54 protein-coding genes and 2 pseudogenes (2 of these 56 cut by a window edge) are annotated in these 55,177 nt (G+C 71.4%); 25 read left to right on the top strand and 31 right to left on the bottom strand.

The features are described from left to right. Both NCI01_RS02180 and NCI01_RS02175 read right to left on the bottom strand, forming a co-directional pair. Positions 1 to 956, bottom strand: partial view of a DEAD/DEAH box helicase gene (locus NCI01_RS02180; RefSeq protein WP_254179823.1) — the 5' portion only. It extends 508 nt beyond the left edge of the window; 956 of the gene's 1,464 nt are visible here — the first part of the coding sequence; the start codon lies at positions 954 to 956; its stop codon lies beyond the left edge, outside the window. Between the two features lie 227 nt (positions 957 to 1,183). Beyond that, a complete protein-coding gene (locus NCI01_RS02175) occupies positions 1,184 to 1,600 on the bottom strand; it encodes an ArsI/CadI family heavy metal resistance metalloenzyme (RefSeq protein ID WP_254179822.1) in 417 nt (138 codons plus the stop codon). A 78-nt stretch (positions 1,601 to 1,678) separates the two neighbouring features. Here NCI01_RS02175 and NCI01_RS02170 point away from each other — a divergent pair, with 78 nt between their 5' ends. The 3 genes from NCI01_RS02170 to NCI01_RS02160 are packed head-to-tail and all read left to right on the top strand — an operon-like array spanning position 1,679 to position 3,518. Continuing rightward, positions 1,679 to 2,035, top strand: coding sequence for a metalloregulator ArsR/SmtB family transcription factor (locus tag NCI01_RS02170; protein ID WP_254179821.1), 357 nt, complete (start codon positions 1,679 to 1,681; stop codon positions 2,033 to 2,035). Further along, a complete protein-coding gene (gene arsB, locus NCI01_RS02165) occupies positions 2,032 to 3,126 on the top strand; it encodes an ACR3 family arsenite efflux transporter (RefSeq protein ID WP_254179820.1) in 1,095 nt (364 codons plus the stop codon). Before NCI01_RS02170 ends, arsB begins: the two co-directional genes overlap by 4 nt. Beyond that, positions 3,123 to 3,518 (top strand): arsenate reductase ArsC, encoded by a 396-nt coding sequence (locus NCI01_RS02160; protein WP_254179819.1) that lies wholly within the window; start codon positions 3,123 to 3,125, stop codon positions 3,516 to 3,518. The genes arsB and NCI01_RS02160 overlap by 4 nt, the downstream gene beginning before the upstream one ends. Positions 3,519 to 3,522: 4 nt before the next feature. Here NCI01_RS02160 and NCI01_RS02155 read toward each other — a convergent pair whose 3' ends face one another. From NCI01_RS02155 to NCI01_RS02120, 8 genes are all read right to left on the bottom strand, one after another. Beyond that, entirely contained in the window at positions 3,523 to 4,557 is a 1,035-nt protein-coding gene (locus tag NCI01_RS02155; protein WP_254179818.1) for a LacI family DNA-binding transcriptional regulator, read from the bottom strand. A gap of 10 nt (positions 4,558 to 4,567) precedes the next feature. Next, the gene (locus tag NCI01_RS02150; protein WP_254179817.1) at positions 4,568 to 6,046 is read right to left on the bottom strand and encodes a GH1 family beta-glucosidase; all 1,479 of its coding nucleotides are present in this window, start codon (positions 6,044 to 6,046) and stop codon (positions 4,568 to 4,570) included. Beyond that, the gene (locus tag NCI01_RS02145; protein ID WP_254179816.1) at positions 6,043 to 6,861 is read right to left on the bottom strand and encodes a carbohydrate ABC transporter permease; all 819 of its coding nucleotides are present in this window, start codon (positions 6,859 to 6,861) and stop codon (positions 6,043 to 6,045) included. The genes NCI01_RS02150 and NCI01_RS02145 overlap by 4 nt, the downstream gene beginning before the upstream one ends. Beyond that, positions 6,858 to 7,763 (bottom strand): carbohydrate ABC transporter permease, encoded by a 906-nt coding sequence (locus tag NCI01_RS02140; RefSeq protein WP_254179815.1) that lies wholly within the window; start codon positions 7,761 to 7,763, stop codon positions 6,858 to 6,860. The genes NCI01_RS02145 and NCI01_RS02140 overlap by 4 nt, the downstream gene beginning before the upstream one ends. 147 nt (positions 7,764 to 7,910) lie before the next feature. Further along, complete coding sequence (locus NCI01_RS02135) at positions 7,911 to 9,188, bottom strand: extracellular solute-binding protein (RefSeq protein WP_254179814.1); 1,278 nt, start codon at positions 9,186 to 9,188, stop codon at positions 7,911 to 7,913. A 183-nt stretch (positions 9,189 to 9,371) separates the two neighbouring features. Then, positions 9,372 to 10,820: a flavin-containing monooxygenase gene (locus NCI01_RS02130; RefSeq protein ID WP_254179813.1), complete on the bottom strand. Its 1,449-nt coding sequence runs from the start codon at positions 10,818 to 10,820 to the stop codon at positions 9,372 to 9,374. Then, entirely contained in the window at positions 10,817 to 11,611 is a 795-nt protein-coding gene (locus NCI01_RS02125; protein ID WP_254179812.1) for a glutamine amidotransferase, read from the bottom strand. Before NCI01_RS02125 ends, NCI01_RS02130 begins: the two co-directional genes overlap by 4 nt. A 4-nt stretch (positions 11,612 to 11,615) precedes the next feature. Beyond that, positions 11,616 to 12,764, bottom strand: coding sequence for a CaiB/BaiF CoA transferase family protein (locus NCI01_RS02120; protein ID WP_302181432.1), 1,149 nt, complete (start codon positions 12,762 to 12,764; stop codon positions 11,616 to 11,618). A 198-nt stretch (positions 12,765 to 12,962) separates the two neighbouring features. Between NCI01_RS02120 and NCI01_RS02115 the strand changes: the two genes are divergently transcribed. Together NCI01_RS02115 and NCI01_RS02110 are read left to right on the top strand one after the other, a co-directional pair. Continuing rightward, entirely contained in the window at positions 12,963 to 13,520 is a 558-nt protein-coding gene (locus NCI01_RS02115; RefSeq protein WP_254179811.1) for a PadR family transcriptional regulator, read from the top strand. Beyond that, positions 13,517 to 15,532 (top strand): NADPH-dependent 2,4-dienoyl-CoA reductase, encoded by a 2,016-nt coding sequence (locus tag NCI01_RS02110; protein WP_254179810.1) that lies wholly within the window; start codon positions 13,517 to 13,519, stop codon positions 15,530 to 15,532. The genes NCI01_RS02115 and NCI01_RS02110 overlap by 4 nt, the downstream gene beginning before the upstream one ends. A gap of 22 nt (positions 15,533 to 15,554) precedes the next feature. On the opposite strand, the gene NCI01_RS02105 is transcribed toward NCI01_RS02110, so the two are convergent. Continuing rightward, entirely contained in the window at positions 15,555 to 16,001 is a 447-nt protein-coding gene (locus NCI01_RS02105) for a CBS domain-containing protein (RefSeq protein ID WP_254179809.1), read from the bottom strand. Between the two features lie 160 nt (positions 16,002 to 16,161). On the opposite strand from NCI01_RS02105, the gene NCI01_RS02100 reads away from it, so the two are divergent. Further along, positions 16,162 to 17,847: a long-chain-fatty-acid--CoA ligase gene (locus NCI01_RS02100; RefSeq protein ID WP_254179808.1), complete on the top strand. Its 1,686-nt coding sequence runs from the start codon at positions 16,162 to 16,164 to the stop codon at positions 17,845 to 17,847. A gap of 49 nt (positions 17,848 to 17,896) precedes the next feature. Beyond that, positions 17,897 to 18,673 (top strand): heliorhodopsin HeR, encoded by a 777-nt coding sequence (heR, locus tag NCI01_RS02095; RefSeq protein WP_254179807.1) that lies wholly within the window; start codon positions 17,897 to 17,899, stop codon positions 18,671 to 18,673. Between the two features lie 18 nt (positions 18,674 to 18,691). Here heR and NCI01_RS02090 read toward each other — a convergent pair whose 3' ends face one another. Together NCI01_RS02090 and NCI01_RS02085 are read right to left on the bottom strand one after the other, a co-directional pair. Next, entirely contained in the window at positions 18,692 to 20,062 is a 1,371-nt protein-coding gene (locus NCI01_RS02090; RefSeq protein WP_254179806.1) for a short-chain fatty acid transporter, read from the bottom strand. A gap of 93 nt (positions 20,063 to 20,155) precedes the next feature. Further along, a complete protein-coding gene (locus NCI01_RS02085) occupies positions 20,156 to 21,646 on the bottom strand; it encodes a WS/DGAT domain-containing protein (RefSeq protein WP_254179805.1) in 1,491 nt (496 codons plus the stop codon). Between the two features lie 267 nt (positions 21,647 to 21,913). On the opposite strand from NCI01_RS02085, the gene NCI01_RS02080 reads away from it, so the two are divergent. Beyond that, positions 21,914 to 22,117 (top strand): ANTAR domain-containing protein, encoded by a 204-nt coding sequence (locus NCI01_RS02080; RefSeq protein ID WP_254179804.1) that lies wholly within the window; start codon positions 21,914 to 21,916, stop codon positions 22,115 to 22,117. A gap of 194 nt (positions 22,118 to 22,311) precedes the next feature. Here NCI01_RS02080 and NCI01_RS02075 read toward each other — a convergent pair. Next, positions 22,312 to 23,306 (bottom strand): annotated as a pseudogene (locus NCI01_RS02075) (IS481 family transposase). 183 nt (positions 23,307 to 23,489) lie between these two features. Here NCI01_RS02075 and NCI01_RS22915 point away from each other — a divergent pair. From NCI01_RS22915 to NCI01_RS02065, 4 genes and pseudogenes are all read left to right on the top strand, one after another. Continuing rightward, positions 23,490 to 23,837: a trypco2 family protein gene (locus NCI01_RS22915; protein WP_372495062.1), complete on the top strand. Its 348-nt coding sequence runs from the start codon at positions 23,490 to 23,492 to the stop codon at positions 23,835 to 23,837. A 24-nt stretch (positions 23,838 to 23,861) separates the two neighbouring features. After that, a pseudogene (locus tag NCI01_RS22910) lies at positions 23,862 to 24,386 on the top strand (S1 family peptidase); the annotation flags it as partial. Between the two features lie 300 nt (positions 24,387 to 24,686). Beyond that, a complete protein-coding gene (locus tag NCI01_RS02070) occupies positions 24,687 to 25,892 on the top strand; it encodes a CHAT domain-containing protein (protein ID WP_254179803.1) in 1,206 nt (401 codons plus the stop codon). Between the two features lie 624 nt (positions 25,893 to 26,516). After that, positions 26,517 to 29,072 carry a hypothetical protein gene (locus NCI01_RS02065; protein ID WP_254179802.1) on the top strand — a complete coding sequence of 852 codons (2,556 nt, stop codon included), beginning with the start codon at positions 26,517 to 26,519 and terminating at the stop codon, positions 29,070 to 29,072. 575 nt (positions 29,073 to 29,647) lie between these two features. Here the strand turns inward: NCI01_RS02065 and NCI01_RS02060 are convergent. The 4 genes from NCI01_RS02060 to NCI01_RS02045 all read right to left on the bottom strand — a co-directional run bounded on the left by NCI01_RS02060 (position 29,648) and on the right by NCI01_RS02045 (position 33,062). After that, positions 29,648 to 30,508, bottom strand: a complete 861-nt coding sequence (locus NCI01_RS02060) for a hypothetical protein (RefSeq protein WP_254179801.1) — start codon at positions 30,506 to 30,508, stop codon at positions 29,648 to 29,650. Then, a complete protein-coding gene (locus NCI01_RS02055; RefSeq protein WP_254179800.1) occupies positions 30,505 to 31,374 on the bottom strand; it encodes a hypothetical protein in 870 nt (289 codons plus the stop codon). The genes NCI01_RS02060 and NCI01_RS02055 overlap by 4 nt, the downstream gene beginning before the upstream one ends. A 125-nt stretch (positions 31,375 to 31,499) precedes the next feature. Further along, a complete protein-coding gene (locus tag NCI01_RS02050; RefSeq protein ID WP_254179799.1) occupies positions 31,500 to 31,967 on the bottom strand; it encodes a hypothetical protein in 468 nt (155 codons plus the stop codon). 48 nt (positions 31,968 to 32,015) lie between these two features. Then, on the bottom strand, positions 32,016 to 33,062 hold the full coding sequence (locus NCI01_RS02045) for a recombinase family protein (RefSeq protein ID WP_308213180.1): 1,047 nt from the start codon (positions 33,060 to 33,062) through the stop codon (positions 32,016 to 32,018). A gap of 19 nt (positions 33,063 to 33,081) precedes the next feature. Between NCI01_RS02045 and NCI01_RS02040 the strand changes: the two genes are divergently transcribed. Both NCI01_RS02040 and NCI01_RS02035 read left to right on the top strand, forming a co-directional pair. Beyond that, positions 33,082 to 33,504 (top strand): ANTAR domain-containing protein, encoded by a 423-nt coding sequence (locus tag NCI01_RS02040; RefSeq protein WP_254179798.1) that lies wholly within the window; start codon positions 33,082 to 33,084, stop codon positions 33,502 to 33,504. Between the two features lie 91 nt (positions 33,505 to 33,595). After that, the gene (locus NCI01_RS02035; RefSeq protein WP_254179797.1) at positions 33,596 to 34,519 is read left to right on the top strand and encodes a PAS domain S-box protein; all 924 of its coding nucleotides are present in this window, start codon (positions 33,596 to 33,598) and stop codon (positions 34,517 to 34,519) included. A gap of 37 nt (positions 34,520 to 34,556) precedes the next feature. On the opposite strand, the gene NCI01_RS02030 is transcribed toward NCI01_RS02035, so the two are convergent. Together NCI01_RS02030 and NCI01_RS02025 are read right to left on the bottom strand one after the other, a co-directional pair. Next, positions 34,557 to 35,084: an SOUL family heme-binding protein gene (locus NCI01_RS02030; protein ID WP_254179796.1), complete on the bottom strand. Its 528-nt coding sequence runs from the start codon at positions 35,082 to 35,084 to the stop codon at positions 34,557 to 34,559. Between the two features lie 61 nt (positions 35,085 to 35,145). Continuing rightward, complete coding sequence (locus NCI01_RS02025) at positions 35,146 to 35,754, bottom strand: TetR/AcrR family transcriptional regulator (RefSeq protein ID WP_254179795.1); 609 nt, start codon at positions 35,752 to 35,754, stop codon at positions 35,146 to 35,148. A 64-nt stretch (positions 35,755 to 35,818) separates the two neighbouring features. Between NCI01_RS02025 and NCI01_RS02020 the strand changes: the two genes are divergently transcribed. From NCI01_RS02020 to NCI01_RS02005, 4 genes are all read left to right on the top strand, one after another. Further along, entirely contained in the window at positions 35,819 to 36,670 is an 852-nt protein-coding gene (locus NCI01_RS02020; protein WP_254179794.1) for an alpha/beta fold hydrolase, read from the top strand. Positions 36,671 to 36,708: 38 nt separating this feature from the next. Further along, the gene (gene ddaH, locus NCI01_RS02015; RefSeq protein ID WP_254179793.1) at positions 36,709 to 37,473 is read left to right on the top strand and encodes a dimethylargininase; all 765 of its coding nucleotides are present in this window, start codon (positions 36,709 to 36,711) and stop codon (positions 37,471 to 37,473) included. A gap of 114 nt (positions 37,474 to 37,587) precedes the next feature. After that, positions 37,588 to 38,079 (top strand): DUF1360 domain-containing protein, encoded by a 492-nt coding sequence (locus NCI01_RS02010; protein ID WP_254179792.1) that lies wholly within the window; start codon positions 37,588 to 37,590, stop codon positions 38,077 to 38,079. Positions 38,080 to 38,538: 459 nt separating this feature from the next. After that, entirely contained in the window at positions 38,539 to 38,922 is a 384-nt protein-coding gene (locus NCI01_RS02005; RefSeq protein WP_254179791.1) for a hypothetical protein, read from the top strand. A 38-nt stretch (positions 38,923 to 38,960) separates the two neighbouring features. On the opposite strand, the gene NCI01_RS02000 is transcribed toward NCI01_RS02005, so the two are convergent. Beyond that, positions 38,961 to 40,223: an HNH endonuclease signature motif containing protein gene (locus tag NCI01_RS02000; protein ID WP_254179790.1), complete on the bottom strand. Its 1,263-nt coding sequence runs from the start codon at positions 40,221 to 40,223 to the stop codon at positions 38,961 to 38,963. Between the two features lie 221 nt (positions 40,224 to 40,444). Here NCI01_RS02000 and NCI01_RS01995 point away from each other — a divergent pair, with 221 nt between their 5' ends. Continuing rightward, the gene (locus NCI01_RS01995) at positions 40,445 to 41,116 is read left to right on the top strand and encodes a phosphotransferase (protein ID WP_254179789.1); all 672 of its coding nucleotides are present in this window, start codon (positions 40,445 to 40,447) and stop codon (positions 41,114 to 41,116) included. 23 nt (positions 41,117 to 41,139) lie between these two features. Here NCI01_RS01995 and NCI01_RS01990 read toward each other — a convergent pair whose 3' ends face one another. Further along, complete coding sequence (locus NCI01_RS01990) at positions 41,140 to 42,126, bottom strand: hypothetical protein (RefSeq protein WP_254179788.1); 987 nt, start codon at positions 42,124 to 42,126, stop codon at positions 41,140 to 41,142. 120 nt (positions 42,127 to 42,246) lie between these two features. Between NCI01_RS01990 and NCI01_RS01985 the strand changes: the two genes are divergently transcribed. After that, entirely contained in the window at positions 42,247 to 43,476 is a 1,230-nt protein-coding gene (locus tag NCI01_RS01985) for an MFS transporter (RefSeq protein ID WP_254179787.1), read from the top strand. A gap of 53 nt (positions 43,477 to 43,529) precedes the next feature. Then, positions 43,530 to 44,321: an esterase/lipase family protein gene (locus tag NCI01_RS01980; protein WP_254179786.1), complete on the top strand. Its 792-nt coding sequence runs from the start codon at positions 43,530 to 43,532 to the stop codon at positions 44,319 to 44,321. On the opposite strand, the gene NCI01_RS01975 is transcribed toward NCI01_RS01980, so the two are convergent. The 4 genes from NCI01_RS01975 to NCI01_RS01965 form a co-directional block, all read right to left on the bottom strand. Next, on the bottom strand, positions 44,299 to 44,706 hold the full coding sequence (locus NCI01_RS01975) for a hypothetical protein (RefSeq protein WP_254179785.1): 408 nt from the start codon (positions 44,704 to 44,706) through the stop codon (positions 44,299 to 44,301). The two genes, NCI01_RS01980 and NCI01_RS01975, sit on opposite strands and share 23 nt — an antisense overlap. Positions 44,707 to 44,759: 53 nt before the next feature. Next, positions 44,760 to 45,758 (bottom strand): beta-ketoacyl-ACP synthase III, encoded by a 999-nt coding sequence (locus NCI01_RS01970; protein WP_254179784.1) that lies wholly within the window; start codon positions 45,756 to 45,758, stop codon positions 44,760 to 44,762. Positions 45,759 to 45,789: 31 nt separating this feature from the next. Further along, positions 45,790 to 45,924, bottom strand: a complete 135-nt coding sequence (locus tag NCI01_RS21945; RefSeq protein WP_302181429.1) for a hypothetical protein — start codon at positions 45,922 to 45,924, stop codon at positions 45,790 to 45,792. Positions 45,925 to 45,992: 68 nt separating this feature from the next. Further along, positions 45,993 to 46,412: a DUF1810 domain-containing protein gene (locus tag NCI01_RS01965; RefSeq protein ID WP_254179783.1), complete on the bottom strand. Its 420-nt coding sequence runs from the start codon at positions 46,410 to 46,412 to the stop codon at positions 45,993 to 45,995. A gap of 36 nt (positions 46,413 to 46,448) precedes the next feature. On the opposite strand from NCI01_RS01965, the gene NCI01_RS01960 reads away from it, so the two are divergent. After that, positions 46,449 to 47,060, top strand: coding sequence for a DUF998 domain-containing protein (locus NCI01_RS01960; protein WP_254179782.1), 612 nt, complete (start codon positions 46,449 to 46,451; stop codon positions 47,058 to 47,060). A gap of 57 nt (positions 47,061 to 47,117) precedes the next feature. On the opposite strand, the gene NCI01_RS01955 is transcribed toward NCI01_RS01960, so the two are convergent. Continuing rightward, the gene (locus tag NCI01_RS01955; protein ID WP_254179781.1) at positions 47,118 to 47,771 is read right to left on the bottom strand and encodes a hypothetical protein; all 654 of its coding nucleotides are present in this window, start codon (positions 47,769 to 47,771) and stop codon (positions 47,118 to 47,120) included. A 131-nt stretch (positions 47,772 to 47,902) separates the two neighbouring features. Beyond that, positions 47,903 to 48,040, bottom strand: coding sequence for a hypothetical protein (locus NCI01_RS01950; protein ID WP_254179780.1), 138 nt, complete (start codon positions 48,038 to 48,040; stop codon positions 47,903 to 47,905). 117 nt (positions 48,041 to 48,157) lie between these two features. Between NCI01_RS01950 and NCI01_RS01945 the strand changes: the two genes are divergently transcribed. From NCI01_RS01945 to NCI01_RS01935, 3 genes are read left to right on the top strand one after another with little or no spacing between them, the layout of a single operon-like run. Next, positions 48,158 to 48,883 (top strand): hypothetical protein, encoded by a 726-nt coding sequence (locus NCI01_RS01945; protein WP_254179779.1) that lies wholly within the window; start codon positions 48,158 to 48,160, stop codon positions 48,881 to 48,883. 39 nt (positions 48,884 to 48,922) lie between these two features. Then, positions 48,923 to 49,645: a hypothetical protein gene (locus NCI01_RS01940; RefSeq protein WP_254179778.1), complete on the top strand. Its 723-nt coding sequence runs from the start codon at positions 48,923 to 48,925 to the stop codon at positions 49,643 to 49,645. Positions 49,646 to 49,649: 4 nt separating this feature from the next. Then, entirely contained in the window at positions 49,650 to 50,822 is a 1,173-nt protein-coding gene (locus NCI01_RS01935; RefSeq protein ID WP_308213179.1) for a nucleotide sugar dehydrogenase, read from the top strand. A gap of 219 nt (positions 50,823 to 51,041) precedes the next feature. Here the strand turns inward: NCI01_RS01935 and NCI01_RS01930 are convergent, their stop codons facing one another. The 3 genes in view from NCI01_RS01930 to NCI01_RS01920 are tightly spaced (at most 3 nt apart) and all read right to left on the bottom strand, a layout consistent with a single transcriptional unit that may run on beyond the window. Continuing rightward, positions 51,042 to 52,616 (bottom strand): glycosyltransferase family 2 protein, encoded by a 1,575-nt coding sequence (locus NCI01_RS01930; RefSeq protein ID WP_254179777.1) that lies wholly within the window; start codon positions 52,614 to 52,616, stop codon positions 51,042 to 51,044. A gap of 3 nt (positions 52,617 to 52,619) precedes the next feature. Continuing rightward, a complete protein-coding gene (locus NCI01_RS01925) occupies positions 52,620 to 54,398 on the bottom strand; it encodes a hypothetical protein (protein ID WP_254179776.1) in 1,779 nt (592 codons plus the stop codon). Next, positions 54,395 to 55,177, bottom strand: the 3' portion of a protein-coding gene (locus NCI01_RS01920; RefSeq protein WP_254179775.1) for a glycosyltransferase family protein. It continues 171 nt past the right edge of the window; 783 of the gene's 954 nt are visible here — the last part of the coding sequence; its start codon lies off the right edge, out of view — the gene reads right to left on this strand; it ends in the stop codon at positions 54,395 to 54,397. Before NCI01_RS01920 ends, NCI01_RS01925 begins: the two co-directional genes overlap by 4 nt.

Genomic DNA, 55,177 nt, shown 5'->3' with positions numbered 1-55,177 from the left:
GGGTCGGCGTGCACGACGAGCGCGACGTCGTCGACGTGGATGCCGCGGGCGGCGATGTCGGTCGCGACCAGCGTCGTCGCGGTGCCGGCGTGGAACGCCTCCATGTTGCGGGTGCGGGCGTTCTGCGACAGGTTGCCGTGCAGCTCGACGCTGGGCACGCCCGACTTGTTGAGCTGGCGGGCGAGCGCCTTGGCGCCGTACTTGGTGCGGGTGAAGACGACCGTGCGGCCCGGGGCCGAGGTGAGGTCGACCAGAACCGGCACCCGCTGCTCGCGCGAGAGGTGCAGCACGTGGTGGTGCATCGTCGAGACGGGCGACTGCGCCGAGTCGGCCTCGTGGGTGACCGGGTTGGTCAGGAAGCGCTTGACCAGGACGTCGATCGCCTTGTCGAGCGTCGCCGAGAAGAGCAGGCGCTGACCCGACTGCGGGGTCTTGTCCATGATCCGGCGCACGCCGGGCAGGAAGCCGAGGTCGGCCATGTGGTCGGCCTCGTCGAGCACGGTGATCTCGACGGCGGAGAGGTCGGCGTAGCCCTGGCCCATGAGGTCCTCGAGGCGGCCGGGGCAGGCGATGACGACGTCGACGCCCTTCTTGAGCGCGGTGACCTGCGGGTTCTGGCCGACGCCGCCGTAGACGACGACCGTCGACAGGCCGGTGTTCTTGGCGAGGGGCGCGAGCGCGGCGTGGATCTGGCCGACGAGCTCACGCGTGGGGGCCAGGATCAGGGCGCGCGGCTTGCGCGGCATGGCCGGCAGCTTGGACGCGTCGAGGCGGGCGACCAGCGGGAGCAGGAAGCCGTAGGTCTTCCCGGAGCCGGTGCGGCCACGGCCGAGGACGTCGCGGCCGGCCAGGCTGTCGGGCAGCGTGGCTGCCTGGATGGGAGTGGGAGTGGTGATGCCCTGCTGCTCCAGGATCTGGACGAGCGAGGACGGAACGCCGAGGGCGGCGAAGGTCATGTGACTGCTTTCGGTTGGCGTCTCGCCACCGTGAGCCGCGGGTCCGGGGACGCTGTGCGGCGTACGTGCCTCAGAAGTGAGGGAAGGTCCCGAGGGACCTGCGTCCGGGGCAAGACCGGCCGGACGTCTGTGGAGGCAACGCTAGTGGTGCAGGTGGTGTTCCCGCGAATCCATTGGCGTGTGAGTCCGCCCTCAGCCCCGGCGCCGGCCCTCGAACGACCCCGACGTCAGGCGCAGCACGCGGCTTCGGCGTCGGCGGCTGCGGGCTGCTCGGCGGGCGCGTCGTCGGTGATCGCGTAGACCTCCCACCGCTCCCCGTCGGGCGTGCCCTGCACCCAGAACTTGTCCTGCTTGGCGTAGCAGCACGTGGTGTCGCGCTCCTCGGTGGTCGCGAACCCCGCGTCGGCCAGCCGGGTCAGCTCGGCGTCGACGGTGTCCACGTCCTCCACCTCGACGCCGAGGTGGTTGATGCTGCCGCCGTGGCCGGGGTTCTCGATCAGGACCAGCTTGAGCGGAGGCTGCGCCACGGCGAAGTTGGCGTAGCCCGGGCGCACCTTGTGGGGCTCGGTGCCGAAGAGGGTGGAGTAGAAGTCGATCGACGTCTCGAGGTTGTCGACGTTGAGGGCGAGCTGCAGGCGGGACATGAGGTCCTCCTCTTGATATCGATGGATGTCGATGTCTTGAGATTGCCACCACACATCGATGTCTGTCAATATTGATCTGTGTCGAAGTCTGAGCTGACCCTCACCCCCGTCGAGACGGTGGCCTGCTGCTCCCCGCTGGTCCGCGAGCCGCTGTCGGCCGACCGGGCCGAGCGGGTGGCGCCCCTGCTGAAGGCCCTCGCCGACCCCGTTCGGCTGCGGCTGGTCTCGATCGTCGCGGCGAGCGAGGGGGGCGAGGCCTGCGTCTGCGACCTCAACGACGCCTTCGACCTCTCGCAGCCGACCATCAGCCACCACCTCAAGGTGCTCCACGAGGCCGGCCTCCTCGACCGGACCAAGCGCGGCGTGTGGGTCTACTACGCCGTACGACGTGAGGTGCTGGGCGACCTCGCCGCGCTGATCGGCGGCGGGGCGTGAGCGCCCGCGGCGGTGCCAAGGTCGTCGAGCGGCTCTCGACGCTCGACCGGTTCCTCCCGCTGTGGATCGGCCTCGCCATGGTGGCCGGGCTCCTGCTCGGCCGCTGGGTCCCGGGCCTCGACGAGGTGCTCTCGGCGGTCGAGGTCGACGGGATCTCGCTCCCGATCGCCGTCGGCCTGCTCGTGATGATGTACCCGGTCCTGGCCAAGGTGCGCTACGACCGCCTCGACACCGTCACCTCCGACCGGCGCATGCTCGCCTCGTCGCTGGTGCTCAACTGGGTGCTCGGCCCCGCGCTGATGTTCGCGCTGGCCTGGCTGATGCTGCCCGACCTGCCGGAGTACCGCACCGGCCTGATCATCGTCGGCCTGGCCCGTTGCATCGCGATGGTCATCATCTGGAACGACCTCGCGTGCGGCGACCGCGAGGCCGCCGCCGTGCTGGTCGCCCTCAACTCGGTCTTCCAGGTCATCGCCTTCGCCGGGCTCGGCTGGTTCTACCTCGAGGCCCTGCCCTCCTGGCTCGGCCTCCCGGGAGCGGCGCTCGAGGTCTCCGCCTGGCAGATCGCGAAGTCCGTCCTGGTGTTCCTCGGCGTGCCGCTGCTGCTCGGCTGGCTGTCTCGCACCTACGGCGAGCGCCTGCGCGGCCGCGAGTGGTACGAGTCGACCTTCCTCCCCCGCGTCGGTCCCTGGGCGCTGATCGGCCTGCTCTTCACGATCGTCGTGCTCTTCGCCCTCCAGGGCGAGCAGGTCACCAGCCGTCCCCTCGACGTCGCCCGGATCGCCCTGCCCCTGCTGGTCTACTTCGCGCTCATGTGGGGCGGCGGCTTCCTGCTGGGCCGCGCGCTCGGCATGACGTACGAGCGCACCACCACGCTCGCCTTCACCGCGGCGGGCAACAACTTCGAGCTCGCCATCGCGGTCGCGATCGCGACCTTCGGCGTGACGTCGGGACAGGCCCTGGCCGGTGTCGTCGGCCCGCTCATCGAGGTGCCCGTGCTGGTCGCCCTCGTCTACGTCAGCCTCGCCCTGCGCGAGCGCTGGTTCCCCCACCAGAGTCCGACCCCGCCCGTCCAGGAGAGCGCCCGATGACCACACCCACCGTCCTGTTCGTCTGCGTCCACAACGCCGGTCGCTCGCAGATGGCCGCCGGCTGGCTGCGGCACCTCGGCGGCGACGGCGTCGAGGTGCTCTCGGCCGGCTCGGCGCCCGCCGGGACGATCAACCCCGTGGCCGTCGAGGCAATGGCGGAGGTCGGCATCGACATCGCCGCGCAGCAGCCCAAGCTCCTCAGCGACAGCGCCGTGCAGGCCTCCGACGTCGTGATCACGATGGGCTGCGGCGACGCCTGCCCCTTCTACCCGGGCAAGCGCTACGAGGACTGGAAGCTCGACGACCCGGCCGGCCAGGGCATCGAGGCGGTGCGGCCGATCCGCGACGAGATCCGGCGCCGCGTCGAGGAGCTCCTCGCGTCGCTGGCCTGAGTCGTCAGGCGCTGGCCCGCCGCACGAGCGTCGGCGGGATGATCACCCGCATCGGACGGCTGGAGCCGGGGTCGTCGACGCGCTCGAGCAGCAGCCGGGTCGCCCGCTCGGCCATCTCGTCCACCGGCTGCCGCACGGTGGTGAGCGCCGGGGTGGTGCGCTCGGCGACGCCGAGGTCGTCGAAGCCGACGACGGCGATGTCGTCGGGCACCCGCCGGCCGAGCTCGGCGAGCACGCGCAGCGCCCCGAGGGCCATCAGGTCGGAGGCGACGACGAGGCCGTCGAGGTCGGGGTGCCGGTGCATCAGCGACCGGGCCGCGGCCTCACCGCCGTCCTCGGTGAAGTCGCCGTGCTCGATCGCGTCGGTCGCCAGGCCCGCGGCCGACATCGCCTGGCGCCACCCGGCGAGCCGGTCCTCGGCCGCGGTCATGTCGGCGGGGCCGGCGATCGTGCCGATGCGGGTGCAGCCACGCTCGATGAGCAGCTCCGTGGCCTGTCGCTCGCCGGCGACGTTGTCCACGTCGACGTACGCCACCCGGTCGCCGCCGGTCCACGGACGGCCGCCGAAGACGCAGGGCAGGCCGATGTCGGCGAGGTGCTCGGCGAGCCGGTCGTCGCGGTGGTGGGAGGTGACCAGTGCGCCGTCGACGTGGCGGGCGGTCAGGTAGCGCAGGGTGCGGGCGGTCGAGGCGCCCGGCCGCGCGAGCAGCAGCACCAGCTGGATGTCGCGCTCGGCGAGCACCCGGTTGACCCCGCGCAGGGTGCCCGCGAAGAAGGGGTCCGAGAAGACCCGGTCGTCGGGCTCCGGCACGACCACGGCGATGGAGTCCGTACGTCGCGTGACGAGGCTGCGGGCCGCCGGGTTGGGGACGTAGCCGAGCGTGCGCACGGCCGAGTCGACGGCCGACTGGGCGCGCGCGCTGACGCGCTGGCCGCCGTTGATGGCGCGCGAGGCCGTCGCCCGGGAGACGCCGGCGACCCGCGCGACCTCGTCGAGGGTGGGCTGACCCACACTGGCAGGGGTGCGCGGGTTGGTCACCCGCGGCACGTTAGCCGCCGGACCCGTCGTGCGCAGGCAGACTCCCGGTGCGGGCGAGGTCGGCGTACCAGTAGGCGCTCGACTTGGGCGTACGCCGCTGGGTCGCGTAGTCGACGTGGACGAGCCCGAAGCGCTTGGCGTAGCCGAAGGCCCACTCGAAGTTGTCGCAGAACGACCACTGGAAGAACCCGCGCACGTCGACGCCCTCCTCGATCGCCTGGTGCACCGCTCGGAGGTAGGCGTCGAGGAAGGCGATGCGGTCGGGGTCGTGGACCCGGCCCTCGTCGTCGAGCCGGTCGTCGAAGGCCGCGCCCGTCTCGGTGAGGTGGATCGGCAGGTGCGGGTAGTCGTCGTGGAGCCGGCGGAGCAGGCGGTGCAGGCCGTCGGGCTGGATCTCCCACCCCATGTCGGTCAGCGGCAGCCCGCGGCTGGGGAAGGTGACGTGCTCGGAGCCGGGGAAGGGCGAGAGCGCCACCCGGGCGGGGTGGTCCGCGCCGATGCCGACGACGTCCGTCCGCGGGTGACCCGAGACCTCGTTGCCGTGGTAGTAGTTCACGCCCAGCACGTCGATCGGGGCCGAGATCACGTCGAGGTCGCCGTCGCGCACCACGTCGAGCCAGGGCCGGTCCTGCCACGTCAGGGCCGCGGTGTCCTCCAGCACGTCGGAGGGGTAGGAGCCGCGGAAGATCGGGTCGAGGAAGAACCGGTTGTGCAGCCCGTCGATGCGCCGCGCGGCGTCGACGTCGACCGGGTCGCTCGGGTCGCTCGGGTCGGGCACCGTCAGGTTGAGGCTCAGGCCGAGCCGGTCGGCGCCGCGGTCGCGCAGCTCGCGGGTCGCGAGGCCGTGGGCGAGCAGCAGGTGGTGGCCGGCGACCAGGCCGGCCGCCCCCTCCTGGCGCCCGGGGGCGTGGTGGCCCGCGGAGTAGCCGAGGAAGGCCGAGCACCACGGCTCGTTGAGGGTGGTCCAGGTCGGCACCCGGTCGCCGAGCGCCTCGTGCACCGAGACGGCGTACTCGACGAACCGGTGGGCGGTGTCGCGGTTGGTCCAGCCGCCCGCGTCCTCGAGGACCTGCGGCAGGTCCCAGTGGTAGAGCGTCAGCCACGGCGCGATCCCGTGGGAGAGGAGCTCGTCGACGAGCCGGTCGTAGAACGCGAGCCCGGCTGCGTTGACCGGTCCGGCGTCCGGGCGCACCCGCGGCCAGGCCACCGAGAAGCGGTAGGACGTGGCGCCGAGGTCGGCGAGCAGGGCCACGTCGGCCGGCATGCGGTGGTAGTGCTCGCAGGCGACGTCGCCGTTGTCGTCGTTGAGCACGGCCCCCGGCAGGTGGGAGAAGGTGTCCCAGATCGACGGCGTGCGTCCGTCCTCGGCGACGGCCCCCTCGATCTGGTAGGACGCGGTCGCCATCCCCCACACGAAGTCGTGCGGGAAGCTGACCCTGGTGGCCGGGACGGCCCCGGTCGTGGTCTGGATCGTGGTGGGAACGCTCATCCCTTGACTGCTCCTTGCATGATGCCGGCGACCATCTGGCGGCCGGTGAGGACGAAGAGGACCAGCAGCGGCACCGTCGACAGCGTGGCGCCGGCGAGCACCAGGCTGTAGTCGACGTAGTAGCCGCTCTGGAGCTGCTGGAGGGCGATCTGGACCGTCGGGTTGCTGGCGGGCAGCACGATCAGCGGCCAGAAGAAGTCGGTCCAGGTGGCCATGAAGGTGAACAGCCAGAGGATCCCGGCGGCCGGACGCGCCGCCGGCAGGGCGACGGTCCAGAACGTCCGGAAGAGGGAGCACCCGTCGACCCTGGCGGCGTCGACGAGCTCGTCGGGGACCGCGTCGAGGAGGTACTGCCGCATGAAGAAGACGCCGAAGGCGGTGACCAGGCTGGGCACGATCAGGGCCCACACCGACCCGACCCAGCCGAGCTTGGCCATCACGATGAAGAGCGGGATGACGCCGAGCTGGGTGGGCACCGCCAGGGTGGCGACGACGAAGACGAGCATCGGGGTGCGGCCGCGGAAGCTGAGCTTGGCGAAGGCGAAGCCGGCCAGCGTCGAGAAGAACACGACCGACGTGGCGACGGTGCCGGAGACGATGAGGCTGTTGAACATCGCCTTCCAGAACGGTACGGCGTCGATCGCCCGCTGGGCGTTGTCCCAGAAGTGGCCGCCGGGGAGCAGCGGTGGCACGCGCTTGGTGAGCACCTCGCGGCTGTGCGAGCCGACGAGGAAGGACCAGTAGAGCGGCGCGCACGAGCCGAGCACGAACGCGGTCAGCAGACCGTAGACCAGGAAGCCGGGGCGACGGTTCATCGGCGGACCCCTTTCTTGGCGTGCCCCTTCATCGCGCCGGCACGGCGGCTCAGGAGCAGGTTGAGCAGGGCGAAGACGATGATGATCAGGAAGAGCAGCCACGCCACGGCCGACGCCATGCCGAGGTCGCGCACCCGCCAGCCGAGCTCCCAGAGGTACATCGTGAGCGTCTGGTACTGCCGGTCCGCGCCGCCCAGGCCCTGGGTGTCGAAGAGCCGGGGCTCGGCGAAGATCTGCAGGCCGCCGATGGTGGAGGTGATGATCACGAAGATCACGGTCGGGCGGATCATCGGCACGGTGATCGAGACGAACTGCCGGACGCGACCGGCCCCGTCGAGCGCCGCCGACTCGTAGACGTCACGGGGCACGGCCTGCATGGCGGCCAGGAGGATCAGCGCGTTGTAGCCGGTCCAGCGCCAGTTGACCATCGACGCGATCGCGACGTGGCTGGCCAGCGTGTCGACGTGCCAGCGGATGGGGTCGAGCCCGATCCACTGCACGAGCTCGTTGGCCAGGCCGTAGCGGTCGCCGAAGACGTTGCCGAAGATCAGCGCCACCGCGGCCGGCGCCACGACGAAGGGCAGCAGCACGCTCATCCGCCACAGCGTCCGGGCCCGCAGCTGGGTGTCGAGCAGACCCGCGAGGGCGAGGGCGATCAGCACCTGCGGCACCGAGGACAGCACGAAGATGCTGATGGTGTTGCGCAGCGCGTTCCAGAAGTAGCGGTCCTCCAGGACCCGGCGGTAGTTGTCCAGGCCGCTGAAGGCGCCCTGCCCCGACAACAGGCCCCAGTCGTGCACCGAGACCCACGCCGTGTAGCCCAGCGGGAACATCCCGACGACCAGGAACAGCAGGAAGAACGGTGACACGAAGACGTAGGGCGTGAGCTTGACGTCCAGCATCGACAACCGCTGACGCCACTCCGCGCGCGGTGCGCGGTCACGCCGCGGACCGGGCGCGACAGGCCGCGGACCGGTCGGGGACACCGAGGAGGCGCCGGTGTCCCCGACTGGCTGCGCGGCAGCGGATCCTGCCCTCGTCTTCAAGGGTCAGCCGAGCCGCTCGATGTCGGCGAGGAAGGAGTCCCAGGCCTCGTCGGCCGACTCCTGACCCTCGTCGACACGCTGGATGGCCTGTTGGAACGCCGTGTTGATGTCGGCGAACTTCGGTCCCTTGTGCGCGATGAACGGCACTGCCTCGGCGCGGTCGGCGAGGATCTCGCCGGTCGGTGCGTCGTTGAAGAACGCGTTGGTCGATCCGGTCAGCGCCGGGTCGTCCAGGGCCTCGGCCTGGCTGGGGAACGTGCCCTTGGCCTCGAACGCCTTGATCTGCTGCTCGGGAGCGGTCAGCCACTTGGCCAGCTCCTTGGCCTCCTCGACGTTGTCGCCCTGCGCCGGGACGGTGAGGTAGGAGCCGCCCCAGTTGCCGCCCCCGCCGGGGAAGACGTTGGCGATGTCCCAGCCCTCGACGCCGTCGGCGTTGCCCTCGATGACCCCGAGCATCCAGCCCGGGCAGGCCATCGTGGCGAAGCCGTTGTCCTGGAAGGACGCGGTCCAGTCCTCGCTCCACTGCGTGAGGCCGGTGGACAGGCCGTCGGCGGCGTTGGCGGTGATCGTGTCGAAGACCTCCTTCACCTCCGGGTTCTCCGCGGCGATGACGGTGTTGTCCTCGTCCTCGAAGGAGTACTCGACCTGGTTGATCATCGCCTGCGCGGTGCCACCGGAGGAGTCGTACCAGGCGGTGTCGGGCACCTTCTTCACGAACTGGCGACCGGCCTCGAAGTAGTCGTCCCACGTGCCGAACATCTCGGCGACCTTCTCGCGGTCGGTCGGCATCCCGGCCTTCTCGAAGAGGTCGGCGCGGTAGCAGATGCCCTCCGGGCCGATGTCGGTGCCGTAGCCGATCAGGGCGCCGTCCGGCGTCGTCGCGGCCTCGGTCTTCCAGTCCAGCCAGCGACCCTCGACCTCGGGGTCGGAGAGGTCGGCGAAGGCGTCGGACTGCTCCATGAGCGCCGACCACCAGTCGACCTCGATCGCCTCGATGTCGGAGAGACCCGACCCGGCGGCGAGCTTGGTGTAGAGGTTGTCCTGGTGCTCGTTGGCCGTTCCGGCCTTCTTCTGCTCGACGACGACGTCGTCCTGCATCGCGTTGTACTCCTCGATGAGCTCTTCGTAGCCGAACTCGTTGAAGGTCGCGACGGTGAGCTTGACCTTGCCGTCTGCTGTCGTGCCCTCGTCGTCGCTGCCGCACGCGGCGGCCGTCGCTGCGAGGGTGAGCGCCATCAGCGCGCTCGAGGCGAGTCGGACTCGCCGGTTCCTTGTCTGCACCACTGCACTCCTGCCGTCCTGCGGGGTGCCGGGCTGGTTGCCCGGCCGGGAGGTGGACGTGAGCGGGGGTGAGAGCGCTTCCACTACCGTCCGGCAGTCACTATGACCGCCGTCACACGGCTGTGTCAACGGCTCCGGCAGAACTCGTCCCCGAAATGTGGGAGCGCTTCCACGTGGATCACCTCAGGACCAGCGCAGGACGCCGTCGTCGAGCCGTGCGCGACGGATCGTGCGCGCGTCGTGGAGGTAGCTCTGCTTGAGCGTCCAGGGGGCCCGGGTGCCCTGGCGCGGCAGCGTGTGGACGACCCGTTGCACGTAGCCGGCGTCGAAGTCCATCAACGGCACCTCCTCGACGTCCGGGTCGCGCACGGGGACGACCGACCTGGTCCCGGTGGACCGCAGCCGCGTCAGCAGCCGGACGACGTACTCCGCGACGAGGTCGGCCTTGAGCGTCCAGGAGGCGTTGGTGTAGCCGATGGTGAAGGCGAAGTTGGGCACGCCCGAGAGCATCATCGCGCGGTAGGCCATGGTCCGGCTCGGCTCGACCGGCTCGCCGTCGACGCTGAGCCCGGCGCCGCCGAAGACCTGCAGGTTGAGACCGGTCGCGGTGACCACGACGTCGGCCTCGAGCCGCTCCCCCGACTCCAGCTCCAGGCCGGTCTCGGTGAAGGTGGCGATGCGGCCGGTGACCACCTCGGCCCGGCCGTCCTTGATGGCGCGGAAGAGGTCACCGTCGGGCACCAGGCACATCCGCTGGTCCCACGGGTCGTAGGTCGGGTTGAAGTGCGTGTCGACGGCGTAGCCGGGCGGGAGCTGGGCGACGTTGGTCCTGCGGACGAGCCGCCGCACCAGGTCGGGCCGGCGCCGGCTCGCGCGGTAGAGCGCCGACTGCAGCGCGATGTTCTTCCACCGGGTGGCGACGTAGGACCGCTCCTCCCCGACGAGCCGCGTCAGCCGGCCCTTCACCGCGTCCCGGGCCGGCACCGACAGGACGTAGGTCGGCGAGCGCTGCAGCATCGTCACGTGGGCGGCGCCGCTCCGGGCGAGGGCGGGCACGAGGGTGACGGCGGTCGCGCCCGAGCCGATGACGACGATCCGCTTGCCGGTGTGGTCGAGGTCCTCGGGCCAGTGCTGCGGATGGATCAGCTGCCCGCCGAAGCGCTCCTGGCCCTCGAAGTGCGGCGTGTAGCCGGCGTCGTAGTCGTAGTAGCCGCTGCACGCCCACAGGAAGCCGGCGGTCATCGTGCGCCGCTCGCCGTCGACCTCGGCGGTCACCGTCCACCGCGCGGTGGGCGAGTCCCAGTCGGCCGCGACGACGCGGTGGCCGTAGCGGACGTGGCGGTCGACGTCGTACTCGCGGGCGGTGTCGCGGAGGTAGTCGAGGATCGAGGCCCCGTCGGCCAGCGCGGTGTCGCCGCGCCACGGGCGGAAGCGGTAGCCCAGGGTGTGCATGTCGGAGTCCGAGCGGACTCCGGGGTAGCGGAAGAGGTCCCACGTGCCGCCGCTGACCGCGCGCCGCTCCAGGACGGCGTACGACGTCCCGGGCAGGTCCTTGGCGAGGTGGGCCGCCGCGCCGATGCCCGACAGGCCAGCCCCGATGATCAGCACGTCGACGTGCTCGGCAGTCGTCACCCCTCGAGCCTAGGCGACCGCACCCGGGAAGGTAACTGCGAGTTACGGTCAGCCGGCCACTCCCGGGCGTGGAGCTCCACGAAGCGGGCGAGAAGCCGCACCGGCTCGGTCACCATCGCCTCGCGGGCGGCGGCCTTGAGCTGCTCCCGCTCGTGGGGCTCGTAGTAGCCGTGGGCGCTGTAGGCGTCGATCCGGTCGCAGATCGCGACCGCGTCGAGCTCGGGGTGGAACTGGGTGGCGTAGACGTTGCGCCCGATCCGGAACGCGTGCACCGGGCAGGTGACGGTCGCAGCCAGCAGCACGGCACCGTCGGGCAGCCGGGAGACCGCCTCCTTGTGGCCGAGGTAGGCCGCGAACTCCGCCGGCAGCGTGCCGAAGAGCGGGTCGTCGCGGCCGGCGTCGGTGAGCCGCACGGGCAGGGCGCCGATCGGCTCCCCGAAGGTCCGGTCGACCACGCCGCCCCGCAGGGTGCCGAGCACGCCGATGCCGTAGCAGGCGCCCAGGAACGGGAAGTCCGCCTCGACCACGCGCACGGCCAGCGACCGGAGCTCGGCCTCGGCCCGGCGCTGCGCCGGCGACTTGGCGTCGTCGGGGTCGGACATGTTGAAGGGGCCGCCGCCGAGGATGATCCCGGACCAGTCGTCGAGGTCCACCTCCCCGAGCGGGGTCGCCTCGAGCCGCATCCGGACCAGCTCGTCGGGGCGGAGGCCGCAGCCGGCGAGCACGGCGTCGTACTCCTGCTGGGCGACGTCGTCCTCGGCACGGGTGCCGAGGAAGAGGAAGGGCCGCACCGGGTCAGGCTTGCACGGCGACGCCGGCGTCGATGAGCGCGTCCACGTCCTCGACGCCCCAGGCGGCGAGCGCCTCGCGGGTGTGCTCACCGGGCAGCGCGGGCGCGCTGCGGATGGTGGAGGCGGTCCGGGAGAACCGCGGCGCCGGCGCCGGCTGGGTGGTGCCGCCGTGCTCGACGAAGGTCCCCCGCGCCGCGAGGTGCGGGTGGGCGGGCGCCTCGGCGAGCGGTACGACGGGCGCGACGCAGGCGTCCGTGCCGTCGAAGACCTCGGCCCACTCGGCCTGCGTGCGCTCCTTGAACCTGCGGGTCAGGGCTTGCCTGATCGCACGCGAGCTGGCCGGGTCGTCGCGGTCGGGCAGGTCGACGCCGATGCGCTCGACGAGCGCGGCCCAGAACTGCGGCTCGAGCGCGGCGACGCTGACGTGCTCGCCGTCGGCGGTCTCGTAGAGGTCGTACCAGGGGGTGCCGCCGTCGAGCAGCCCGGAACGGCGGGTGCCGGTGTCGAGGCCGAGGGCGGCGAAGGTGGAGGCCATGGCGTTGAGGTGGGCGGTGCCGTCCACGATCGCGGCGTCGACGACCTGGCCGCGACCGCTCGCGCGGGCCTCGAGCAGCGCGGCGAGGACGCCGATGACGAGGTAGGTCGAGCCGCCGCCGAAGTCGCCGAGCAGGTTGCTCGGGAAGTGCGGGCGGTCGCGGTCCTGGCCGAGGCCGTGGAGGGCGCCGGCGACGGCGATGTAGTTCATGTCGTGGCCCGCGGCCCGGCTCCACGGGCCGTCCTGGCCCCAGCCGGTCATCCGCGCGAAGACCAACCGCTCGTTGCGGGCACGGCAGTCGTCCGGACCGAGCCCGAGCCGCTCCATCGCGCCGGGGCGCATCCCCTCGACGAGCACGTCGGCGCGCTCGACGAGGTCGAGGACCGTCCGCACGGCATCCGGGTGCTTGAGGTCGAGCGCGACGCTCGGCCGGCCACGGTTGAGCACGTCCTTCTCGCCCATGCCGAACATCCCGCCGCCCGGCCGGTCGATGCGCAGCACGTCGGCGCCGAGGTCGGCCAGCAGCATGCACGCGTGCGGTCCCGGCCCGATGCCGGCGACCTCCACCACCCGCACCCCCCGCAGCGGCCCGGTCCCCTGCCCCAGCTCGTACGTCATGCGCCGATCATGACAGCACCGCTGTCACCGTGGGCTGGTCCGTGTGGGCCAGCGGCGGACTCCCCGCTCGAGCGGGGAGTCCGCCACTTCGTGGGGGTTGCAACCCCCTCCAGGTGTCGGACTCCCCTGCCCAGTCCCGCGGCCGGCCCGACCTCGAAGGCTTGCAACTCGTTGCATAGGTCGGGCACCATGGCCCGCATGGCCCTCGAGCACGCCCTCCTCGTCGCGCTGAGCGAGCGCCCGGCGAGCGGGCTCGAGCTCACCCGGCGCTTCGAGAAGTCGCTGGGCTTCTTCTGGCACGCCACCCACCAGCAGATCTACCGCGTGCTGGGGCGGATGGAGGCCGACGGCTGGGTGGGCGTCGAGGTCGTCGAGCAGGACGGACGACCGGACAAGCGCGTCCACACGCCCTCGGCCGAGGGGCGACGCGTGCTCGCGGAGTGGCTGGCCACGCCGATGCCGATGGAGACCTTCCGCAGCGAGCTGGCGGTCAAGCTGCGCGGAGCGTCGTACGGCGACCGCGCCGCGCTCGCGGCCCACCTGCGCGACGCGCGCGCCGACCACGCGACCCGGCTCGCGCAGTACGAGCAGATGGAGCGCGAGCAGTTCCCCGAGCCGGCCGCCCTCGAGGGGGCCGCGCTCGACCAGTGGCTCGTGCTGCGCGGCGGCATCGGCCTCGAACGTTTCTGGATCGACTGGATCACCGACTACCTGACGGCTCACGACCTCGAGGTCGTGGAAGAGAGGCCCGCATGACGCACCCCCGCTACCCCCACCTCCTCGAGCCGATCACCCTCGGCACCGGGCCCGACGCGCTGACGCTGCGCAACCGTGTCGTCATGGGCTCGATGCACACCGGGCTCGAGGACCACCCCTGGGACATCGACAAGCTCGCGGCCTTCTTCGAGGAGCGGGCCCGCGGTGGTGTCGGCCTGATCATCACCGGCGGCTACGCGCCCACCAAGCGCGGCTGGCTCAAGCCGTTCGCCAGCGAGATGACCAACCGCCTCCACGCGATGCGGCACCAGCGGGTCACCGGCGCGGTCCACGAGGCCGGAGGGGCGATCGCGCTGCAGGTGCTGCACGCCGGGCGCTACGGCTACCACCCGCTGTCGCAGAGCGCGTCGGACAAGAAGTCGCCGATCACGCCGTTCAAGCCCAGCGCCATGTCGAGCAAGGAGGTCGACCACACCGCGACCGCCTTCGCCAAGAGCGTCGCGCTCGCCCGCAAGGCCGGCTACGACGCGGTCGAGATCATGGGCTCCGAGGGCTACCTCATCAACCAGTTCCTGGCCGCGCGCACCAACGACCGCGACGACCAGTGGGGCGGCTCGCCCGCGCGCCGCATGCACTTCGCCGTCGAGGTCGTACGCCGGTCGCGCGAGCTGGTCGGCCCCGACTTCCCGATCGTCTACCGGATCTCGCTGCTCGACCTCGTCGAGGGCGGGCAGACCTGGGAGGAGACCGCCGAGCTGGCGCTGCACCTGCAGGCCGCCGGCGTCACCGTCTTCAACACCGGCATCGGCTGGCACGAGGCGCGGGTGCCGACGATCATCACGCAGGTCCCCCGCGGCGCCTGGCGCTCTCACACCGCGCGCCTCAAGCAGGTCGTCGACGTGCCGGTCTGCGCGTCCAACCGGATCAACACCCCCGAGCTCGCCGAGGACATCCTCGCCGCCGGCGAGGCCGACCTCGTCTCGATGGCGCGGCCGCTGCTGGCCGACCCGGCCTTCGTCGCCAAGGCGATGGACGAGCGCGCCGACGAGATCAACACCTGCATCGCCTGCAACCAGGCCTGCCTCGACCACGTCTTCAGCAACGAGCGGGCGTCCTGCCTGGTCAACCCGCGCGCCTGCCACGAGACCGAGCTCGTGCTGATGCCGACGCTCCGCAAGCAGGCCGTGGCCGTCGTCGGCGCCGGCCCCGCCGGCCTCGCCGCCGCGACGAGCGCCGCCGAGCGCGGCTTCGCGGTGACGCTCTTCGAGGCCTCGCCCGAGCTCGGCGGCCAGTTCCGCCTGGCGATGGCGGTCCCCGGCAAGGAGGACTTCGCCGACACGCTGCGCTACTTCACCCGCCGCCTCGAGGTCCTCGGCGTCGACGTACGCCTCTCGACCGCCGCGACCGCCTCGGACCTCGCCGGCTTCGACCAGGTGGTCGTCGCGACCGGCGTCACCCCGCGCATCCCGCAGATCCCCGGCATCGACCACCCGAGCGTGGCGTCGTACGCCGACGTGCTGAGCGGCGCCGTCGTCCCGGGCAAGCGGGTCGCGGTGATCGGCGCCGGCGGCATCGGCGTGGACGTGAGCGTCTTCCTCACGCACGAGGAGGAGGACCTCGACGACTGGATGGCCCACTGGGGCGTCGGCGACCCGGCCCTCCACGAGGGCGGGCTGACCGAGGCGAAGCCCCGCACCCCGGCGCGCGAGGTGACGCTGGTGCAGCGCAAGACCACGCCGATCGGCATCGGCCTCGGCAAGACGTCGGGCTGGGCCCACCGCGCCGTGCTCAAGCAGTCGAAGGTGACGATGGTCAGCGGCGCGACCTACGACCGGATCGACGACGAGGGCCTCCACGTGACCGTGGACGGAGTCCCGCGCGTCATCAAGGCCGACACGATCGTGGTCTGCGCGGGCCAGGACTCCGTGCGGGACCTCTACGACGACCTCGACCGGTCAGGCCTCCACCTCATCGGCGGAGCAGACGTCGCCGCTGAGCTCGACGCCAAGCGCGCGATCAAGCAGGGCACGGAGGTCGTCGCGGCGCTCTGACGCCGCGCGGCTCCCGCTCCGGCTACTCCTGGCGCACCACGATCCGGGTGCCGCTCGGGACCACGACCACGTCCTCCTCGTGGGCCGCGACGTCGACCAGCACGTCGAAGAGGTCGCGCATCGAGACGAAGCCGGCGATCTCGTCGCGGTCGAGCACCGGCAGGTGCCGGACCTGGGCCTCCACCATCCGCCGGGCCGTGTCGAGGATCCGGTCGTCCGGGCCGGCGGTGACGAGGTCGGTGGCCATCACGTCCTGGGCGGTCACGTGGTCGGGGTTCGCCCCCTGGGCCAGGTGGTGCACCACGTCGCGCTCCGACACGACCCCGACGAGGTGCCCGCCCTCGACGACCCCGAGGGCACCGATGCCGTCGGCGGCCAGCGCCTCCGCCACCTCGAGCAGCGAGGCCTCGCCGGGCACGGTCGCCACGGGCCACACCATCACGCGGGCGACGACGTCGGTGGGGTGCATGCTGCGTCTGCTGCTGGTGTGCACGGTGGCCTCCGCTCGGCGGTCTGCTGCTGGTCCGAGCCTCCCCTGTCGCCGCCGCCGGCAGCAGGGGCGTTGGTCCCCGGCCGGGCAGGACCAAGGTGCTCCTGCTGCCCGGAGCACCGGGCGATACGTTGGAGCCGTGCCGCCTCAGCAGCCCCCGTGGGCAGACTCGTACGCGCCCGGGGTGCCGCTGCACCTCGACTACGGCGACACCACGGTGCTCGACCTGTGGGAGGGCGCGGTCCGACGACACCCCGACCGGCCGGCGCTCGACTTCCTGGGCCGGACCTCGACCTACGCCGAGGTCGACGACGAGGTGCGCCGCGTGGCCGGCGGCCTGCGCGCGCTCGGCGTACGTCCCGGCGACAACGTCGCCCTCGTGATGCCGAACTGCCCGCAGAACGTCATCGCCTTCTTCGCGGTGCTGCGGCTCGGCGCCACCGTCGTCGAGCACAACCCGCTCTACACGGCAGCGGAGCTGCGGCACCCGTTCGCCGACCACGGCGCCCGGGTCGCGATCGTGTGGGACAAGGTGGTGCCGGTCGTCGAGGAGCTGCGCGCCGGCTCGGCCCTCGAGCACGTCGTCGCCGTCGACATGACCACCCGGCTGCCGTGGACCAAGCGGCTCGCGCTGCGCCTGCCGATCGCGAAGGCGCGCGCCGCCCGCGACCAGCTGACCTCGCCGGCGCCCCGCGCCATGCCGTGGGACGAGCTCGCCGCGGCCGCGCCGCTCGACGAGGCGCACCCGCGGCCGGACCGCGATGACGTCGCACTCCTGCTCTACACCTCCGGCACGACGGGCGTGCCGAAGGGCGTCCCGCTGCTGCACCGCAACCTCGTCGCCAACGTCGTCCAGGGCCGCGCCTGGGTGTCCGGCCTGGAGGACGGCGAGGAGACCTTCCTGGTCGCGCTGCCGCTGTTCCACGCGTACGGCGTCACGGTGAGCGTGCTGCTCGGGGTGGCGATCGCCGCGAGGCTGGTGCTGCTGCCCAAGCCGGAGATCGGCCTGATCATGGACGCCGTCGGGCGCGAGGTGCCGAGCTTCGTGCCCGCGGTGCCCCCGCTCTACCAGCGCATCGTCGACGAGGCCGAGCGTCGCGGCGTCTCGATCCGCGGGATCCGCTACGCCCTGTCGGGGGCGATGCCGCTGCCCGCGGCGCTCGTCGAGCGCTGGGAGGCCGCAACGGGCGGGCTGCTCGTCGAGGGCTACGGCCTCACCGAGACCTCACCGGTCATCGTCGGCAACCCGATGACAGGCGCGCGGCGCCCGGGCGCCATCGGGGTGCCCTTCCCCGACGTGGACATCCGGGTCGCGGACCCCGAGGACCTCGACCGCGAGGTGCCCCAGGGTGAGCGCGGCGAGCTGCTGGTGAAGGGTCCGCAGGTGTTCTCCGGCTACCGCGGCCTGCCGGAGGAGACGGCGGCCGCCTTCCACGACGGGTGGTTCCGCACGGGTGACGTGGTGACGATGTCGCCCGACGGGTTCCTGACGGTCGTGGACCGGATCAAGGAGATCATCATCACCGGCGGATTCAACGTCTACCCGTCCGAGGTCGAGGCCGTGATCCGCACCCACGCCGGGGTCGTGGACGTGGCAGTGGTGGGCCTGCCGCACGACGACGGGGGCGAGGAGGTCGTCGCCGCGGTCGTGCTCGTCGAGGGCGTGCCGGTGCAGCCCGACGAGCTGCGCGAGCACTCCCGCCAGGGGCTCACGCCCTACAAGGTGCCGCGCCGGGTCGTGTTCGTGGACGAGCTGCCGACCAACCCGATGGGAAAGGTGCTGCGCCGCGAGGTCGTGGCCCGGCTCCAGCCGGTCCGCGACTGACTCCTCCGAGGCCCGCCCGACGGGTGGATCGGTGCCGCATGATGGAGGCATGGCCAGTGCCGAGGTGACCGCGACCGGCGTCGACGAACGGACCCTGCGGTCGCTGCGGTGGTGGAACCTCGCGCTCACGGTGCTCCACCTCGGGCAGGCGGTCGCGGTGCTCGTGCTGGCGACGGACTTCGCGATCACGATCACCCAGACGCTGCCCACCGGCCCGCCGGGCTCGACCCCGGCCTCGCCCGAGGCGCTCGTCGACCTGCCGATCGGTGCCACGATCGCGGTCTTCCTCCTGCTGGCGAGCCTGGACCACCTGCTCACGGCCACCGCCGCGCGACGCACCTACGAGCGCGACCTGCGGGCCGGGATCAACCGGTTCCGCTGGATCGAGTACGCCGTCAGCGCCACGATCATGGTCGTGCTCATCGCGCTCTACTCGGGCGTCGTCGACATCGCGGCCCTCATCGGCATCATCGGCGCCAACGTGGCGATGATCCTCTTCGGCTGGCTCCAGGAGTCGGCCAACCCGCCCGGCAGCGCGACCCGGACGATGAAGCCCTTCTGGTTCGGCTGCGTCGCCGGAGCCGCGCCGTGGATCGCCATCGGCTTCAACATCGTCGCCGCCGAGGAGGTGCCCGGCTTCGTGGTGGGGATCTTCGTGTCGCTGTTCGTCTTCTTCAACAGCTTCGCGCTGAACCAGTGGCTGCAGTACCGCGAGGTCGGGCCCTGGCGCAGCTATGCGTTCGGCGAGAAGGCGTACCTCGTGCTGAGCCTGGTGGCGAAGTCCGCCCTCGCGTGGCAGATCTTAGGCGGGTCGCTGGCGTCGTAGGCGGCGGGAGCGCCCTCGTCACCCGGCGCCCACGAGCAGCATCGTCCCGGCGAAGACGAGGCCCGACGCGATCAGCGTGACCAGGGTGTAGCCGAGGATGTCGCGGATCTTCAGGCCGGAGATGGCCAGCACCGGGAGCGCCCAGAAGGGCTGGATCATGTTGGTCCACTGGTCGCCGTAGGCGATCGCCATGATCGTGACCGAGGGGTCCACGCCCAGGCGGGCTCCGGCGTCGAGCATCACCGGTCCCTGCACGGCGAACTGCCCGCCACCCGAGGGCACGAAGAAGTTCACCAGCCCCGCCGAGAGGAAGGCCAGCAGGCCGAAGGTCGACGGCCCGGCCGTGTCGACGAGGAAGTCGGAGAAGACGGTGATGAGCCCCGAGGTGGCCATGATGCCCATGATCCCGGCGTAGAGGGGGAACTGCAGCAGGATCTCGCCGACGTTGGCGGCGGCGTTCTTGACGAGCGCGACCAGCTCCAGCGGGCTGCGCACGAGCAGGAAGATCAGCGCGAGGAAGGTCCAGTTGACGACGTCGAGGGTCGCCGTGCCGCCGTCCGCGTAGTGGATCACCAGGTAGGCGACCAGGGCCAGGCCCACCAGCATCGTGAGGACGCGGCTCGCGTCGACCCGGTCGGCCGGCGTGACGACCTCGTCGAGCACGACGGCGTCGCCGAACCGTGCGTCCGGCGTCAGCTCGATGACCTCGTCGCCCGCACGCGGCGCCACCAGGGCGAGCCCGATCCCCACGGCCAGGATGGTGACGACGATCGCGACCAGGTTCCACCACGCGAAGGTGGTCTCGCTGATCGGGATCGTCTCCCCGAGCTGCTCGGCGATGAAGGAACCCTCGGTGGCCGCCGTGAGGGTGCCGGAGCCGGAGTAGCCCATGTGCCAGATGACGTAGCCGGAGTAGCCCGCGGCCACCAGCAGCGGGAAGTGCAGCGCCAGCCCCTTCTCCCGCCCCTGCCGCGCGACCTCGACGGCCAGCAGCACGCCCACCACGAGGCCGAGGCCCCACGTGATGAGGGAGGCGACGGCGGCGACCCCGAACACGAACAGGTAGCCCTGCAGGGCCGTCCTCGGCAGCCCGCCCAGCGTGGCGAGGAGCCGCCGCACCGGGCCCGTGTTGGCCAGCGTGTGGCCCAGCAGCAGGATCAGCGCCATCTGCGTCATGAACGCCAGCAGGCCCGAGAGCCCGTCACCCCAGCCCCGTACGACGTCGACCGGGCCGGTCTCGGTCAGCAGCAGCGCCAGGATCGCCACGACGAAGGTCAGCACGATGGCGAAGACCAGCGCGCTCGGGATGAAGCGCTCCACCACGGAGTTGACCGGCCGCATCATCCCGGAGAGTCCCGGAGATCGTTCCTTCACGTTGGCGCTGGGCATGACGATCTCTCCTCGTCCTCGAGACACGGGGTCGGGGGTCACCCTCGGGGCGGCCCGGGACGGATGTCAAGGCGGACGGAGACGCGCTCGCCGTCAGCCGGCGCGGGGTGCGGTGAGGGACTGCATGCGACGGAACGCCGTGGTGAAGCCCTCGACGATCTGCTCGTGGTCGGGCACCAGCCCGACGTCGGCGGCCAGACCGACGAAGACCTTGCCGTCATAGCTGTAGATCGTGAAGCTCATCGCCTGGTCGGCCGTCGTCGGCGCCCACCCCATCATCCCCTCGACCTTGCGGCCCACGACGTAGAGCGGGGCCCGCGGGCCGGGGACGTTGGTCAGGACGCCGACGGCACGGTTGGCCATGAGGTCGATGGCGACCCGGTAGAGCCGCCCGCCCAGCCGCGAGAACACGGCCTGCACGCCGAAGTCGACGACCGCCTCGTGGCCGCGCTTGATCCGGCCCATCCGCCGGCGCACGACCTCGAGCGTGCGGAGCGGGTCGTCGTGGTCGGTGGGGAGCTCGAGCTGCACCAGGGCGAAGCTGTTGCCGAGCTCGACCGGCAGGCTGGGGTCGAAGGGCTTGAGGTTGACCGGGACGTCCCAGGTCACGCTGTGGCACATGGCTCCGTGCCCGTGCAGGTAGGCACGCAGCGTCTGGGCCACGCAGGTCAGCAGCACGTCGTTGACCGTGGCGTCGTTGGCGTGGGCGAGGGCCTGCACCTCGACCAGGGGGATCGGCGGCGACCACGAGATGGCCTTGTGCTCGCCCACCGGGCCGGACCACCCGGTGGTGTCGTTGCGGGTGCCCAGGACGAGCTTGCGGACCGTGTCGACGTCGCCCGGCACCCCCGAGACGGCCGACGAGATCCCGGTGGGAACCCGCAGCGCGGACCTGGCCCCGGACCGCACCGAACCGGCGAGCGACGCCGAGAGGCTCAGGGCGGTGTGGGCGGCTCCCACCGGGTTGGTCACCGCGCCGCGCGCGAGACGGCGCGGGAGGCCGAGACCGTGGACGGGCAGGGACGTGGTGGTGGTCGAGGTGGTGGTGGAGGTGGTGGCCGGCGGGGCGGCGGGCACGGCGTGGCCCCGCCCCCGGGACGCACGTCGCGGGGCGGCCCCGTCGGGGGCGGGGTCGAAGACGCTGAGGGTCAGCTGCACCATGCGGATGCCGTCGGCGATGGCGTGGTGGGCGCGGAACAGCACGGCGCTCCCGCCGTGGAAGCCGTCGACGAAGGTCGCGTGCCACAGCGGCTGGCTCCGGTCGAGGGGCACGGTCCGCTGCGAGGCGATGAGCGCCTGGAGCTCTGCATCGCCGCCCGGCTCGGGGAGCACGACACGCTCGTGACGGTCGTCGAAGTCCGCGCCGGGGAGCTCCTCCCAGTACCACCCGTCGCCCTCCCGCACGACCACGCTGCGGAAGACCGGGTAGCGGTCCCACAGCCGTTCGCGCGTCACCTCGCGGTAGCGGTCCCAGTCGATGGGCTCCGCGGTCCAGAAGAGGCTGTCGACCATCATGAGGTTGCCGGGCTGGTCCATCTCCAGCCACAGGGCGTCCTGCACGCCCAGCCGTTGTCGCGCGTCCATGCTGCCCTCCCTGACCTGCCCGGTCGTCGACGTGCCTAATCCTCTGCCCTGATGCTCCGCGCCCCCAGTGTCCTCCAGCCTGTGCGGCCCGACGACCCGCCACCAGAGCCGAAGGTCCCGGCCGGGACGACGCGAGCCCGGCGTGTGGACCCTTGTCGCGCCCGGGGCCCGCGGCTATCGTCGGCGGCAGCAACTCGCTCCCGGACACCGGGAGCACCACCCCAGACACCCGGTGGCAGGTCGTTCACACGTCCCGGAGGGTGGGTTATGAGTCGTTTCGTCGACGAGTCGGACAGTCGCGTGGTGGAGCAGGCCAAGGGCGCGCTGATGCTGCGCTACGGCATCGGGTCGTGCGAGTCGCGCGCGGTGCTGGACCGGTGGGCCCGGGAGGCGGAGGCCCCGGTGACGGAGGTGTCCGCCGCGCTGGTCGACGGCATCTGCCTGGGCCGCGACGACCGGGCCGGGGCGTGAGTGTGGCTATTCGCGTCGCGGACGACCCAGCCACCACACACTCCGCGCCCTTGATGCCTCTGTCAGCCCACTTGGGCATGCCCCGCACGGTGACCACGCGACTCGCCCAGCAATAAGCGACACACCTAGCAAGTCCGCTGTGGGCGCGGAAGCGCGCCGCCCATATCGCTGCAGAGGACACGGTTAAGAGGCGTCTAGTGATGTCCAGCCAGGTTGTTCAACCGGGTGATGGGTGGGAGGCCACTAAGGGCTGAGTGGGGCCCGTGGTGGTTGTACTGGTGCAGCCATCCTCCCAGCGCGGCGCGCCGTGCGGACTCGGAGTTGTAGAGCTTCTTGTAGGGGCAGCCGTCGGCCAGGGTCCGGTGGAGTCTTTCGATCTTGCCGTTCGTTTGGGGTCGCCGTGGTCGGGTGCGCTGGTGCTTGATGCCCAGGTCCGCGCAACTGTCGCGCCACAGGTGGGAGACGTAGGCAGACCCGTTGTCTGACACCACACGCTCAACGGTGACGCTGCGCTCGGCGAACCAAGCCACTGCGCGGTACAAGACGCCGGCCGCGGCGACGGCCTTCTCGTCATCGTGGACCTCGGCGTACGCCACGCGCGAGTAGTCGTCGATCACGGTGTGCGCGAAGCAGGTGCCCACCCGGGTCTTGTAGTGCGCAGCCTTCGCGCCCGTGTGGTCCCGCGTTGACTGTCGATTCCAGTCACCTTGGGCCTTGCCGACGAATCGCCAACCCCCACCGTCGGGGATGTTGCCAACCTGGTCACGACGACGTGGATCATCTCGCCGGGTCGTTCGCGCTCGTAACGGCGAGCGGGGCCGCCGGTGACGCGGTCGATGTGGCTGAGTCGGTTGAGCCGACACCGGACCAGGACCGCGTGGACCGTCGAGGCAGGCATGTCCTGCTTGGCTGCTATCTGCACCGGTCCCAGCCGCTGCTACCAACGCAGATGCACAATCCTGCGCACCATCGGCTGCGGGGTCTTCACATGCTGGCGGTGTCGGGCCGAGGGCCGGTCGAGCATGCCGTTCACGCCTTCGTCGCGGTAGCGATCGGCCCACTTCGCGGCAGTACGCCACGAGACGTTGAAGAACTCGGCTGCTCGTGAGAGCGGCCAACCCTCATCGACGATCAGGCGCGCCAGACGGAGTCGATGTTTCGGGGTCAGAGCCGCGTTAGCGTGAGCCATGAAGGCCTCCTCGTGGGTGAAGTCCTAGACAGCTCCACTCCACAGCCGGGAGGCCTTCACCTATCTACGGCTCGCCGTACCCAATCGCACAACGTGCCTGGGCCTCACATCTAGCGGCGTTGTCCAAAACAGCGGACCGGACATACGCTAAACGGAACTGATTCGAGGGCGAGGGGAATCGAAATGGGAACTGATGTTGGGCTCGCGGAAGCGATCGCAGTGCTTCGAGAAGAACTGGTGACAGCGATGGAAGGTGGTTCCGGAGCGCGGGTTCAGTTTGCCGTCGGACCTGTAGATCTAGAGTTCCAGACCGAGGTAGGGCGGGAAGGAGGCGTGGGGGGCAAGGTGAGGTTCTGGGTGGTCGAAGCCGGAGCTGAGGGAAAGGTGAGCTCAGCTTCAACCCAGTTGGTGAAGATCCACTTGCAGCCTATCGACAGCACTACGAAGAAGCCGGTCCTTGTGGCTGAAGGTATCCCTTCCTCGCCGAACTCCCCACCTGGCGGCGCGCGACCTTCTCCCGCGGTGGACTGAGCCGCTGGCGTCAGCGGAAAGACGATGACACTGCCGGAGGAGGTGCTAGGAGGTCTCGGGGACCTCCTAGCCGAGTGCACCGCCCGGATAACGCAAATCGACGGATCGCCACCCGCCGGAGCCGCCTTCTTTGTCAGCGACTCCTTGCTGGTCACCAACAGGCATGTTGTGGGCATGCATGCCGGGGAGGAACCCCAACAGGTCCTCGTGCAGTCCTTCGGCGAAGACGAGCCGGAGACGGGCACGGTTCTGCCGCCCTCCCAGTCGCTCCCCGACCTGGACGTGGCGCTAGTTCAAGTCGCACCGCGACGCGACCGTCCCGCCGTTGCGGTTCACCGTGGCCTGAACCGGGGTGACTACGTTCTGGCTGGCTACCCTCGCGAGGACTTCTACGAATCCATGGACCCGGGCGTCGAGGTCTCGAATCCCATCGGGGGTACCCCGCGCCTGAATCAGAGCACCAAGCGGCCGGACCTTCTACGACTGACTGGCGTCCAGATTCGGCCCGGGCACTCCGGCGGTCCAGTCCTAAGTGCCACGACGGGAGCGGTCGTCGCAGTCACGGTCTACAGCCAAGACATCGACGCCGCTGTTGGTGGCGCAGCGCTACCGATTGAGCTTGCAGCTGCTGCCTACCCTGAACTTGCGCTTCTAGCCGGGGACCCTCCGCCCGCGGCAAGTCGCTACAAAATGATCCTGCGCCGCCAGGGCTGGGAAGCCTTAGGCCTTGTTTGGAGTCCCGACGAGCAGGTCGACGTCTTTTTGACTGGCGACCGAAGCTGTTGGCGAATCGGATTGCGAGCGGGTGCGGAGGGCCCCCCGATCACGGCAAGGGACCTTGGGGACGACATGAGCGAGGTCATTGTGCAGTGGGCTCGCAGTTCAGGTCGCCGCGACGAATCCGAAGTGCTCCTGCTGGGTCGGCTGCTCTCGGGAGCCCTGTTTCCGCCGGCGGTGGTCGAGCGCCTGCCACCACCAGCGGGCAATGACGAAGATCCCGTGATCGTACGGCTGCACGTGGATCCAACAGGATCTTTGGCGGACCTCCCTTGGGAGCTCGCGACGGATCCATCGGATCCCGACCGCTTCCTGTCCGCCACTGAAGGTTACGCCTTCGTTCGAGTGAATGCCGACGCGCCCGTCGGGTCTGGCCAGCCGCCAGAGCCGCTGCCACTCAGCGAAAGGATGAGTGTTCTCAGGATTATTGTCCAACCAGACGAAACCAGTCGGTGGCCTCAAGTGATGGACACCGGTTATCCACGGCGTTGGCCAACCAGCAAAGCCATCGACGATGACCTTGCCGCTCGAATCGGTGCGGTGACAGGACTGGACGACGCCCCACTGTTCACCTCGGAGAGCCTGATCAATCCCCCATTGTCTGAGTTGCGGGCGCGAGCGGGCCGGGGAAGTGTGGATATCGTGCATTACGTCGGATTCGGCTATCAGGAGCCAGAAGATGGACAGCGCTCGGGCTTCCAGAGATCGTGGATTGCATGTGGAGGCGGTCCGGGGAATGACAACCTGCGGTCCCATAAGGCATTAGAGGTCATACGCGAGATCGGACGGCTTCAGCCGAGACTTTTGATAATGGAGTTTGGAACTCCTTCGCTCGACTGGCCCAGTGACTTCGTGGGCGGGCGACGCTTCGAACCGATTGGCCCAGCCCTCCTCGAGAGCATCGACCTCGCAGGCGCAGAGGCGATGATCTGCACCCGCCCGGTGCACCCATTGCAGTACGACCGCTTCAATGGATTGTTCTACGCGCAATTGGGTAGTGGCCACACAGTCGAGCAGGCGGTTCAACTGGCCCGAGTTGCGCTCTCGCTGGACGCTGTCGTGGATCACGCTGGCTTCGGTTGGTTTGCAGTCTCTACCGGTAACAACTTGCGGCGGCGATTCTTCGAGCGTCCGACGCGTAGTACAGGCCTCGAATCAATTTCCGGCCACTCCCGCTCCGGGTCTCCCGCTGAGTCAAGCGAGACGCCTCTCCGCGAGCCCGCTCGGTCAGACAGCTTCAGCAGTAGCAGCCCGCATGCGGGTGGCGCGGAGGACTAGGTTATGGTCGCTAACACTTTGCCCGTCGACGTTCTTCTGGCGCTTGACGAGCGTCTGCGCAGCCGAGTCGGAGTAGATCTCGCACTCAACACTGCAGCGGATCGCTTCACGGAACTATCAACCGAACACGGGTTGCAGGAGGTCCGGCAACTACTAGTGCGTCGTGGGGCGGATTTGCAGCAGGCCCTTTCCGACGTTTCCGACGCCGTTCAGCAGTTGCGAGACCTCGAGCAGGCGCTTCCGTTCACCGTGGCGGGGTGGCCGGAGCGGGAGCGCGAATTGGCTGCGGCGTGCGCTGCGGACCCTATCGACGGGCTCGGCAGGTGGTTGGACGATTGGTTCACGGCCATAGCGACTGTGCGCCTCGATGCTTGCCGGCGTTTGGAAGCGATGGAACCGCTGTTACCGGCCGGCACTCAGGAACTTGTCTACCGGTGCCGCACTACGTCCTTAGCGCTTGAGCAGAGCGCTCCCTGGGAAGTTGCTTCCCCGCTTCTGCTCGCAGGCGCACGCGGCATCAGCGTCGGTGACGCGACACAACCTGGGCCGGAGGCTCGGGAGCGACTCTGGGTGTTGTTGGTACGTCTCGCGTTGGCACTTGGCCGCCCCGAAGAGGCGCGACGCATGCTTGATGAAGTAGCCACCTCTACGGGTGGAGCGCTTCTCGACGTGCTTGCTAAGAGGCTGAGGACCGAGGAGGGCGCAAGCTCGGGAGTTGAAGTCTTTCGATCAAGCGCCAACTCGCCTGAAGTGCTGTTCGAGGTCGCACGCGTACTCACCCGATCGCGCGATGGCGTCCCGGCTGACCTCAAGGTGGATCCTGGGATGGCGGCCGCCCGCCGCGCCGTGACTACCGCACGCTCGCTGGACGATGCGAAGCAACAAGTTGTTCAGTTGCTTGAGCCGATCACCCCGGAGCTCCGGCTGGCATTGGCGGAGCGCGCAATTGCGGAGGGTGATGACCAATCGGCCCGCGCGGATCTCGACCGGGCTCTCAGCGCAGGTGCGGCCGGCGCGGTATCCGCTGAGACCCGCGAGCGTCTGGCAGAGGTGGGTCAGCGATTGGGCGACCTACCAGAGGCGTGTCGTCAGCTCGTCGCCGCCGCGGAAGCATGGACCAATGTCTCTCGCGGGGACCGTGCACTCAAAGTGGCTGAGGCCGCCGTCGCCTTGGATGCGGAGAACGCAGAGGCTCGCGCGTGGGTCGCCTCCAGCCTTATTGATCTGAACAGCGCTGCGGCCGGCGGCGACGCTGACTCCCCCAAACGGGCACAGGATGCCCAGTTGCACCTGCGTCGAGCTCTAGAGGTTCTGGAGTCCGCTGAGGCGCTCCTGCGGGCAACTCCAGCGGAGAACTCAACCTGGCTCCTCGTGTGGGTGCTTCAATTGCGCGGTTGGCTACTCGACCGGTTGGCAGATCTCAGCGGCGAGCTGGTTGTAGAGCAACGCTGGCAGGCGATGCAGGCCGTCCAAGAGGCTCTGGCGCTTCAGCCGGCAAGCGCTAACGGCTGGCAAGGAGTTGCGAATGTGTCGTATTCCCTTGGGTTGTGGTCCATGGCTGAGCTGTCGGCTCGTGAAGCGGCCCGCCTAGAGCCGACTTCCCGCGCAGCCTTAGCGCAGCATGTACGAGCCCTAATTAACCGCGGCGATCACATCGAGGCGCTGAAACTGCTCGGCGATGCAGCAAGCAGTTTCGAATGGAGCATGAAGGCTCACGTTCTCCTGCGCCAGAACGATGCGGAAGGAGCGGTCCGGGTGTTTTCGGAGCACCCACCGGAGGCCGACGCGCCGTGGGCCAGGCTGAGCCACTGTTCAGCCCTTATGCTCACGGGTCGAACGCGCGAGGCCCTCACGGAGGCCCGCGAGTTTGATTCGTGGTTGAGGCCGCGCTCGCGGCAAAGCTTGAATCGGGACGTGGCCGCCCGGACGAGCCTACTCATCGGAGATGATCGCCGCGCGGAAACCTTGGCTGAGAGAGTTAGGGCGCAGGGCCTTCATTCTGCGGACCTTGAACTGGCGGTACTCGCCGCCACTCGCGGAGACCTTTCGGTGGCGAGCTTGCTCGTGGCCGACTTCTGTGGTGACTTCACATCGAAAGATGAGGTGCAGTCTTGGGAGAACGTCGATAGACCCCTGTTTGAGGCAGCCCTTGAAGCGCGCGGTGCTCACCTCCCAGACCTGGCCCTTGCCCTCGACAGGGTTGCCCGGCTCCGAGACGTACTCGACGCTCGGCGCGATCCGCTCTACGAGTTAGAGCAAGTTGCCGCCGCGGCGCCTCAAACGGCGGACACCGCTGCCGTTCTTGAGCTGGGCCCATTGACTGTCGCTCTCGCCCGGCAAGACCGCGGCGCCGTACAACAGTGGTTGGCCGCGCAGGAGGATAATCAACAGTCGCTCGTCCGGAAATCACTCGAGGAGTGGATCTTGAAGCGACGGGCCCTCGAAAACGCTGCCGAAATTGTGGCCGCCGCCGCCGCTGGGCAGATAACAGAGGCCATTGATGGCCTGCGCCACCTGTTACTGGACTGGCCGTTGTCAGCGGACGACTTTCTGCGGACGGCGTCACCTCAAGGCATCCCAGCGCAACTGCTCGACGCGCTGGCTTCGTTGACCGACGACCCCGAGGTCGGCTCAACTGCATCCTTCGTGTCGCAGTGGCTCGGTGGGGGGCCAGGGCGGCGAGACTACGAATCGGCCACTCACGAGGGCGTGGAGGTGCTGCTCCCAGCGTCTTGGTTCGTTCAGTACAGCGACCCCGTCGCGGAGCACCCTCTGTTCTTGCGTCACCTTCACGAGATGCGGCTGTTAGGCGGCGACAGTCTGCCGCCCGTTCGCGTGGTGGCGGACTTGGAGATGGAGCCAAACCGCTACCAAGTCCTTGTTCGCGATCGGGCCATAGAGGAGGGAGCTATCCCCATAGGCCAGAGGTTCCTGCCTCGAGAGGCGCTCGATTTGGTGCCGGAAGTTGGGCATGCGCCAATCTCAGAAGCGCGCTTCCCCGACCGTCTTGGGACGGTCGCGGTCACCGATTCGGATCCGGATCCGGATCCGGACTCGGACTCGGACTCGGACTCGGCACGAACCTCGTTGGTCGACCTACTTTCGAAGTCAGTACTGGAGGTGCTTGTTGGACGCATTGAACGCGTGTCCACGAGGGCCTTCCCGGCCGAGCCGGCTTAGTCGCCTTGGCGGTTTGGAAAGGCATTGCAGTGGGTGCGTTCCAACTCCTCAGTACCAAATGCACATCAAACGACGGGCCGACGGTACGCCTCGTTGTCCGTCAGAGCGCGGACGGTCACAAGGGGCGGAAGAGTCCGTCAGGGGCCGCATGGCCATCGTCAAGAGGCACCACGAACGACCGTGACTGACCACTCGGGCGCCGCCGAGCCAGCCGTCGCAAGTGACACCGCTCCGTCGGCAAGGTCCGAGTTTCGTTCCTGTACTGAACCCGAATTCTCGCGCTCATGTGATAACTCGGGACGGCCGCTCGCTTCCGCCGCGGCGGCCGAGCGCCGCCCAGCGACGCGAGAGCAACCCGGGCGAGGGTCCCGGTAGGGGCCGCCCGGCCCCCTGCCGAGGTGTCCCGGGAGCTCCTTGGCTTGGTCGGCGAGGACCAGCGCAGCGTCGAGCGGGTGCCGGGTTGGGGGAGGGACCGGGGCAGCGGCCGGTTCTGGCCAGACTGACGTTCCGCCTGCCGGGTCGCCCGGGTGCAGTTCTTCGCGGAAGCGGACGAGTCCGCTTGCCCCGACCTGCTTCTACGTGTTGCCGATCCCGAGGTCGTCCTTGAGCCACGACCGCACCGTGGTGGCGGTGGTGTCCTCGACCGAGAGGTCGACGGACTTGTAGATCATCCCGACGAAATCGGTCGGCATCCGGTCGATAGAGCCGTCCTTCAGGAGCGCGCAGCGGCGGCCCGTCATGAGCATCGCGCCGACCTCGATGAGCAGGTTGTGGTTGAGCCCGCGGTCGACCCGATCCTCGAAGAGGGCGACGCCGTAGCGGCAGGCCCACATGTGCGCCGTGACGTTGGCCCACAGGTCGTCGACGATCGCGCGGTCTGACGCGAGATGGAACTCCAGCCCGGACTCGGCGCACACCTCCTTCACTACAGCAAGCGCGCGCCCGACCGGGTCGACAGTCCCCGCCTTCGCGTCGGGGAAGCGGGTCATCCCGAACACGTTCGTGTCAAAGGGATGGTCGGCCAGGAACGCGCGCAGCGGCTGGACGAGGGCTGGCGGGGCCATGTGGACCGGCACGAGCGCGTGCTCTGTCCGGCCCAAGACGGGGGCGTTCTCGTGCGCGGCCTCGGCGACGAGAGCGACGAGGTCAAGCCCGGTCATCTGTTCGCGGACCTTTGCCTGGCCCGCGGGTGTCACCTTGTAGATGCCGCGCTGCGGCTGCTTGGCCAGCAACTTCTTGGTCGTGAGCGCGGCAATTACGTTCGTGATCTTGGCTGGCGCGGGCAGCCCGAAGTCGTGGAACAACTGGATCACAGCTGCGGGCGAGGTAGTGCCGCCGTCGGATCGGGTCGCGGCCAGGTGGCCGAGGACGAGCGTCTGCAGTTGGAGGTCGAGCCGCTGCAGTCGAAGGGCGACGGGGTCGTGGCCTGGGCTCACGACGCCGCCGACGCGATCGTCTTCAGGTAGTCCTCGCCATCCTCAGTGATGCGGATCGTCTGGTCCACCGTCGAGCGGTTCATGTACCCGGCGGACTTGCCGCTCCTGAACGCCCCGCCGACGTTCCCGCTGGGCACGCCTGCCCCGAGGTGGTCGGTCAGCCACGACAGGTCCTTGTTTGCGAGTCCCCGAATCCCGTGAGACTTCGCGAAGTGCAGGGCCCACAGCAGCCTGTCCCTGTCGGACTTCATCTTGGGGTAGGCGGCGATGCCGTCCATCCGCGTGGGGAAATCGTCGAGGTCCGCGAAGACCTCGGGCTTGGCCTTGGCCTTGGCCGTCCCCTTCGCGGCTCCCCTGGACCGGCCGCCACCGTTGGACGCTGCCTTGGGGAACTCGAAGCCGCCGTCGAAGATGCCCTGGATCTTGTTGGTGACGTAGTACTCGTCGCCGTCGCCCTGGGCGAGCCAGCCTGCCTGTACGGCGGTCGTCATGTCGCGGCTGAAGTTGGCTGGCGCCGTCTCCCTCGCGCGCCGAAACTGGGCCTTCACGTCCTCGACCTTGAACGTCTCGCCGCCGTCCTGGAGAACGTACTCGCCCAGGGCGACGATCTTCTCCGCGTTCGTCTTCGCCCCGGAGAGGTCGAGCGCCTCGCGTGCACTGCCCACCTTGTTCGCTGACTTGTTGGAGTCGGTCCGCGGGCTGTCGTCCAGGCCCGCGCCGTGGTCGCCAGCGAGGTCGGCGCCGAGGTCCGCACCCCCCTCATCTGCGTTGAGGAACGCGATGATCCGGGCGGCCTGGGCTACCGAGATCTCGTCTTCGTAGCTCACCTTGCCCGTGATGGTGAGGGTGATCGGCCTAAGAGTCATGGCCCGAGTGTAGTACATTGCGACACATGCGTCCGGATGTACGACTTCGCGACTCTCAGCGTCGTGTCGGTGCGCTCGTCCACGCGGGCCAGCCCCGGGCTCGGTGCCCGAGGGCTGGCCATCGGCTACGGCGTGTTGGCGTACTGCGTCGCCGCTTTGGCCGCCTCCAGGACGGCGTTCTTGCCCGCGGCGTCGTAGTAGAACCTCACTTCGTGGACCGGGGCGACCGGGGATGCCCCGGGCGCTCCCGTGGCGAAGTCGAGTTGCTTCTTGCTGTCCGAGACCAGTCCCTTCGAGTTCTGGTACAGCCGGACCGTTCGAGCCGACCCCTTGTAGACCCACCGGATGTACGGGGTCTTGGAGGCCGACCCCTTCCGCGCCTGCGGCAGTAGGCCCTCGAAGCCCAGTGCCTTCATGTGATCGGCCACTTCCTGGTGGGGGCCTGCTTCGTAGGCCGCGAACCTCGCGACCATCGTGCCGAGGCTTTCCGGGCCGCCCCCTGGGTCCGGGGTGGTGGTTCCCGCCCCGTCGTGCAGCACGATGTGGATCTTGCCGGAGAATTCGGCGGGTACGTCGACGATGATGTCGGCCATGCGACCCCTTTCCGCGCAGTTTCCGACTGTCTTGTCTGGTCGTGGTGCTTAGGCTACGCGTCGCGTCGTGTAAAGACCAAGGAAATGCTTGAAAAGTCTTGTGAGGACCGGGAGCTTGTCGGCCCCTTTGCTCCCTACCTCTATACGACCTGCAGCCGGTCCGGGGTCCAGGGCGCCCCGCGCCTTGCAGCCCGCTCCAGGGCCACTGCTCAGCCTCCAGGGCCTGGATCTGGGGGACACGATCGCCCCCGACAGCACCCCTGCCTGGAACGCCGACATGAGCTCGCCGATCTGGCCCGGGATCGCGCGGAGACGGGCCTCGCCCGCCCACTCGTCCGCTGCGACCGGCTCGCCGGAGAGGTCCGCCTCGGCCAGCCGCCGTTCGACCAGCGCCGCCAGCAGCTCGTCCGTCTGGCGCCCCGCGATGGTCAGCGAGTGCCCCCTGCCCTCGGCCGAGCACGCGTAGGCGTGGCGCTCTCCGCCGTCGAGCCGGTAGCCGTGCATCCGCGACCCGCACTCGCCGCACCGCGCGACGCCGCTGAGCAGGTACCGCGGCGAGCCGCGGCGGGACCGCGTCGCCCGCCCGTCGAGCGCCGCCTGGAGCGCGTCGAACGTGTCCTGGTCGACCAGCGCCTGCCACACCCCCCGCACCGGCTGCCCGGACGCGTCGCGGGCGATGGCCTTCCGGTGCGTGCGCCACCCGGCGAGCCTCGGGTTGCGGGGCACCTGCCGAACGTTCGTGTGGTTCCACTCGCCGCCCCGGGTGGTGCGGACCCCGTCGGCGTTCCAGCGCCTCGCCACCTCCCGCACCGGCACGCCGTCAGTGACGTCGCGGGCCGCCGCGCGCAGAAGGGGCGCCTCCTCCGGGTGCAGCGCCCTCTTGTCCTCGGCCCACCTGAACGGCCGCGCCCCCGGTGTCCTCCAGCCTGTGCGGCCCGACGACCCGCCACCAGAGCCGAAGGTCCCGGCCGGGACGACGCGAGCCCGGCGTGTGGACCCTTGTCGCGCCCGGGGCCCGCGGCTATCGTCGGCGGCAGCAACTCGCTCCCGGACACCGGGAGCACCACCCCAGACACCCGGTGGCAGGTCGTTCACACGTCCCGGAGGGTGGGTTATGAGTCGTTTCGTCGACGAGTCGGACAGTCGCGTGGTGGAGCAGGCCAAGGGCGCGCTGATGCTGCGCTACGGCATCGGGTCGTGCGAGTCGCGCGCGGTGCTGGACCGGTGGGCCCGGGAGGCGGAGGCCCCGGTGACGGAGGTGTCCGCCGCGCTGGTCGACGGCATCTGCCTGGGCCGCGACGACCCGGACACGGAGGTCATGGTGCGCTGGCTCGAGCAGCGCATGCGCAGTGACCTCAGCGACGTACGAGCGGCGGCGGAGGCAGGCGGCGCGACGGCGGGACCGACGGCGGGTGGACCGGCGCCAGGGGAGGGCACGGCCACGGGGTCCGTGCCCGCGCCGGGCCGGTCCGCGGGGGCGCGGCAGTGGCGCTACTCGTCGGCGGTGCACGCGGCACGGGTGCTCCGGAGCCGCTGAGCCACGCACCAGCGCCCGATGGCGCCGAACGACCCGTCACACGTGCCGTTGGACCCTGCCCCGCACCTCCAGCGACGCGCAGGATGGAGCTGTGCCCGACGACGAGACCATCAGCGCCGCTGAGCAGCTCGACGCCATCGGACAGGCGGTGATCACGACCGACCCGAGCGGCGTGATCGTGCACTGGAACGCAGCGGCGGAGCGGCTCTACGGCTGGACGGCCGCCGAGGTGCTCGGCTGCAACGTCGCCGAGGTCACCGTCTCCGAGGTGGGCCACGACACCGCCGACGAGATCATGGCCGCGCTGCGCGACGGCGTCGCGTGGTCGGGCGGCTTCCCGGTGCGGCGCAAGGACGGCAGCACGTTCCCGGCGCTGGTCACCGACGCCGGCATCTACCGCGAGGGACGCCTCGTCGGCATCGTCGGGGTGTCCACCAACCTCGGCTCGGCGATCCGTCCGCTCCTCGAGCGCTCGACCGACGCCGCGCTGCTGCTGCGCCACGACGCGGTGATCACCTATGCCAGCCCCAACGTGGGCCTGCTGTTCGGCTGGGAGCAGGACTCCCTCGTCGGCACCTCCGTGGTCGACCTGCTGCACGAGGAGGACCGCCCCGACCTCGGCCGGCTGCTCGACGACGTCGTCGCCCGGCCCGGCGCCCACCCGCCCGCCGAGGTCCGCGTCCAGGCGTTCCACGACTGGAGGTGGGCGGAGGTCGCCTTCACCAGCCTGCTCGACGACCCCACCGTGCGCGGCGTCGTGTGCAACCTGCGCCCCAGCCCGGCCCGGGTGGCGATGGAGCAGGCCGAGCTGCGAGCCAGGCAGCTCGAGACCGCCCTGCAGACACGGCTCGTGATCGAGCTCGCCAAGGGCTTCCTCGTGGGCCGCGACGGCGTCACGCCCGACGAGGCCTTCCACTCCCTGCGCTCCTACGCGCGGTCGCACCACCTGACCGTGCACGACGTGTGCCAGCGCGTCGTCGACGGCGAGCCGCTGATCGGCTCGCCCGCCGGCTGAGGTCTCCGCGCCCGCCGGCCCGGGCGGTGCTCGGCGGTCAGCGCTCCGGGTCCGCCACCGGTACGACGACCTCGTTGCGACGCAGGAACCACGGCGTCCACGGCGGGTCGAAGCGCGCGAACCTCGGCGGCCCGACGACCTCGAGCCCGGCCGCCTCCACGGCGGCGAGGAGGCGGCGCGCGTGGTCGTCGTACCGCTCGCGCGTCCAGCGCCCGGAGAACCTCAGGGCCGCCGCGGTCTGCGCCGGGACCGCGCGCAGGCGGACGTCGGGGTCCGTCGGGTCGGGCGCGGCGTCGAGGTCGAAGTCGGCGGGCATGACGAAGCCGACGACGAAGCGACCGGCCGACTCGTCCTCGGCCTCCTGCACCACCGGCGCGGTCATCGCGACCTTGCGGCTCTGGGTGTTGCGCCCGCCGATGTAGCCGACGAGCCGCCGGAAGGAGGCGTTGCCGGCGCCCTCGAAGGAGCCGGTCACCCGCGTCTCGGCGACCACGTGGTCGGGGTAGCGGCGCAGCTCGAAGCCGGGATGCTCGCCCACCACCTCGTAGGGCTGCTGCTCGGTCATGGCTCCACTGTCCCTCGGTCCCGGTGGTCCGGGCAGGGCCCGAGGTCCCGGGTCGCGGTCCTCACCCCCGCGCGGATGCGGACAGCAGGGGCAGCAGCAGCTCGAGGACCGCCTCCTCGGTCTGCTCGGGCGAGAGCCCGCCGTCGACGCGGAGCACGCGCCACGTCGTGGCGTCGCACACCGCGACGACCTGCGCGAGCCGCCGGGCCCGGGTCGCCTCGTCCAGCCCCGGCTCGAGCCCGTCGGCGAACGCCTCGCGGCACCAGCCCACGTGGTAGCGGCGACCGCGGGCGGCGAGCTCCGGCACACCCGGCGCCTGGTGCGCCTCGGCGTACAGCTTAAGGATCAGGGCGCCGTGGTGCTCGTAGAAGCGGACGAGGGAGCGGACCGTGTCCTGCGGGCTCTCCCCCATCGCGGCCGCGCGGTCCCGGGCCAGCGCGGCCTGCTCGCGCTCGACGGTGGCGACCAGCAGGCCCGGCTTGCTGCCGAAGCGCCGGAACACCGTCTGCGGCGTGACCCCGGCGTCGGCGGCGACGTCCTCGAGCCGCACCTGGTCGTACGGCGTCTCAGCGTAGCGCCGCAGCATCGCGTCGAGGATCCGTTCGCCGGTCTGCTCGGCCGCCTCGGCGCGGGCGGTCATGCGGTACTGACGAACCGGCTTGCTTTTCATGCAAGTAACGCTAACATCAATATATCCATGTGAGTCACACTGCCCGAAATTGTGAGGCACCACCATGAATCACTCCTCCTCCCGATCGCCCGGCCGCACCGGATCGCTGCCCGCGCGTGAGGCACACGTCGCCACCCGGCTGGGCCGGCTCCACGTCCGCGTCGTCGGGGACGGCCCGACCACCGTGCTGTGGCCGTCGATGTTCGTCGACAGCCACACCTGGGACCCGGTCGTGCCCCTGCTGCCCGAGGGCCGTCGCTACGTCCTCGTCGACCCTCCGGGCCTGGGCCTGAGCGACGCGCTCCGCCAGCGGAGCGACATCGTCGGCGCGGCCGACGCCGCCGTCGACCTGCTGGCGGGGATGGGCGTCGACGGCCCCGTGGACTGGGTCGGCAACGCCTTCGGCGGCCATGTCGGCTTCGAGCTCGGGGCCCGCCCGGGCGTGCTGCGCAGCCTGGTGGCCGTCAGCTCGCCGGCCGAGGCACTTCCCGCCGGGCTGCGCAAGCAGGTCACGATGCTGCTGCCGGTCCTGCGCTGGCTGGGTCCGGTGGCGCCGGTGCGCTCGGCCATCGTGGCCGGGATGCTCACCGACGCCTCCGCCGCCGAGGAGCCCATCCGCCGGGTCGTCGTCGACTCGCTCGACCGGCCGAGCCGGCGTAGCACGGCGCTCGCCGTCCGGTCCTTCATCCTCGACCGCCGCGACGTGTCCGACCAGCTCGCCGACCTGGCCGTGCCGAGCCTGTTCGTCGCCTCCGACGACCGCGGCGACTGGAGCCCTGACGACGCCAGGAGGTCGGCGGCCGCCACTCCCGACGCCGAGGTCGTGACGATCACGGGCGCGCGCACGCTGGTCCCGCTCGAGCAGCCGGAGGCGTTCGCCGCGCACGTCCGTCGGTTCTGGGAGCGGCTCGACTGAGGGCTGCCCGTCGGACGGGGTGCTGCGAAGATCGGGGCATGTCACGCCGCGCCCTGGTCCGCCGCCCCAGCCCACGCCTGGCCGACGGCCTGCTGACCCACATCGACCGTGTGCCGGTCGACCTCGACCTCGCCCAGCGGCAGTGGGAGGCCTACGTCGCCGCGCTGCAGGCCGAGGGCTGGGAGACCATCGAGGTCCCGCCGGCGCCGGACTGCCCGGACTCGGTGTTCGTCGAGGACACCGTCGTGATGTACGCCGACCTCGCCGTGATCACCCGGCCGGGCGCCGACGAGCGCCGGGCCGAGGTGACCGGCACGGAGCAGGTGCTGCGCGACCTCGGCTACCGGATCGCCCACATCGAGGCGCCCGGCACCCTCGACGGCGGCGACGTGCTCAAGCACGACGGCACGGTCTGGGTCGGCCTGGGCGGACGCACGAACCAGGCCGGCGTCGACCAGCTCGCCGCGCACCTCGCCCCGCTGGGCGCCCGCGTGGTCGGCGTACCGCTCACCAAGGCGCTCCACCTCAAGTCCGCGGTCACCGCCCTGCCCGACGGCACCGTCGTCGGGTGGGCGGACGTCGTCGACGACCCCACGGTGTGGACCTCCTTCCTCGCGGTCCCGGAGGAGCCCGGCTCCCACGTCGTGCTGCTCGACGAGGCGACCGTGCTGATGTCCTCGGCCGCGCCCCGCACGCGGGCGCTCTACGAGGACCGCGGGCTGCGGGTGGTCGCCGTCGACGTCACGGAGTTCGAGAAGCTCGAGGGCTGCGTGACCTGCCTGTCCGTGCGCCTGCGCGACTGAACCGACCGCTCGTGTCCGCGCCGGGCCGCAGGTCGGAGGCTATGTCCGCCACACTGTGACCCGCGCCGCTCCCGGATCTCTCATCCCGGGCGCCGGCGCGGGGTACGGGCGCCCATGACCCAGCTCCTGGACGCCGCGACCTACGACCTCGACGACGAGGTCAACCTCAGCGGCCACGCCGACAGCATGGCGGTCTACGTCGCCAGCGTGACCGGCCTGCTCGCCCTCGGGCGCGCCTCGGGCCGGGAGCTGCCCGAGCACTACTCCCTCCGGGACCTGACCCTGGGCGGGATCGCGACCCACAAGCTCACGCGGCTGCTGAGCAGGGCGTCGGTGACCAGCCCGCTCCGGGCGCCCTTCACGCAGTTCGAGGAGGCCGCCGGGTCGGGCGAGCACGTGGAGAAGCCGCGCGACGGGCACGGCCTGCGCCACACCGTGGGCGAGCTGCTGACCTGCCCGTTCTGCCTCGGCGTCTGGGTGGGCACGGCGTACGTCGCCGGGATGGCGCTCGCTCCCCGGCCGACCCGGGCCGCCGCGGCCGTGCTGACCGTTGTCGGCGCCTCGGACGCCCTCCAGCACGCCTACTCCCGGCTGCGCGGCGACTGAAAGTCTCCCGGCGGGTCACATCCGCCACGCGTGCGGATCCGCGCACGGCACCGACGGGCCGGGCCCCGGAGGACCCGGCCGCCGGGCAACCCCTGCCGATGTGGTCGGACCACTGTTCACGGATCACGGTCGCCGCGCAGGTCGAGCCTGCGGGGCCCGTCCGCCCCAGGGGTGAGGCGAGGCTCCGAGGCTAGCCCGCGGTGCGGACGGCGCGCACGTGCATTGACCTGACGCCGAGATCTCCGCGTTCCGCCCCGGGGTGACGGCGTTGCCTGCTTGGGTGGTGCGACCAGCTGGTTCGTACCTGTCCACGGGGACACCATGAAGAGACTCGCTCGCGTCCGAGCCAGCCGCCAGTGCCTGGCCAGCATTGCGCTGTCGTCGCTCGCGATGGGTCTCCTGGCGGCTTGCGGGTCGGACGCACCCGACCCGGCCGGTTCGGGCGGAATGGTCGGGCACATGTCCGGCACATCGGACGTCGAAGGGCAGCCGGGCGACCCGAGCGTCGGGGGCGGCGGGCTGGCCGTGATGCCGGTCGCGGCGATGGACGGCCCGTTCTGGGACCGGACCGACCAGGAGCAAGTTGCCGACCCGCGGGGCTGGGCCCACCTCGTGGTGTCGCTGAGCGAGGCCCACGTCGACCAGCTGGACGGCACAGTGGTTGCCATCGACGACGAAGGTGACTTCCGGGTCGAGGTGCCGCAGGGTGCGTACGCCGTCTGCTACTGGCCGAGCGAGATCGGCGCCCGTGTCACCGGATGCGATGCGGTCGACCTGTCCGCCGAGGGTGAGCTCGAGTCGTCCTGGGGCGAGGGGGGATTCCACATCGGCGCCGCTGAGTGAGCAGCACCAGACGGCGGCAGCCGGCTGGCCCGGCCTCCTCACGTCCGCCTGGTGAAGCGGACCTTGCCGTGCTTGTCGAGGGAGTGCTGGAACGCCGGGTCGTGGATGCGTCGGTGGTGGGGACGGCAGAGGAGCCGGCCCTTCGCGACACTCGTCCCGCCGCCCTCGCCCCAGGACACCTGGTCGTGGTGCGCCTCGGTCATCGCGGGTGGCGCGTCGCAGCCCGCCGCGGTGCAGCCGCCGTCGCGAACCCCCATCGCGATCCGCTGGGCCTCGGTGTGGAAGCGCCGCTTGCGGCCGACGTCGAGCGGCACGCTCGGTCCGCCGAGCACCACCGGGATGATGCCCGCGCGGCAGGCGAGACGTCGCGCCTCGCCGGCGCTGACACGTCCGCCGGTGTCGAGCGACGCCGCCTTGAGCCCACCGAGCAGGGTCTCGAGCTCCATGGTCACCACGACCGTCGCCGCCACCCCACCGGCCTTGGGCGCCGACGCCGCCGGTCGGGTCTCGATGTAGTCCATGAACGCCCGGCCCATCCGGTGCCGGGTCAGGGTCGGCGGGCGCTCCTCACCCTCGCGCCCGCCGGCGCGGCCCTTCGCGCACTCGCGCGCGACGCGGGCCTTCAGGTCCTTGGCGAGCATCGCCCCCTGGAGTGACGGGACGGTGAAGCGGCCGTGGCACGTGCCGTGCCCGTCGTCGACCATGGAGAACGACGCTCCGGCGACGGCGTCAGCCTCCTCGCCCTCGAGACGACGCGCCTCCTCGGCGTCCGCGGCGACAGGGTCGACCGCCTCGAGCACGCGGCGACCCAACGTGCGGAGGTCCTTCGCGTCGTGCTCGCGAGCCTTGTCGAGCAGGAACCGCGTCGCCGCGGCGGGCACCCAGTCCTCGACGGCGTCGGGCAGGTCGTCCACCGCGTCCGCGACCACACGCGCCTGGTCGGTGCGCAGGTCGCCAGCCGCCAACCCCTGGGCGACCTCGTCGTGCCCCTCCAACGCCTTCGCCAGCCGCGCCGTCCGGTGCGCCTCGGCTCGGGTGGTGCGCGTCGCCTGCGACCACCAGCTGGTCGTCGACGTGGCCCCGGTGTCCATCCCGGCGCCCACCGCCTCCGCCTGCCGGAGGACCCGCATGAGGAGCGCGTCGAGCTGGCCCCGGACCCGGGTGAGCGACAGCAGCGCCTGCTCGGCGTCCTCGGTCGACATCGACCACATCGGCCGCTGGATCGCCGCCGCGAGGTCGGACTCCAGCCACCGCGCCAACGCCACCACCGGGTGGTCGTCGAAGTGTGCGATCGCTGTCATGCACGCACTCTCAGAGGCCACCGACAGTCGGTCGGGCGCCGGAAGCGGTTGTGGAGAGGTCCTCAAGAACTCGATGGTGACCTGTCGGCCACCTGTGTGAAGGTGCACCCGTGGCGAACGACGAGGCACTGAGCCGTGCGGCAGAAGTGAACGCCCAGCTCCGTCCGGTGGAGGTGTCTGCGGAGACGGTCGTCCGGCCGGCGGGGCCTCAGAGCCCGACGGTGCACTCGTTCCTGCGCCACCTCCGCGAGAAGGGCCTGGACTGCGTCCCCGAACCGCTGTCGCTGAGCGAGGAGACCGAGGTGCTCGGATACCTCGAGGGAGAGAGCGGTGGTGATGGATGGAAGCACCAGCATGACGAGCGGGGCCTGCGTTCGGCGGCGCGACTGCTCCGACGCATCCACGACGCCTCTGCTGACTGGGTTCCGCCGCAGGACGCGGTCTTCGCCGCGCCCCCGACGGCTGCAGGCGGCGACGTCTTCGTCCACGGCGACCCCGGGCCGTGGAACTTCGTGTGGCGAGACGGTGAGGCGGTCGCCCTCATCGACTGGGACTTCCTGCATCGTGCACCACGACGGGACGACGTGGCGTACGCCCTGCTGTGGTTCGCCCCGATGCGCGACGACGAGTCGTCTCTGGAGTGGCACCACTTCCCGCAGGTGCCCGACCGTCGCGCCCGCATCGACGCCTTCCTCGAGGCCTACGGGATCGTGGCCGACTTCGACGTGGCTGACGCCGTCATCCGACGCCGTCACGCGACCATCGAGCACGTCCGTTCACTGGCCGAGCAAGGGGTGGAGCCCCAGAGGACCTGGGTCGCTGACGGGAGCCTCGAGGACGAGGCAGCGGAGATCAGGTGGATCGAGGCGAACAGACCGCTCTTCGATCGCTGAACCCCTGGGCGCGCGAGCCGGGCTCAGGCAACCGCCGCCGGCACGACCGCCCGGCGCGCCGAGCGGCGGGGCAGCCAGCGGACCGCGCGGAACGTGTCCTCCGACGACCCGTAGACGAGCAGCGCGAGGAAGACGCCGTAGACCGGCAGGTGCCCGACCATCTCGGTCTGGCCGAAGAGCAGCAGCGTCGCGTTGAACGGCACCATCGCGACCAGCACGGCCACCTGCGGGAAGGCGCCGGAGATGACCAGGAGGCCGAAGAGCAGCTCGGTGGCACCGGCGATCGCCACGAAGGTCTCCGGCGACAACGAGAGGCCGGCGAGCGAGAAGACGTCGAGGGCGGGGTAGCGCTCGAGGGTGTCGACGGCCATCGCCGGGTTGGTCAGCTTCTCCGAGAAGGCCAGCACGATCAGCGCGGTGCCCACGCCCAGCCGCAGCCAGAGCAGCGCCCAGCGCAGGTGGGCGCGCGAGGGGTGGGCAGCGCCGTGGGCATCGGGGCCGGGAGGTACGACGACGAGGAAGGCGGCGACGGCCGCGAGGTTGGCGCACTCCCCGAGCGCCGTGAGGCCGGCGACCGCAGCGAGCGCCGGAGCGAGGCCGAGCACGAGCGCGGCGGCGGTGCGCAGCTGCCAGCCGGTCACCAGCCAGATGCCGAGCGCGGCCTCCACCAGGAGCAGCGCGGTGCCTCCGGCGCCCTCGAGGTGGTCGTTGGACGGGGTGATGAAGGCGCCGGTCGCGGCCAGCGCGAGCAGCGCGACACCGAGGTGGATGCCGAGCAGCCGCGGCACCCACGGGACCAGCCGGCCGAGCGGCCGCAGGACGGGCAGCTCGGGGCGGTCGACACGCAGGGCGACCAGGCGCCACGCGACGGCCACGGCGACGACGGCGGCGGTCAGCGTCAGCGGCAGCGGGGAGAGGAAGAACGACCAGTCCCCCGCCTGCTGGGACTCGACGAACCAGCGCTCGTGGGTGGGCAGGGCGGGCACGAGCGCAGGAAGGGGGAGGGTCATGGCTCCACCCTCTGTTCCGCGGCCGGTGCCGGGTGAGCGGCGAAGGTCCGGACATCCGCGGGACCTTGGTCACCTCCCGGCGACCGCCCGCGGCCGGGCGTGCGCCCCTAGACTCCGGCCGTGGACGGGCGGGGGTCGATCTGGCGTCAGCCGGGGATGGCGCCCCTCGTGGTGGTGTCGTGCACGGGTTTCTCCGGCTACGCGCTGCTGCTCACCGTCGCGCCGCTGTGGGCGGTCGAGGGCGGGGCGACCACCGCCGGCTCCGGGCTGGTCAACGGCGTGCTCCTGCTCGTCACGGTGCTGACGCAGCTGTTCGTCCCGCGCGCCCTGCGGCGCTTCGGGTGGGGGCCGGTGCTCGCGGCGGGGCTGGCGCTGCTGGGCGTCCCCGGTGTGCTGCTGTCGCTGAGCGACCAGCTGGGCGTCGTGCTCGCGCTGTCGGCGGTCCGCGGCGTCGGGTTCGGCATCCTCACCGTCACCGGCAGCGCCGCCGTCGCGGCGCTGGTGGTGGCCGAGCGCCGCGGCGAGGCGATCGGGGCGTACGGCCTGGCCGTCGCGGTGCCCAACCTCGTCCTGCTCCCGGCCGGCCCGTGGATCGCCGAGAGCCTCGGCTACTGGGTGGCGTTCACGCTGAGCGCCCTGCCGCTGGCCGGCGTGCCGGCGGCGCTCCGCCTGGCTGCGGCGCTCGGCCGGGGCGCACCGGACCTGCACCCCGCCACGGCGGCGCTGGCTGACCCGCTCGACCCCGCGTCGGCGGCGTACCGACGACTGCTGCGGCCGATGCTGCTCCTGCTCGTGGTCACGCTCGCGGGCGGGGCGGTCATCACGTTCACCCCGCAGATGGTCGACAGCCCCTCGCTCGCGGCGGGCGGACTGTTCCTCATGGGGCTGACGGCGGCGCTCAGCCGGTGGCGCGTCGGTGCGCTCGCCGACCGGCTCGGCCCGCAGCGCTTCCTGGTGCCCCTGGTGCCGCTGACCGGGGTCGGGATGGCCCTCGTCGCCTGGTCCGTCGCGGGGTCCGACGGCGTCCGCGCCGGCGCCTTCCTCCTCGCCATGCTGCTGGTCGGGCTCTGCTACGGCGCGCTGCAGAACCTCACGCTGCTGATCTCCTTCGCCGCCGTCTCGCGCCGGCACCACAACCTCGCGAGCGCGGTCTGGAACGCCGGCTTCGACGGAGGTACGGCGCTGGGCTCGGTCGCCGTCGGCGTGATGGCCCAGCTCACGTCGTTCTCGACCGCCTTCCTCTGCGCGGGCGCCATCGCCGTAGCGACGCTCCCGCTCGCGCTGCAGCGGTCGGCCGCCGCCGGCACCTCGACGGAGCGGGCGCCCCGGACACCTCGGGCCTCCGGCTAGACGTCGCTCCGCGCCGCCCGGGCACCTCCCGGGCCCCCCGTACAGTCGCGTCCATGCCACCTGTCCCCGCTCGCGGGCACCACCTCCTGGCCGCCACAGGGCTGCGGACGCGCGCCCGCCACCGGGCCGAGGTCGGCACGCTGGGCCACCCGAGCGGCCCGCCGGCGACCGCCACGGCACTCGGCGAGCTCGGCTCCCCGCTCTCCGGCGTCCGGCTCGTGGGCGCCCTGCCGCGCCTGGCCCGCGCGCCGCGCGGCGACGGCCACCTGGTCGTCGACATCCCCGGCTGGAAGGCACCCGAGCTGTCCGGGGCGCCGCTGCGCGGCTACCTCAGGCGCATGGGGTACGACGCCCGCGGCTGGGGCTTCGGCACCAACACCGGCGACCCGCGGCGCGACGTCGAGCGGCTCGCGCGGAGCGTGCTCGAGCTGGTCGACGAGAAGGGCGCACCGGCCTCGCTGGTCGGCTGGAGCCTCGGTGGCGTCATCGCCCGCGAGGTCGCCCGCCGCCACCCCGACGCCGTACGCCGCGTCATCACCTATGGCACGCCGGTCACCGGCGGGCCGCGGCACACCACCGTCGCGCGCGCCTACCGGCGCGGACCGGACCCCGACGCCCGCAGGGTGGCCGAACGGCTCGAGCCGACGGCACCCGTGCCGATCCCGCTCACCGTCATCTTCTCCCGGCGCGACGGCATCGTGGCCTGGCAGGCCTGCCTCGACCACACCTCTCCCGATGTCGAGCACGTGGAGGTGTCCTCGACCCACATAGGGATGGGCATCGACCCCGACGTCTGGGCGGTCGTCGCCGACCGGCTGGCGGTCAGCCCGGCGCCGAGCGCCTGACCGGCCGGGGCCCTTGCGCAGGCCGGACGAGCAGACGCACGCACCCGACGGAGCCTGCGAGCACCAGCACCGCCAGGAGCACCCACGACACAGCCGAGTCGGCACGGGCGAGGAGCGCGATGAGGAGTGCGCAGCCGACCACGAGGCCGCCGGTCCACCTGGCCCGGCCGACGAGCAGCAAGCCCCCCGCCACGATGAGGGGCAGGCACCCCACCAGCACCTGCCGGGCTCCTTCTCGGCGAAGCTGCCTGTCGAGGTCGGTGTTGAAGTCGACGACCGAGACTGCGTCGACCAGCCCTCGGTAGACGATCGCGGCCCCCGCGAGACCCGTGACCACCGTCGCCAGGGCAAGCAGCGGCCCGCGGCCGGTCGGCGAGGAGGTCACAGCCCAAGCGTGACGGGTGGGGCGGATCCTCGGAGCCGTTCAGCCGAATGCGGTCAGCCCAGCGGCGGCAGGGTGACCACCTGACCGGCATAGCTCAGCCCGGCGCCGAAGGCGATGAGCAGGGCGGTGTCGCCGGCGGCTGCCTCGTCGTTGCGCAGCATCGCCTCCATCGCGAGCGGCACGGAGGCGGCCGAGGTGTTGCCGGAGTCGACGACGTCGGTGGCCACGGCCACGGAGTCGGGGAGCTGGATGTTCCTGGCGAGGGTCTGGGTGATGCGCAGGTTGGCCTGGTGCGGGATGAAGGCGTCGAGGTCGTCGACGGAGACGCCGGCCAGGTCGAGCGCCTCGTGGGCCACCTTCGCCATCGCGAACGGCGCCCAGCGGAAGACCGCCGTGCCCTCCATCTGGACGACCGGGTGGTCGACCTCGGAGTGGCCGCCGAGGCAGCTCGGCGTCTGCGTGATGACGTGGGCCTGCGAGCCGTCGGACCCCCAGGCGGTCGGGCCGATGCCCGCGGTGTCGGAGGGTCCCACCACGACCGCACCGGCGCCGTCGGCGAAGATGAACGCGGTGCCGCGGTCGGTCGGGTCCATGAAGCGGCTGAGCTGCTCCACGCCGATCACCAGCACGTGGCTCTCGGCCCCGGAGCGCACCATCGACGCGGCCAGGTTGAGCCCGTGGCAGAAGCCCGCGCAGCCGGCGGAGACGTCGAAGGCCGCCGCCGTGATGCCGAGCGCGGACGCGACCTGGGGCGCCGAGGCGGGCGTGTGCTCGGGGTGCGTCGAGGTCGCGACGATGACGCAGCCGACCTGCTGGGCGCCGACACCCGCGGCGGCCAGCGCCTTCTCGGCCGCCGAGATCGACATGCCGATGAGGGTCTCGTCCTCACCCGCGAAGCGCCGCGTCCGGATGCCCGACCGGGTCTGGATCCACTCGTCGGTGGAGTCCAGGACCTCGCAGATCTCGTCGTTGGTCACGACCCGCTCGGGTCGGTGGACGCCGAGGCCCAGCATCGCTGCGTGGGTGAGCTCGGTGGGCTGCTGGATCGTCATGACGCGAGCATAGGCAGGTCGGCCGGACGTGCTACCGGTCGCCGTCGGGCTGGGTCTCGGGGATCGGCGAGTCGGGCACCTCGCCGGGGTCGATCGGGTCGATGCCGGGGTCGCCGGACGGCACGATGTCGGGGTCGGACTCGGGCTCGACGGGTGTGGTGGTCATCCCCCAGTCCTACGCCGACCCGGCGGGCGTGGCAACGCCTTCACACCCCGAGTGATGGGGACGGACGGTCAGCCCAGCAGGGCGATCGTCCGCTCGTCGGGCGCGCCGTCGTAGAAGCGGTCGAGCACCGCGGTGAAGACCGGCTCGTCGGGATCGGCCTGTGCGAAGAGCGTCATCGACGAGCGCAGCTTCATCGCGTCGACCGTCCCGAGCACCCGCTCGGCGGTGGCGTCCTCGTCGAGGCCGAGCAGCGCCCGGCAGCACTCGCGCAGCCGCGGGCCGAGCACGTCGTGGTCGAGGTAGGCGCGGGCCTCCTCGAGGCCGGCGAGCTCGTAGTGCTTCGCGGTCGGGCTCTGCCCCAGTCCCGACACCTGCGGGAAGACGAACCACACCCAGTGGCTCGTCTTGCGCCCGGCGCGCAGCTCGGCCAGCGCCCGGTCGTACGTCTCGTGGTCGTCCTGCGCGCGGACGAAGCGGTCGAGGTCCATGGCACCTGTGTACCCCGTCCCGGCTACGTTGACCGCGTGCCCGACACCCCGACCCGCGCCGTCCGGCTGGGCGCGCTGGTCCTGGCGCTCCGCCCGACCTACATCGCGGCCGAGGTCGTCACGGCGGCTGCCACGACCGGTGGCTACAGCTTCGTGGCCGACTCGGTGAGCAGGCTCGGCGAGGTGGGGTGCTCGGCGGCCTACTGCTCGCCGCGGCACGAGGTGATGAACGGCGCCTTCATCGGCTACGGCCTCGCCCTGGCCGGCGGCGCGCTGCTGATGGCTCGGCCGCTCGGGCCGTGGGTGACCGCGCTGCTCGTGGTGTCGGGACTGAGCTCGTACGCCACGGGGCTTGCGCCGCTCGACCAGGACGCCACGCTGCACGCACTCGCCGCGACCCCGCTGTTCGTCGCCCAGCCGCTGGCGCTGCTGGTCCTCGGCCACCGGGTGCGACGGGACCGACCGCGGCTGTCGAGGGTCCTGACCGCGACCGGCGTCCTCACCGCCGGGGCGGCCCTGGGGTTCGTGCTCGCGGGCGACGGCGCGGCAGGTGGTGCGCTCGAGCGGCTCGCCCTCTGGCCGGTGCTGTTCGGGCTCGCCGCCTTCTCGTGGAGCCACCGTCCCGACATGGGTCGACCCCGTCCCTGACAGGGACGGGGTCGACGAGGACCGGTCAAGACGACCGGTCAGGTCGAACAGGGTCGGTCAGCGCAGGACGCCGCACAGGGCGGGGTCGGTCGCCTCGGCCGGGAGGCTCGGGTCGAGCTCGCTGGCGCCGGCACCGTCGAAGTCGTACTTGCCGTTGCCGTTGTGGTCGACACCGTGGATCACGACGACGCCCTTGCCGTTCTTGATCGCCTTCAGCACGGCGCCGGGCGCGAAGTTGATGGTTCGCGAGTACTTCTCGACGCCCTTGGGGGTGGTCGGGAAGCGGTCGACGGCGAGGCCGCTCTTGGGGCTCGTGTCGCCCTTCGTGGTCAGCGACTTCAGGATCGGGCCGTAGGCCGGCACGCCCTCGGCCACGTTGAGCCGGTGGTCGTTGTTGGCGTCGTCGAAGACGCTGGGGCACTCGTTGCGCGCCTCCTTGCCGAAGTGCAGGTGCTGGGCGTGCGGGAGGTTCTTGGCGAGGCCGTGCGCGTTGATGCGCACGTGGGCCTTGCGCCCCTTGATCTCGGCGTGGACGTGGCCGTCCGCGCCCGAGTCGTTGAGCGAGTCGAGATCCGCCTTCAGGTGCACGCCGCCCGGAGCCGCTGCGGGCTTCTCGGACTCGGTCGCGCTGCTGGCCTGGAACCCGGCGACCGCGGTGGTGCCGGCGAGGACCACGCCGCCCAGGGCCGCGTAGAGCTTGCGATGCTGCATGGGATCTCCTTGTGTCAAACGACGGCCGCGAATCGGCCCTGTGGCGTCGTTCGGCACCCGTGTCCGGATCGGATTGGGCCGCCCCACCCGTACGGATGGGGCGGCGTCCCTGCAGTCCGGCTCAGGCCGGCTCAGTAGCGCTTGCCGTTGCGGCGCTCCTGCACCTTCTGCACGGCCTGCTTGATCTTGGCCTGGTTGTGAGGCTTGCGAGCCTCGTCGTAGACCTTCTTGGCGATGCCGAAGGCCGCGATCTTCTTTGCCATACCCATGTGGGGACCGTACCCAGCAGCGGCAAGGCGATTCGTCCCCATCCGTGACCCGGCTCACTCCGAACCACTGAGGAGCCGCCGGTCCCGGCGGTCACGTCGACGAAGGGTCAACGACCGATGCGCCTCCCCTCTCTCCGCCGCCCGTCCCCGTCCATGGCCGTCTCCGTCATGGCCCTGGTCGTGGCGTCCACCGGTACGTCCTACGCGGCCGGCCTGATCGGCTCCGACGACATCCGCAACAACTCCATCCAGTCCAAGGACGTCAAGGACCGCACCCTCAAGGGCCGCGACATCAAGAACGACGTCATCGGCTCCAACAAGGTCCGCAACGGCTCGCTGAAGGCGCGCGACTTCAAGGAGGGCCAGCTGCCCGCCGGTGCGCAGGGTCCGGCCGGCGTCGGGCGCTGGGCGCTCGTCGACGCGAGCGGCGCGATCGTGTCGCAGTCCGGAGGCTTCTCGGTCACCGCGGCCTACCCCACCCTCGCACCCATGGGCGCCGACACCGCCGGGCTGCGCGCCAACGGCAACGTCTACATCAACGCAGGCGAAGACCTGACGAACAACGGCGTGCTCGCCGTCGTCGCGCTGCAGAACACGGTCGACCAGAACGGCGACGCCGTCACCAACGGCCGCGCCGCGGGCGCCGACGCCAACCCCGAGTTCTCGGGCGAGATCTCGGCCGCGATGTGCCAGCCCAACGTCGTCAACTGCGCGCCTCCCGGCACCGGCAACACCAACCACCTCGTGGTCAGCCCGCGCAACAGCGACGGCAGCGTCACCACCGACGGCACCCGCAAGCGGTTCTACGTCGTGGTCACCGGGGACTCCTCCGACCGCGGCTGACCCGACCGCTCGGGCGGACGCGCGCGGTAGACATGTCCCATGCGCCCGCTCGAGCACCTGGTCGACCGGCTGAGAGATGCGCTCGCCGGTCGGCCGGTGCGGGGGGAGGGCCGACTGCCTGCCGGCCCCCCGCACCGCGCCCGGGCCGGCGCGATCCGTGGGGGTCGCGCCGGCCTCGTGCAGCCCGACGCCACCACGTGCGGCTCGGCGTGCCTGGTCGTGGCGCGGATGCTCGGCGACGCCGACTACGCCAGGTGGCTGGAGACCGGTGAGGTCGCCGGGCGCGAGCGCGACCCGCGTCCACGGCGACGCCGCTTCGCCGACGAGGTCCTCGCCACGCACGTGCGCACGAACCGCTGGTACGGCGCCTCCGGTGCGCTCCAGGTCGCGTGGCCGCGAGCCCTCGGCACGGCGCCGTGGGCACTGGCGCGCGAGCTGACCGCGACGGGCGGGACCTCCGTGCCGGGCACCCGCCACCGCGTGCGGGCCGTCTCGCCGCGACGCCGCGGTGAGGCGTACGACGAGGTGGCGGGCGCCGTCGCGCTGGGGCATGCCGTGCCGCTCTACGTCGGCAACCGGGTGCTGCCGCGCCACGTCGTGCTCTTCCTCGGCGGTGACGACGCCGGGCTGACGGCGTACGACCCGGCGACGGGCGGGCGCACCGTCGTCACCCGGGACGCCTTCGACCGCGGCGCCCTCGGCATCTCGGGCTGGTCGGAGCCGTGGTTCACGATCCTGCCGGCCGCAGGTGAGGCACACTGACCGCGTGACCACGAAGATCTCCGTAGCGGGCCTCGGCTACGTCGGCCTGTCCATGGCCGTGCTGCTCGCCCGGCACAACACCGTCGTCGGCCTCGACCTCGACGAGCAGCGCGTCGACACGCTGCGCCGGGGCGAGAGCCCGATCCACGACGACGACATCTCCCGGTTCCTCGCCGAGGAGGAGCTCGACGTCACCTTCACGACCGATCCCGAGGAGGCGCACACCGGCGCCGACTTCGTGATCATCGCGACGCCGACCAACTACGACCCGGTCACCAACTACTTCGACACCAGCTCGATCGAGGCCGTCATGCGCGACGTGCACCGCATCGAGCCGCGCGCCACCATGGTCGTGAAGTCCACCGTCCCGGTGGGCTACATCGAGGACGTACGCGCGCGCCTGGGCATCGACGGCGTGATCTTCTCGCCCGAGTTCCTGCGCGAGGGGCGGGCGCTCCACGACAACCTGCACCCGGCCCGCATCGTCGTGGGCGAGGACTCCGAGCGGGCCCGCGCGTTCGCCGAGCTGCTGGTCAAGGGCGCCGACGCCGACGACGTGCCGGTGCTCTTCACCGAGCCGACCGAGGCCGAGGCCATCAAGCTGTTCGCCAACACCTACCTCGCCATGCGGGTGGCCTACTTCAACGAGCTCGACTCGTTCGCCCTGTCCCACGGCCTCGACAGCCGGCAGATCATCGACGGCGTCGGGCTCGACCCGCGCATCGGCACGCACTACAACAACCCGTCGTTCGGCTACGGCGGCTACTGCCTGCCCAAGGACACCAAGCAGCTGCTCGCCAACTACTCCGACGTCCCGCAGACGCTGATCTCGGCGATCGTCGAGGCCAACACCACCCGCAAGGACTTCATCGCCTTCGACATCCTCGACCGCGCTCCGCAGGTCGTCGGCATCCACCGGCTGATCATGAAGGCCGGGTCGGACAACTTCCGCGAGTCGTCGGTGCAGGGGATCATGAAGCGGCTCAAGGGCAAGGGCGTGGAGGTCGTCGTCTACGAGCCCGAGCTCGACGTCGACTCCTGGTTCGGCTCGGAGGTCACCGCTGACCTCGCCGCCTTCAAGGAGCGCGTCGACCTCATCGTCGCCAACCGGATGGTCGAGGAGCTGCGCGACGTCGCCGACAAGGTCTATACGCGCGACCTCTTCGGCGCGGACTGACCGGGCGGTTCCTCGCGCCCCAAACCGGTGAGCGGGCACTTCCTCGCGCACCAGACCGGTGAGCGGGCACTTCCTCGCGCACCAAGCGCCCGGGGTCAGCGTCGCCCAGCGCGACCAAGTGCCCGGTCAGCGCCCCCCAGCGCGAGGAAGTGCCCGGTCAGCGCCCCCCAGCGCGACCAAGTGCCCGGTCAGCGCCCCCCAGCGCGAGGAAGTGCCCGGTCAGCGCCGGCGGCCGAAGAGCCCCCGCTTGTGGTCGCCGTCGACGGCGGCCGGGACCGACCGGTCGTCGGACACGTCGGCGGACGCGCTGCCCCTGGCGAGCGACTTGCGCAGCCGCTTCTCCGACTTGTCGGGGTCCATCGGCGGCCGGGCGCCGAGGACGAACCGCTCGACCACGCGGTCGGCGACCGGGACCCAGCCGACCGACGTGGCCGGGTAGGTCTTCACGCCGAAAGACTCCTCGAGCAGCACGTCGCGGTCGTCGCCGGGTCCGGCCAGGCGGTCGACCCGGGCCACCGCCGCCGTCCGCTCGAGACGCGCGACCGCGCCCGAGTCGTACGCCAGCAGGCGGGCGCCGTGGTGGGTGCGCTCGAGGTCGTCGAGGAGGGCGGCCGGCGCGGCCGGCAGCGGGGCGAGCGACACCTCCGGCAGGGTCAGGGCGAACTCGGCGTCGGAGGAGGTCGGCGCCTCCTCGACCAGCCGCACCCGGGGCTCGTGGACGAACGACCGGTGCACCAGGCGGGTCTCCAGCACCGGGTCCTCGACCGGCTGGACGCGGTCGTCGTGGACGCTCGACCACGGCCCGACGACGGTGACCAGCAGGTCGGGGACGTCGCCGTCGAGCAGCGAGTCGACGAGGTGGATCGTCTGGTCCGCGGGACCGGCCTCGAGGACGACCTCGAGGTAGGGCACCTGGTAGGTGCGGCCGCGACGGTTGCGCTTGGGCCGCATCGTCGGCACCAGGTCGGCGAGATAGGGGTCGTTGAAGCGGTTGACCTGCTCGGCGCGGCGCAGCACCTGCGAGCGGCCCAGGTGCCAGCTGCGCGCCTCGCGGTCGACGACGAAGACACCGCCGGCCTGGGCGAGCGAGTGGCCGAGGTGCATGTCCTCGCCGAGCCGCAGGGTGCGGTCGAAGCCGTCGGAGTCGAGGTAGAGCGCCTTCGTCACCGACCCGGTCATGCCGATGTGGTAGCGCTGGGCCCGCGGCCCGGCGGAGCGGAGGTCGTCGGTCTTGGCCCAGTAGTCCTCGACCCACTGGTGCGGCTCGTGGTCCTGCCCGGGGAACAGGTCGCCCGCCTCGCCGGCGGCCACCCGGTCGCGCACGACGTCGGGGTCGAGCTCGAGCAGCGAGGTCGGGTCGACGAAGAGCTTGTGGCCGCCCGGGACGGCGTAGTCCACGAGGTGGTGCCAGCGCGCGTGGGCCTCGACCTCCTCGCGGTAGGCGAGCATGTCGGCGTCGTACCAGTGCAGGACGTCGCCGTCGGCCGCCAGCGCGCCGAGGTGGCAGGCGTTGGCGCGGCCCCAGCCCTCCTCGACGCGGATCAGCCGGGTGTTGTCGGGGCGGACCTCCGGCAGCTCCTGCGGCGGCGTGCTCTGGTCGTCGACGACGAGCACCTCGAGCAGGTGCGCGGGGTAGGACTGGGCGGCGAGCGCGGCGAGGACGTAGGGCAGCGTGTGCTGGTAGTTGAACGTCGGCACGACGACGCTGACCGACAGCGTCGGCTCCCAGTCACCGAGCGTCGCGGGCGTGAGCGACCCCCAGTCGTTGTGCCGCACCACCGGCTGCCGTGCCATGTCCTAGCTCCCCCCGTCAGGCCGGTCGAGCGGGTCGACCTCCAACGCCAGGCTGGGCTGGAAGCCCGGCCACTCCGAGGCAACGATGTCAGGTCGGCGGAACTCCTCGTCGTTGCGCTGCCACGTGTGTCCTGCGCCGGTGCGGCGCAGGACGTAGCCGAGGCCGTGCGTGCGGTAGATCCGGCCGCCGGCCGCCTCGACCCCGGACAGCAGCTGGGCGTCGACGAACTTGCGCACGCGGCGGAAGTCGCCGAGCGAGCGCAGCAGCCCGCGGTCGAGCAGGAGCGTGCCACCGGCGACGAAGCGGGCGAAGAGCTCCGAGGGGTGCCGGCGCCGCACGGTGAGCGCCTCGCGCTCTGCGTTGGCGTGGAGGTAGACGAACTCCGAGGGCATCCCGACCACGTCGGCGCCGGAGAACCGGCGCGCCATGAGCAGGTCGTGGACGGCGTCGGGGGCGTACCAGTCGTCGTCGTCGACCTTGAGCAGCACGTCGCTCGACGCGGCCCGCGCCGCGGCGGTGAGGACGTCGCCGAAGAACGCCGAGCCGTCGAAGGTGAGCACCTGGTGCGGTCGGTCGCCGAGCGCACGTCGTACGGCGTCGCGGTCGGGCTCGAAGCCGTGCGCGGCCAGCACCAGCTCGACCTCCGCGCCCCGCTGCCGCGCGACCTGCCGCAGCGCGAAGTCGAGCATGTCGGGCCGCTTGGTCGACAGCAGCGCGCTGACCGGTGGCAGCCCGACGTGGCGCACGCCGGCGCGCGAGGCCAGCGCCGAGCGCCATGCCAGCGTGGAGTGGTGGTCGAAGGCGGCCCGGCGCACGGCGAGGCTGTGCTCCTCGCGCCGCAGCGCGTCGTCGAGGTCCACCTCGGCGTCGAGCGCGGCCGCGAGCGGCGGCGCGACGTCGAGCACGCCCTGGGTGACGAGCGGCACCCCGGAGATCGCCAGGGCCAGCAGGTCGGCGGTGGGGGTGTCGGCGGGCACCCGGACGCCCTGGAAGGCGCGGGCGGCCTCGACCACGCCCTCGGTGACCGGGCCGGGGCCCGACCGGTCGACCAGCCGGGACAGGTCGACGACGGGGTGGTCCCAGTCCTTGCGGAAGCCGATCGGGTTGAAGACGCGCTCGTCGACCGGCTCGGGGCCGGGGTCGGTGACGACGGTGGGCGCGCGGTCGATGACGTGGTGCACCGCGACGTCGCCGCCGCGGCGCGCGACGACGACGTCGGGCGGCACGTCGCGGTCGGCGTCGCCGGCACCGGCGGCGTCGCGCAGCAGCACCGAGCGGGCGTCGATGCCGGGTGCGGCCGGACGGTCCGCGTAGGACACGACGAGGCCGCCGTGGGTGGTGTCACCGGGGCCGGCGGCCTGGCGCGCCATCTCCATCACGACGAGCTGGGCCCGGGCGCCGGAGGCGAAGCGGGCGACGGTCAGGACGCCGCGGTCGCCGGCCTCGCGCGCGGCGAGGTGCACCAGCCGCGGCCACTCCGGGCGCGGCACCAGCACCCACGGGGTGGGCGCGTCGGTGAGCCAGCAGGCGACGGCCTTGCACTGCCCGAGGAGCGGTACGGCGCTGGCCATCCGCCGCAGCCGCGCCCGGTCGGCGGCCACGACCAGCACCGAGCCCCAGCCCTTGCGCGGGCCGTCGAGGGTGGACAGCGGCACGACGGTGGGCTCGATGCCGGGCAGGTCCTCGATGCCGTGCAGCGCCTCGAGCGCCAGGCTGTCGGAGTCGTCGACCAGCACCAGCGTGGGCCCGGGGAGCCGGAGGTCGTGGAGGGGGTGCGTCACGGTCGTACGCGCTCCTTCGGCGCTCGGTTCTTCAGGGAGGCGGGGAGCGAGTGCTGCACGAGCGGCCGGGGCTGGCGCCACAGCCAGTCGCGGCTGACGTGGTCGATGATGTGGACGCCCGCGGGCGCGGTCACCTTCACCAGCCCGCCGAGGGCCTCGGGGTCGCCGTTGCGGATCGCCTCGTCGACCTCGAACTCCCGCAGCTTGCGGTAGAGCCGGGTGTTGGTGAAGTCGACGCCGTCGCGCCGCCAGTGGGCGTACTCGTCCGCGTCGAGCCACTTCACCTCGAGCACCAGCCCCTGCTGGAGCACGATCCGCTCGACGCCGGGCGGGAACTCGCGCAGCTCCCAGTCGAAGGCCTTGACGAAGGTGAACTCCGGGCCCATCGGGTAGACCCACGGCTCGAGGAAGCGCAGCGACAGGTCGAGCCACCCGGTCGACTCGTCGACCACCGTCAGCGGGTGGCGCGGCATCGCGACGATGGCGCGGGTCGCCTGCAGCTGCCACGCGAGGTCGCGCAGGATGCCGGCCCCCTCGGGGGTGAGCACCATGTCGCCGTCCCACTTCATCGAGTAGGTCGTGCGGACGTGGGAGAAGCACCAGTTGTAGAAGTGCGTCAGCGAGTGGACGCTCGTCGCTGGTGTCGCCAGGTGCTCGCCACCGGCCCGCGCCACCTGGTGGGGGTAGTCGAGGACGGTGAGGCGGTCGGCAGCGTCGCACTGCTCGGCCACGTCGCGGGCGACGTCGGCGGTGCCGTCGTCGGAGCCGTTGTCGACGAC

Source organism: Nocardioides pinisoli, from assembly GCF_024199985.1.
Lineage (GTDB): Bacteria > Actinomycetota > Actinomycetes > Propionibacteriales > Nocardioidaceae > Nocardioides > Nocardioides pinisoli.
The sequence above is the reverse complement of the archived record's forward strand: the minus strand, read 5'-3'. Positions and strand labels throughout refer to the sequence as shown.

Bases quoted from the DNA above. Each gene is read 5' to 3' on its own strand.
- NCI01_RS02105 (WP_254179809.1), bottom strand. From the start codon at position 16,001: ATGCACCCCACCGACGTCGTCGCCCGCGTGATGGTGTGGCCCGTGGCG.
- NCI01_RS02055 (WP_254179800.1), bottom strand. From the start codon at position 31,374: ATGACTCTTAGGCCGATCACCCTCACCATCACGGGCAAGGTGAGCTAC.
- NCI01_RS01970 (WP_254179784.1), bottom strand. From the start codon at position 45,758: ATGACGATCCAGCAGCCCACCGAGCTCACCCACGCAGCGATGCTGGGC.
- NCI01_RS02120 (WP_302181432.1), bottom strand. From the start codon at position 12,764: ATGACGTACGAGCTGGGGCAGGGGACCGGGCCGCTGCGGGGGGTGCGG.
- NCI01_RS02145 (WP_254179816.1), bottom strand. From the start codon at position 6,861: ATGAACCGTCGCCCCGGCTTCCTGGTCTACGGTCTGCTGACCGCGTTC.
- NCI01_RS02025 (WP_254179795.1), bottom strand. From the start codon at position 35,754: ATGAAAAGCAAGCCGGTTCGTCAGTACCGCATGACCGCCCGCGCCGAG.
- NCI01_RS02050 (WP_254179799.1), bottom strand. From the start codon at position 31,967: ATGGCCGACATCATCGTCGACGTACCCGCCGAATTCTCCGGCAAGATC.
- NCI01_RS02115 (WP_254179811.1), top strand. From the start codon at position 12,963: ATGGCCCTCGAGCACGCCCTCCTCGTCGCGCTGAGCGAGCGCCCGGCG.
- NCI01_RS02090 (WP_254179806.1), bottom strand. From the start codon at position 20,062: ATGCCCAGCGCCAACGTGAAGGAACGATCTCCGGGACTCTCCGGGATG.
- NCI01_RS01945 (WP_254179779.1), top strand. From the start codon at position 48,158: ATGCGCCTCCCCTCTCTCCGCCGCCCGTCCCCGTCCATGGCCGTCTCC.
- NCI01_RS02080 (WP_254179804.1), top strand. From the start codon at position 21,914: ATGAGTCGTTTCGTCGACGAGTCGGACAGTCGCGTGGTGGAGCAGGCC.
- NCI01_RS02005 (WP_254179791.1), top strand. From the start codon at position 38,539: ATGTCCGGCACATCGGACGTCGAAGGGCAGCCGGGCGACCCGAGCGTC.
- NCI01_RS02150 (WP_254179817.1), bottom strand. From the start codon at position 6,046: ATGAGCGTTCCCACCACGATCCAGACCACGACCGGGGCCGTCCCGGCC.
- NCI01_RS01955 (WP_254179781.1), bottom strand. From the start codon at position 47,771: ATGCAGCATCGCAAGCTCTACGCGGCCCTGGGCGGCGTGGTCCTCGCC.
- NCI01_RS02030 (WP_254179796.1), bottom strand. From the start codon at position 35,084: ATGACCGAGCAGCAGCCCTACGAGGTGGTGGGCGAGCATCCCGGCTTC.
- NCI01_RS02040 (WP_254179798.1), top strand. From the start codon at position 33,082: ATGAGTCGTTTCGTCGACGAGTCGGACAGTCGCGTGGTGGAGCAGGCC.
- NCI01_RS02070 (WP_254179803.1), top strand. From the start codon at position 24,687: ATGAGCGAGGTCATTGTGCAGTGGGCTCGCAGTTCAGGTCGCCGCGAC.
- NCI01_RS01940 (WP_254179778.1), top strand. From the start codon at position 48,923: ATGCGCCCGCTCGAGCACCTGGTCGACCGGCTGAGAGATGCGCTCGCC.
- NCI01_RS02110 (WP_254179810.1), top strand. From the start codon at position 13,517: ATGACGCACCCCCGCTACCCCCACCTCCTCGAGCCGATCACCCTCGGC.
- NCI01_RS01990 (WP_254179788.1), bottom strand. From the start codon at position 42,126: ATGACCCTCCCCCTTCCTGCGCTCGTGCCCGCCCTGCCCACCCACGAG.
- NCI01_RS02010 (WP_254179792.1), top strand. From the start codon at position 37,588: ATGACCCAGCTCCTGGACGCCGCGACCTACGACCTCGACGACGAGGTC.
- NCI01_RS01950 (WP_254179780.1), bottom strand. From the start codon at position 48,040: ATGGGTATGGCAAAGAAGATCGCGGCCTTCGGCATCGCCAAGAAGGTC.
- NCI01_RS01980 (WP_254179786.1), top strand. From the start codon at position 43,530: ATGCCACCTGTCCCCGCTCGCGGGCACCACCTCCTGGCCGCCACAGGG.
- NCI01_RS02175 (WP_254179822.1), bottom strand. From the start codon at position 1,600: ATGTCCCGCCTGCAGCTCGCCCTCAACGTCGACAACCTCGAGACGTCG.
- NCI01_RS02000 (WP_254179790.1), bottom strand. From the start codon at position 40,223: ATGACAGCGATCGCACACTTCGACGACCACCCGGTGGTGGCGTTGGCG.
- NCI01_RS21945 (WP_302181429.1), bottom strand. From the start codon at position 45,924: ATGACCACCACACCCGTCGAGCCCGAGTCCGACCCCGACATCGTGCCG.
- NCI01_RS02085 (WP_254179805.1), bottom strand. From the start codon at position 21,646: ATGGACGCGCGACAACGGCTGGGCGTGCAGGACGCCCTGTGGCTGGAG.
- NCI01_RS01965 (WP_254179783.1), bottom strand. From the start codon at position 46,412: ATGGACCTCGACCGCTTCGTCCGCGCGCAGGACGACCACGAGACGTAC.
- ddaH (WP_254179793.1), top strand. From the start codon at position 36,709: ATGTCACGCCGCGCCCTGGTCCGCCGCCCCAGCCCACGCCTGGCCGAC.
- NCI01_RS02160 (WP_254179819.1), top strand. From the start codon at position 3,123: ATGACCACACCCACCGTCCTGTTCGTCTGCGTCCACAACGCCGGTCGC.
- NCI01_RS01930 (WP_254179777.1), bottom strand. From the start codon at position 52,616: ATGGCACGGCAGCCGGTGGTGCGGCACAACGACTGGGGGTCGCTCACG.
- NCI01_RS02020 (WP_254179794.1), top strand. From the start codon at position 35,819: ATGAATCACTCCTCCTCCCGATCGCCCGGCCGCACCGGATCGCTGCCC.
- NCI01_RS02065 (WP_254179802.1), top strand. From the start codon at position 26,517: ATGCTTGATGAAGTAGCCACCTCTACGGGTGGAGCGCTTCTCGACGTG.
- heR (WP_254179807.1), top strand. From the start codon at position 17,897: ATGGCCAGTGCCGAGGTGACCGCGACCGGCGTCGACGAACGGACCCTG.
- NCI01_RS02140 (WP_254179815.1), bottom strand. From the start codon at position 7,763: ATGCTGGACGTCAAGCTCACGCCCTACGTCTTCGTGTCACCGTTCTTC.
- NCI01_RS22915 (WP_372495062.1), top strand. From the start codon at position 23,490: ATGGGAACTGATGTTGGGCTCGCGGAAGCGATCGCAGTGCTTCGAGAA.